The organism is Pseudomonas sp. B424 (assembly GCF_055408345.1).
Genome location: NZ_JBUZTL010000019.1, coordinates 1 through 57,411, shown reverse-complemented (window position 1 = coordinate 57,411; position 57,411 = coordinate 1). Strand labels below are relative to the sequence as shown.

At 57.9% G+C, this 57,411-nt stretch carries 52 protein-coding genes, 1 tRNA gene and 1 pseudogene; 17 read left to right on the top strand and 37 right to left on the bottom strand.

All coding sequences use genetic code 11. The features are described from left to right. The first annotated feature begins 59 nt into the window (after nucleotides 1–59). The 4 genes from ACZRMS_RS19450 (at nucleotide 60) to ACZRMS_RS19435 (ending at nucleotide 2,137) form a co-directional block, all read left to right on the top strand. Nucleotides 60–281 carry a cysteine-rich CWC family protein gene (locus ACZRMS_RS19450; RefSeq protein WP_463996624.1) on the top strand — a complete coding sequence of 74 codons (222 nt, stop codon included), beginning with the start codon at nucleotides 60–62 and terminating at the stop codon, nucleotides 279–281. Between the two features lie 33 nt (nucleotides 282–314). Beyond that, nucleotides 315–1,007, top strand: a complete 693-nt coding sequence (locus tag ACZRMS_RS19445) for a pseudouridine synthase (RefSeq protein ID WP_463996623.1) — start codon at nucleotides 315–317, stop codon at nucleotides 1,005–1,007. 94 nt (nucleotides 1,008–1,101) lie between these two features. Continuing rightward, a complete protein-coding gene (locus ACZRMS_RS19440) occupies nucleotides 1,102–1,956 on the top strand; it encodes an alpha/beta fold hydrolase (protein WP_463996668.1) in 855 nt (284 codons plus the stop codon). A 107-nt stretch (nucleotides 1,957–2,063) separates the two neighbouring features. Then, nucleotides 2,064–2,137 (top strand) — tRNA-Gly (locus tag ACZRMS_RS19435). A 210-nt stretch (nucleotides 2,138–2,347) separates the two neighbouring features. On the opposite strand, the gene ACZRMS_RS19430 is transcribed toward ACZRMS_RS19435, so the two are convergent. From ACZRMS_RS19430 to ACZRMS_RS19415, 4 genes are all read right to left on the bottom strand, one after another. Next, nucleotides 2,348–3,631 carry a diguanylate cyclase domain-containing protein gene (locus ACZRMS_RS19430; protein WP_463996622.1) on the bottom strand — a complete coding sequence of 428 codons (1,284 nt, stop codon included), beginning with the start codon at nucleotides 3,629–3,631 and terminating at the stop codon, nucleotides 2,348–2,350. Nucleotides 3,632–3,711: 80 nt separating this feature from the next. Next, nucleotides 3,712–4,347, bottom strand: coding sequence for a LysE family translocator (locus tag ACZRMS_RS19425; RefSeq protein ID WP_463996621.1), 636 nt, complete (start codon nucleotides 4,345–4,347; stop codon nucleotides 3,712–3,714). Between the two features lie 106 nt (nucleotides 4,348–4,453). After that, nucleotides 4,454–5,611 carry a phospholipase D-like domain-containing protein gene (locus ACZRMS_RS19420; RefSeq protein ID WP_463996620.1) on the bottom strand — a complete coding sequence of 386 codons (1,158 nt, stop codon included), beginning with the start codon at nucleotides 5,609–5,611 and terminating at the stop codon, nucleotides 4,454–4,456. A 1-nt stretch (nucleotide 5,612) separates the two neighbouring features. Further along, entirely contained in the window at nucleotides 5,613–6,203 is a 591-nt protein-coding gene (locus tag ACZRMS_RS19415) for a YceI family protein (RefSeq protein WP_463996619.1), read from the bottom strand. Nucleotides 6,204–6,441: 238 nt separating this feature from the next. On the opposite strand from ACZRMS_RS19415, the gene olsB reads away from it, so the two are divergent. Continuing rightward, nucleotides 6,442–7,197 (top strand): L-ornithine N(alpha)-acyltransferase, encoded by a 756-nt coding sequence (gene olsB / locus ACZRMS_RS19410; protein ID WP_463996618.1) that lies wholly within the window; start codon nucleotides 6,442–6,444, stop codon nucleotides 7,195–7,197. Continuing rightward, on the top strand, nucleotides 7,197–7,988 hold the full coding sequence (locus tag ACZRMS_RS19405; RefSeq protein ID WP_463996617.1) for a lysophospholipid acyltransferase family protein: 792 nt from the start codon (nucleotides 7,197–7,199) through the stop codon (nucleotides 7,986–7,988). The genes olsB and ACZRMS_RS19405 overlap by 1 nt, the downstream gene beginning before the upstream one ends. Nucleotides 7,989–8,627: 639 nt before the next feature. Here the strand turns inward: ACZRMS_RS19405 and ACZRMS_RS19400 are convergent. Then, nucleotides 8,628–9,215, bottom strand: coding sequence for an acyl carrier protein phosphodiesterase (locus ACZRMS_RS19400; protein WP_463996616.1), 588 nt, complete (start codon nucleotides 9,213–9,215; stop codon nucleotides 8,628–8,630). Between the two features lie 155 nt (nucleotides 9,216–9,370). Between ACZRMS_RS19400 and ACZRMS_RS19395 the strand changes: the two genes are divergently transcribed. Genes ACZRMS_RS19395 through ACZRMS_RS19385 form a run of 3 tightly spaced genes read left to right on the top strand, consistent with a single transcriptional unit; the run spans nucleotide 9,371 to nucleotide 11,921 of the window. Then, nucleotides 9,371–9,673, top strand: a complete 303-nt coding sequence (locus ACZRMS_RS19395) for an ArsR/SmtB family transcription factor (protein ID WP_019822239.1) — start codon at nucleotides 9,371–9,373, stop codon at nucleotides 9,671–9,673. 11 nt (nucleotides 9,674–9,684) lie between these two features. Then, nucleotides 9,685–10,851, top strand: a complete 1,167-nt coding sequence (locus ACZRMS_RS19390; RefSeq protein WP_463996615.1) for an MFS transporter — start codon at nucleotides 9,685–9,687, stop codon at nucleotides 10,849–10,851. Nucleotides 10,852–10,871: 20 nt separating this feature from the next. Beyond that, entirely contained in the window at nucleotides 10,872–11,921 is a 1,050-nt protein-coding gene (locus ACZRMS_RS19385; RefSeq protein ID WP_463996614.1) for an alkene reductase, read from the top strand. 612 nt (nucleotides 11,922–12,533) lie between these two features. Here the strand turns inward: ACZRMS_RS19385 and rpoS are convergent. The 8 genes from rpoS to ACZRMS_RS19345 form a co-directional block, all read right to left on the bottom strand. After that, nucleotides 12,534–13,457, bottom strand: coding sequence for an RNA polymerase sigma factor RpoS (rpoS, locus tag ACZRMS_RS19380; RefSeq protein WP_463996667.1), 924 nt, complete (start codon nucleotides 13,455–13,457; stop codon nucleotides 12,534–12,536). 187 nt (nucleotides 13,458–13,644) lie between these two features. Then, entirely contained in the window at nucleotides 13,645–14,472 is an 828-nt protein-coding gene (locus ACZRMS_RS19375; protein WP_463996613.1) for a peptidoglycan DD-metalloendopeptidase family protein, read from the bottom strand. Nucleotides 14,473–14,667: 195 nt separating this feature from the next. Continuing rightward, entirely contained in the window at nucleotides 14,668–15,303 is a 636-nt protein-coding gene (locus ACZRMS_RS19370; RefSeq protein WP_193790183.1) for a protein-L-isoaspartate(D-aspartate) O-methyltransferase, read from the bottom strand. Nucleotides 15,304–15,344: 41 nt separating this feature from the next. Next, nucleotides 15,345–16,094, bottom strand: coding sequence for a 5'/3'-nucleotidase SurE (gene surE, locus ACZRMS_RS19365; RefSeq protein ID WP_463996612.1), 750 nt, complete (start codon nucleotides 16,092–16,094; stop codon nucleotides 15,345–15,347). Beyond that, entirely contained in the window at nucleotides 16,082–17,140 is a 1,059-nt protein-coding gene (gene truD / locus ACZRMS_RS19360; protein ID WP_463996611.1) for a tRNA pseudouridine(13) synthase TruD, read from the bottom strand. Before truD ends, surE begins: the two co-directional genes overlap by 13 nt. Next, complete coding sequence (gene ispF, locus ACZRMS_RS19355) at nucleotides 17,137–17,610, bottom strand: 2-C-methyl-D-erythritol 2,4-cyclodiphosphate synthase (RefSeq protein ID WP_463996610.1); 474 nt, start codon at nucleotides 17,608–17,610, stop codon at nucleotides 17,137–17,139. Before ispF ends, truD begins: the two co-directional genes overlap by 4 nt. A 62-nt stretch (nucleotides 17,611–17,672) precedes the next feature. Further along, nucleotides 17,673–18,515 carry an S-formylglutathione hydrolase gene (gene fghA, locus ACZRMS_RS19350; RefSeq protein WP_463996609.1) on the bottom strand — a complete coding sequence of 281 codons (843 nt, stop codon included), beginning with the start codon at nucleotides 18,513–18,515 and terminating at the stop codon, nucleotides 17,673–17,675. Between the two features lie 74 nt (nucleotides 18,516–18,589). After that, nucleotides 18,590–19,702, bottom strand: a complete 1,113-nt coding sequence (locus tag ACZRMS_RS19345) for an S-(hydroxymethyl)glutathione dehydrogenase/class III alcohol dehydrogenase (protein ID WP_463996608.1) — start codon at nucleotides 19,700–19,702, stop codon at nucleotides 18,590–18,592. 108 nt (nucleotides 19,703–19,810) lie between these two features. Here ACZRMS_RS19345 and ACZRMS_RS19340 point away from each other — a divergent pair, with 108 nt between their 5' ends. Then, complete coding sequence (locus tag ACZRMS_RS19340) at nucleotides 19,811–20,707, top strand: LysR family transcriptional regulator (protein WP_463996607.1); 897 nt, start codon at nucleotides 19,811–19,813, stop codon at nucleotides 20,705–20,707. 135 nt (nucleotides 20,708–20,842) lie between these two features. Here ACZRMS_RS19340 and ispD read toward each other — a convergent pair whose 3' ends face one another. The 23 genes and pseudogenes from ispD to rpsB all read right to left on the bottom strand — a co-directional run bounded on the left by ispD (nucleotide 20,843) and on the right by rpsB (nucleotide 46,957). Further along, nucleotides 20,843–21,547: a 2-C-methyl-D-erythritol 4-phosphate cytidylyltransferase gene (gene ispD, locus ACZRMS_RS19335; RefSeq protein WP_463996606.1), complete on the bottom strand. Its 705-nt coding sequence runs from the start codon at nucleotides 21,545–21,547 to the stop codon at nucleotides 20,843–20,845. Beyond that, complete coding sequence (gene ftsB, locus ACZRMS_RS19330) at nucleotides 21,544–21,822, bottom strand: cell division protein FtsB (protein WP_048359890.1); 279 nt, start codon at nucleotides 21,820–21,822, stop codon at nucleotides 21,544–21,546. Before ftsB ends, ispD begins: the two co-directional genes overlap by 4 nt. A 168-nt stretch (nucleotides 21,823–21,990) precedes the next feature. Beyond that, nucleotides 21,991–23,280: a phosphopyruvate hydratase gene (eno, locus tag ACZRMS_RS19325; protein ID WP_463996605.1), complete on the bottom strand. Its 1,290-nt coding sequence runs from the start codon at nucleotides 23,278–23,280 to the stop codon at nucleotides 21,991–21,993. 154 nt (nucleotides 23,281–23,434) lie between these two features. Then, nucleotides 23,435–24,280, bottom strand: coding sequence for a 3-deoxy-8-phosphooctulonate synthase (gene kdsA / locus ACZRMS_RS19320; protein WP_048359892.1), 846 nt, complete (start codon nucleotides 24,278–24,280; stop codon nucleotides 23,435–23,437). Between the two features lie 6 nt (nucleotides 24,281–24,286). Then, complete coding sequence (locus tag ACZRMS_RS19315) at nucleotides 24,287–25,918, bottom strand: CTP synthase (RefSeq protein ID WP_048359893.1); 1,632 nt, start codon at nucleotides 25,916–25,918, stop codon at nucleotides 24,287–24,289. 293 nt (nucleotides 25,919–26,211) lie between these two features. Continuing rightward, the gene (gene tilS / locus ACZRMS_RS19310) at nucleotides 26,212–27,507 is read right to left on the bottom strand and encodes a tRNA lysidine(34) synthetase TilS (RefSeq protein WP_463996604.1); all 1,296 of its coding nucleotides are present in this window, start codon (nucleotides 27,505–27,507) and stop codon (nucleotides 26,212–26,214) included. Between the two features lie 125 nt (nucleotides 27,508–27,632). Beyond that, the gene (locus tag ACZRMS_RS19305; protein WP_046810490.1) at nucleotides 27,633–28,580 is read right to left on the bottom strand and encodes an acetyl-CoA carboxylase carboxyltransferase subunit alpha; all 948 of its coding nucleotides are present in this window, start codon (nucleotides 28,578–28,580) and stop codon (nucleotides 27,633–27,635) included. A 184-nt stretch (nucleotides 28,581–28,764) separates the two neighbouring features. Beyond that, complete coding sequence (dnaE, locus tag ACZRMS_RS19300; protein WP_463996603.1) at nucleotides 28,765–32,286, bottom strand: DNA polymerase III subunit alpha; 3,522 nt, start codon at nucleotides 32,284–32,286, stop codon at nucleotides 28,765–28,767. Nucleotides 32,287–32,364: 78 nt separating this feature from the next. Continuing rightward, a complete protein-coding gene (gene rnhB, locus ACZRMS_RS19295) occupies nucleotides 32,365–32,979 on the bottom strand; it encodes a ribonuclease HII (protein WP_463996602.1) in 615 nt (204 codons plus the stop codon). A gap of 11 nt (nucleotides 32,980–32,990) precedes the next feature. After that, a complete protein-coding gene (gene lpxB / locus ACZRMS_RS19290) occupies nucleotides 32,991–34,121 on the bottom strand; it encodes a lipid-A-disaccharide synthase (protein WP_463996601.1) in 1,131 nt (376 codons plus the stop codon). Between the two features lie 2 nt (nucleotides 34,122–34,123). Next, the gene (gene lpxA / locus ACZRMS_RS19285) at nucleotides 34,124–34,900 is read right to left on the bottom strand and encodes an acyl-ACP--UDP-N-acetylglucosamine O-acyltransferase (protein ID WP_463996600.1); all 777 of its coding nucleotides are present in this window, start codon (nucleotides 34,898–34,900) and stop codon (nucleotides 34,124–34,126) included. Continuing rightward, entirely contained in the window at nucleotides 34,897–35,337 is a 441-nt protein-coding gene (gene fabZ / locus ACZRMS_RS19280; RefSeq protein WP_048359900.1) for a 3-hydroxyacyl-ACP dehydratase FabZ, read from the bottom strand. The genes lpxA and fabZ overlap by 4 nt, the downstream gene beginning before the upstream one ends. 109 nt (nucleotides 35,338–35,446) lie before the next feature. Continuing rightward, nucleotides 35,447–36,501: pseudogene (lpxD, locus tag ACZRMS_RS19275) on the bottom strand (UDP-3-O-(3-hydroxymyristoyl)glucosamine N-acyltransferase). A gap of 2 nt (nucleotides 36,502–36,503) precedes the next feature. Then, a complete protein-coding gene (locus ACZRMS_RS19270; protein ID WP_003440444.1) occupies nucleotides 36,504–37,007 on the bottom strand; it encodes an OmpH/Skp family outer membrane protein in 504 nt (167 codons plus the stop codon). A 44-nt stretch (nucleotides 37,008–37,051) separates the two neighbouring features. Beyond that, complete coding sequence (gene bamA / locus ACZRMS_RS19265; protein WP_463996599.1) at nucleotides 37,052–39,400, bottom strand: outer membrane protein assembly factor BamA; 2,349 nt, start codon at nucleotides 39,398–39,400, stop codon at nucleotides 37,052–37,054. Between the two features lie 75 nt (nucleotides 39,401–39,475). Then, nucleotides 39,476–40,828, bottom strand: a complete 1,353-nt coding sequence (rseP, locus tag ACZRMS_RS19260; protein WP_463996598.1) for an RIP metalloprotease RseP — start codon at nucleotides 40,826–40,828, stop codon at nucleotides 39,476–39,478. Between the two features lie 44 nt (nucleotides 40,829–40,872). Further along, nucleotides 40,873–42,060, bottom strand: a complete 1,188-nt coding sequence (gene ispC, locus ACZRMS_RS19255) for a 1-deoxy-D-xylulose-5-phosphate reductoisomerase (RefSeq protein ID WP_463996597.1) — start codon at nucleotides 42,058–42,060, stop codon at nucleotides 40,873–40,875. After that, on the bottom strand, nucleotides 42,057–42,863 hold the full coding sequence (locus ACZRMS_RS19250) for a phosphatidate cytidylyltransferase (RefSeq protein WP_463996596.1): 807 nt from the start codon (nucleotides 42,861–42,863) through the stop codon (nucleotides 42,057–42,059). The genes ispC and ACZRMS_RS19250 overlap by 4 nt, the downstream gene beginning before the upstream one ends. Continuing rightward, entirely contained in the window at nucleotides 42,863–43,618 is a 756-nt protein-coding gene (gene uppS / locus ACZRMS_RS19245) for a polyprenyl diphosphate synthase (RefSeq protein WP_463996595.1), read from the bottom strand. Before uppS ends, ACZRMS_RS19250 begins: the two co-directional genes overlap by 1 nt. A 15-nt stretch (nucleotides 43,619–43,633) precedes the next feature. After that, entirely contained in the window at nucleotides 43,634–44,191 is a 558-nt protein-coding gene (gene frr / locus ACZRMS_RS19240) for a ribosome recycling factor (protein ID WP_048359907.1), read from the bottom strand. After that, a complete protein-coding gene (pyrH, locus tag ACZRMS_RS19235) occupies nucleotides 44,188–44,931 on the bottom strand; it encodes a UMP kinase (RefSeq protein WP_003440426.1) in 744 nt (247 codons plus the stop codon). Before pyrH ends, frr begins: the two co-directional genes overlap by 4 nt. Before the next feature lie 207 nt (nucleotides 44,932–45,138). Continuing rightward, entirely contained in the window at nucleotides 45,139–46,008 is an 870-nt protein-coding gene (gene tsf, locus ACZRMS_RS19230; RefSeq protein WP_048359908.1) for a translation elongation factor Ts, read from the bottom strand. 205 nt (nucleotides 46,009–46,213) lie between these two features. Then, complete coding sequence (gene rpsB / locus ACZRMS_RS19225) at nucleotides 46,214–46,957, bottom strand: 30S ribosomal protein S2 (protein WP_016781981.1); 744 nt, start codon at nucleotides 46,955–46,957, stop codon at nucleotides 46,214–46,216. Nucleotides 46,958–47,259: 302 nt separating this feature from the next. On the opposite strand from rpsB, the gene map reads away from it, so the two are divergent. From map to dapC, 3 genes are read left to right on the top strand one after another with little or no spacing between them, the layout of a single operon-like run. Continuing rightward, nucleotides 47,260–48,114, top strand: coding sequence for a type I methionyl aminopeptidase (map, locus tag ACZRMS_RS19220; RefSeq protein WP_463996594.1), 855 nt, complete (start codon nucleotides 47,260–47,262; stop codon nucleotides 48,112–48,114). Nucleotides 48,115–48,169: 55 nt separating this feature from the next. Continuing rightward, nucleotides 48,170–50,872: a [protein-PII] uridylyltransferase gene (locus tag ACZRMS_RS19215; protein WP_463996593.1), complete on the top strand. Its 2,703-nt coding sequence runs from the start codon at nucleotides 48,170–48,172 to the stop codon at nucleotides 50,870–50,872. Nucleotides 50,873–50,898: 26 nt separating this feature from the next. Further along, nucleotides 50,899–52,098, top strand: coding sequence for a succinyldiaminopimelate transaminase (dapC, locus tag ACZRMS_RS19210; RefSeq protein WP_463996592.1), 1,200 nt, complete (start codon nucleotides 50,899–50,901; stop codon nucleotides 52,096–52,098). Nucleotides 52,099–52,245: 147 nt separating this feature from the next. On the opposite strand, the gene ACZRMS_RS19205 is transcribed toward dapC, so the two are convergent. Next, on the bottom strand, nucleotides 52,246–53,892 hold the full coding sequence (locus tag ACZRMS_RS19205; protein ID WP_463996591.1) for a Na+/H+ antiporter: 1,647 nt from the start codon (nucleotides 53,890–53,892) through the stop codon (nucleotides 52,246–52,248). 284 nt (nucleotides 53,893–54,176) lie between these two features. On the opposite strand from ACZRMS_RS19205, the gene ACZRMS_RS19200 reads away from it, so the two are divergent. From ACZRMS_RS19200 to ACZRMS_RS19185, 4 genes are read left to right on the top strand one after another with little or no spacing between them, the layout of a single operon-like run. Further along, entirely contained in the window at nucleotides 54,177–54,485 is a 309-nt protein-coding gene (locus tag ACZRMS_RS19200) for an arsenate reductase (protein ID WP_241486132.1), read from the top strand. A gap of 35 nt (nucleotides 54,486–54,520) precedes the next feature. After that, nucleotides 54,521–55,555, top strand: coding sequence for a 2,3,4,5-tetrahydropyridine-2,6-dicarboxylate N-succinyltransferase (gene dapD / locus ACZRMS_RS19195; protein WP_463996590.1), 1,035 nt, complete (start codon nucleotides 54,521–54,523; stop codon nucleotides 55,553–55,555). A gap of 58 nt (nucleotides 55,556–55,613) precedes the next feature. Then, nucleotides 55,614–56,819 carry a cysteine desulfurase gene (locus tag ACZRMS_RS19190; RefSeq protein ID WP_463996589.1) on the top strand — a complete coding sequence of 402 codons (1,206 nt, stop codon included), beginning with the start codon at nucleotides 55,614–55,616 and terminating at the stop codon, nucleotides 56,817–56,819. Next, nucleotides 56,816–57,220, top strand: coding sequence for a SufE family protein (locus ACZRMS_RS19185; RefSeq protein ID WP_463996588.1), 405 nt, complete (start codon nucleotides 56,816–56,818; stop codon nucleotides 57,218–57,220). The genes ACZRMS_RS19190 and ACZRMS_RS19185 overlap by 4 nt, the downstream gene beginning before the upstream one ends. The last annotated feature ends 191 nt before the right edge of the window (nucleotides 57,221–57,411 follow it).

The following is a 57,411-nucleotide window of genomic DNA, read 5'->3' as shown; positions in this document are numbered from 1 at the left end:
CCCTGCACAACGCTTGCCCTAAACTGACCGAACGCCTGTCACCCAACGGATACCCCGACATGACCACCCCCGATATTTGCCCCGCCTGTGGCGCTCGCAACGATTGTTCAATGGCAAACCCTGACACCGAGGATCAACCCTGCTGGTGCTATGGCGTCAGCATTGATCCCGAGATCATCCAGGCCTTGCCACTCTCACAACGCGACCTGACATGCCTGTGCCCTCGCTGCGCGCAGGTTCAAAACCAATTGCCGACAGCGCAACCCAGGCACCTCACGTAAGATGCACACCTGTATTCCTTGTGATTGATCGCTATGCGCGTAGACCGTTTTCTGAGCAACTTGCCCCAGTTCAACCGCCAGCAAGTACGTTTGCTACTGATAGAGAAACGTATCCAGGTGGATGGACAGATCATTTGCGATCCGCGCCACGAAATCCGGGCATTCAGCCGTATCGAGTTCGATGGTCAAGTCTTGCAGGCCGGCAAACCTGCACGCTATTTCATGCTGCACAAGCCGCCTGGTTGCGTGAGCGCCACCCAGGACCCGGAGCACCCTACCGTGCTCGATCTGCTGGACGAGCCGGACAAGCACGAACTGCACATCGCAGGCCGGCTGGACTTCAATACCAGCGGGTTGATGCTGATCACCAATGATGGTCACTGGTCGCGCCGTCTGACCCAACCACAGACCAAACTGCCCAAGGTGTATTACGTCGAGACCGAGCAGGAAATTACCGCTGCGTACGTCACCAAATTCAATGAGGGCGTCTATTTCGCCTATGAAGACCTGACGACCCAGCCCGCCGAACTGGAGCTGCTGGGCCCACGCAGTGCGCGCCTGAGTATCGTTGAGGGTCGTTATCATCAGGTCAAACGCATGTTTGGCTTCTTCGACAACAAAGTCCTGCGCCTGCACCGCGAAAGCATCGGCGCACTGGTGCTCGACAGCCAGCTGGCCCCCGGGCAATACCGGGCGCTCAGCCCTGCGCAAATCCTGTTGTTCTGAACCCGGGCGCGGATTGAGCCCTCCTCATGCCTGTCACATTCGCGGCGCATTATCAGATTGACCGACGCTCGATTCACTGGAGTCCGACGCCATGATGAAGCCCGAAGTAGCCGTGCTCGACATTCAAGGCCAGTATCGAATTCACACCGAGTTCTACCGCGCCGAGAACGCAGAAAACACCATCATCCTGGTCAATGGTTCGATGGCCACCACGGCCTCGTTTGCCCAGACCCTGAAAAACCTGCACCCGCATTTAAACGTTGTGCTCTACGACCAGCCCTACGCGGGCAAATCAAAGGCCCACAACCGGCATCAGAAAATGCTGACCAGAGAGCTGGAGGCACAGGTTCTGCTGGAGCTGATCGAACACTTTGATGCCAATTACTTACTGTCATTTTCATGGGGCGGCACTGCGGCACTGACCGCACTGGCCAGCGCGCCACGGCGTATTGAAAAAGCCGTGATCAGCTCCTTTTCACCGCGGATCAACGAAGCCATGCGCGACTACCTGGAACGCGGCCGCCACTGCCTGGCCGCGTGCAATCGAACCCAGGTCGGCAACCTGGTCAACGACACCCTGGGCAAGCACTTGCCGCCGCTCTTCAAGCGCTTCAACTTTCGGCATGTCAGCACCCTGGCCGAGCATGAGTACGCGCAAATGCACTTTCATATAAACCACGTGCTCAATAGCGACCAGCAGGGCTTCCTCACGGCCACCCAAGGCATCGAGATCCCGGTGTTGTTTATCAATGGCGAGTGGGACGAATACACCGTGGCCAGCGATGCCCATCAATTTGCGCAACCGATTGCCAACAGCCATTTCATTAGCCTGGAAAACACCGGGCACTTTCTGGATATGGAGCACAAATCCGCCAGCCACAACAGCAAAGCCGCCCTGCTGGATTTTTTGCAACCGGTACACTCCCAAGCCCTGTCACAGAGCCTTTGACGGGGATCAGAACAAACAAAAAGGCGAAAAAATCACTGCAAACGACCGTTTTCAAGAATAAAACTTCTCATCAAGGCCGACTTCTGGTACAAAGTCAGCCGCTCTGAGCGGGTGTCGTATAATGGTATTACTCCAGCTTCCCAAGCTGATCACGCGGGTTCGATTCCCGCCACCCGCTCCACTTTTTTCAAAGGTTCAGTGCTTCTGAAACCTGGTCCCACCACCTTAGGGGACATTTTGAATCCCCCCCGGACTCTCCAGCTTCCCCCTCCCAAAACAAGTTCACTTCAAAAGACACAGACTGTCCGCTGACCTGCGTCAGACCCGATATCCTTGCTCATCACGACATGAGCGCCTGGGCGCCTGCAACTGACTCAAACAGGGTACAGCCTTACCCTCGCCCGCTATTTTTCACCCGATACATCGCCGTGTCCGCATAGTTCAATAACTGCTGAGCCTGCTCCCCGTGTTCGGGGTAAACCGCGATGCCGATACTGGGGGAAACGTTGAGTGTATGGCCATCAATCACTACAGGCTGGCTGAGATTGAGGCGCAGTTTTTCAGCCACAATCAGCGCGTGCTCCGGCAGCGCCAGCTTCTCCAGTATCAACACAAACTCATCACCGCTCATCCTGGCAACGGTGTCACTTTCTCGCACGCAGTCTTTCAAGCGACAAGCAATCTGCTGCAACAGGCCATCACCGACCGCATGCCCATAGCTGTCGTTGACCAGCTTGAAATGGTCCAGATCGACATACAGCACGGCCATGCACTCATGCTCGCGCTTCGCATGCACCAATGCGCGGTTCAGGCGGTCGTACAACAGCTCCCGATTGGGCAAAAGGGTCAAGGCGTCGTACTGCGCCAGATACTGCAGGCGTGCGTGCAACTGCTTGCGCTCGATGGCCGCGGCCACCTGGGTCGATACATATTGCAGCAGATCCTTGTGCTGCTCGGTGTAACGCTCTTCCCCCCGGGCACTCTTGACCACCAGCGCACCGATAACTCCATTTTGGGTGGTCAGGGGAACGCCCAGCCATGACGGTGTATTTTCAGAACCGTGCAGCATGGACTGGCCGCTGCGAATGACCTGATCGCTCAGGTGGCTGACCTCGCAGAGCTGCGGCAGGGGGTGATCGTCAACGTGATAGGGAAAGCTCAGCGCACCTTGAACCTGATCGCAGAGTGCGACCGAAAAATTCAACGCCGGCAGCCACTGCCCTATGAGCTGGTGCACATGCTTGAACAGTGCCAGTAAATCCTCTGCGGCCTGGGCGGCCTCCGAGATGGCGAACAGTGCCGATTGTCGCGACTCGGCCTGCTTGCGTTCGGTGATGTCGCGAGCAACGGCGATGCGCATCTGATGGGTTGGCGACCAACGGGCAGACCACAGGATATGGGCTATCTGCCCGTCCTTGCGCACATAACGGTTCTCAAAGTTCAGCTTGTGCGCCCCGGCCATGATCTCGTTGGCCGCGAGCAGCGTTCGCTCACGATCCCCCGGGAAAACCAGGTTGATCATGGGTGTACCTATCAGTTCATGCGGCTCATAGCCCCAGATGCGCTGGCAGGCAGCACTGACATAAACGAAGGTACCTGCGCTGTCGACCACACACACGGCGTCAAGCAGCAGGTCAATAAAAGCGGCTTGGGCCAGGTAACTTTTGATGTCCATAGGACCGCTGGATGCCTCAGGGCTAAACCTCAATATTCATCCCTGACCCGTAGATCGCACTGCGTTCCCTGCGACTTACTTCACACGATAGTACGCAACAACCCGGGCAGCGCATGCATCAGCGCACTGATAGCAAAACCGATAAACATGACCCCGCACAGTCGGGTAATCAGCAGCTCATGCCGCTGATACAGCGCCCTGACCTGCCCTGCCCCCACAACTCCCACCAAAATGGCATAAGCCACTGCCCCGCCTACAAAGCTCAAAGCGATCAACCATGGCAGCATGGCCCAGGTGAGCAGTTCTGCACGACTGGAAAGCAGTGCCGTGAACGTTGCCACCGCCACAGGGTAGGCTTTGGGGTTGGTCAGGCCGAAAAAAATGCCATGGGTAAACGGCTGACGTGCCGGCCCTTGCCGGGCAACGCTGCCGCTCTTGGCGAGAACCGCGCGCAAACCCAGCCAAAACAGGTAAAGACCGCTGATCAGACCGAGCACATTGAACGCCGTGCTGCCAAATTCACGCGCCCCCACGATGGCAATCAACGCCGTGCTGCACCAAATCACATCACCCAGCAGATGCCCGCACAGAAACCCGGCCCCGGCACGGCGCCCGCGCGCAGCACCAATGCCAAAAACAGCGAGCACGCCTGGACCCGGGGTGATGCCATAGATAAAGCCCGAAGCCAGTACGGCCAGTAACAGCGAAGGTGTCATGCAAAACGCTCCAGAAAAAATCGTGCCTCACGCTTTTTTCACTACACGTGAAGTGACTGGATTCTGCACGTTCTCAACGGTTATGTAACCGCGTGCCGGGTAAATTCTAGTGCCGTCGCCCCAAAATATTGACCACCACCCGATCAACCCAACCCCAGATGCGCTGTTTTACCCGACGCCAGAGTGGCCGTGACTGCCAGGCTTGCAGGCTGATGGGCTGGCTCTGTGCGAAATCGGCAATAAAGCTGGCGACCACCGCTTGCGTAAGCGCAGGGTCGAGCGCCTCGAGGTTGGCCTCAAGGTTGAAGTGCAGGTTCCAGTGGTCGAAATTGCACGAACCGATACTGACCCAATCGTCTATCAGCACCATTTTCAAGTGCAGAAAACAAGGCTGGTACTCCAGGATCTGCACCCCGGACTTGAGCAGCCGCGGGTAGTAACGATGACCGGCATAACGCACAGAAGGATGGTCGGTGCGCGGGCCTGTCAGTAACAACCGCACATCAACGCCCCGCCCCGCCGCACGACGCAGTGAACGTCGCACGCTCCAGGTAGGCAGGAAATAAGGGGTGGCCAGCCAGATACGCTTCTGGCCACTGTTGATCGCCCGCACCAGCGATTGCAGGATATCGCGATGCTGGCGTGCATCGGCGTAGGCAACGCGCCCCATGCCCTCACCGGTCTCGGGCACGCGTGGCAGGTGCGCAAGCCCAAAGTGCGTCGCCGGCTTCCACGCTTTGCGGCTGATGTTCGCGCGCCATTGGCGATCAAACAGCATCTGCCAGTCCTGAACCAGCGGGCCTTGAATTTCGACCATGACTTCATGCCAGTCACAGGTATTTTCGTCGGGGCGCCAAAACTCATCCGTCACTCCGGTCCCCCCGACCACGGCCAATTGCTGATCCACCAGCAACAGCTTGCGATGATCGCGGTACAGGTTGCTCAGCCCCCGTCTCCAGCTCAGAGGGTTGTAAAACCTGAGCTCCACGCCGGCCTCGGTCAATCGGCGACGCAGGCTCAGGCTTAACCCCAGGCTGCCGTAACCGTCAAACAGGCAACGTACCCGCACCTCGCGCCAGGCCGCCTGCTCCAGGGCGTGGATGATGGCTTCGGCGCAGCCACCGGCCTCCACCAGATATAACTCCAGATCAATCTGTTCTTGCGCATGCTCAATGGCGGCGAGCATTCGAGGGAAAAATTGCGGCCCGTCGATCAACAGCTCGAACTGGTTGTCGCTGCGCCACCCAAAAACCGCGCCGGCCATCTTAGCGAGCCGTGAAAATCAGCACCGCGCCCACCGGTACTGAAAAACTGATCGCCGACAACCCGGCCAATTTGCGCAAGGTTTCGAGTTCTGGCTGCAGGCCAAAATCTTCGGCCTGCAGCATCAGCGGCTCCAGTGTCACCACCTGGAAACGCCGTTCATCAAGGCGCGTGGCCAGTAACTGGGCCTCATAGGTATGTTGCTTGCCGCGCAAGCTGACCGTGACCGGCAAGTGCAGCTCCAGCTGCGCCCCGGAGGCAAGATCGTTGATCGGTTGCAGGTCTATCTGCGCGGTGATTTGCGCTTCGGGGAAGTGCTTGAAATCAAACAGCACGTCTCGCATGCGCTCATCACGCAACGGTACTGCGCTGTTGACCGAGTCCATCTCGATTCGCAACTGCGCATGCCCCTTGCGGTCGACTTTGCCGTGCAGCACCAGGAAACGATGCACATCGGCACTATTGGCATTTTGCGTGGTGATGAACGAAAGCCGTGATGACTCACCGTCCAGGTACCAATTGGCCTGGGCAGGCAGGCTCACACCCAGGGTCAGCAACAGGGCACAAGCAGAAGATAACAACGCTTTGAACATAAAAACTCATCGACAAATAAACGTGGGTGAACATTAAACCTGGTGAACGGTTTTGGCTGGACTTTTTTACACAGTGTTAGGACGTCTCCCGGGACCGACAGTTCCTCCCGGGCGGCTGTCATACAAGCATCACCCAAACGTCACAGTGGTGACATTGCACCTGCCTAGCCTGAAGTTGCACACCTCAGTCGATTGGCAGAAACCCAGAGCGGGCACAGTGCCTGCACGGAGATTCGCAATGTCCCAGATCGCCCGTATCCGCGACACCGCACCAGAACGCCGCCTGCAGGCAGAACGCCTGATCGGGCCTGACGCTTTGCGTGAGGCCCAGGCCCTGCGCTTTCGTGTATTCAGCGACGAGTTGAAGGCCAAACTCAAAGGCGCCGAGCACGGGCTGGACGAGGACGGTTACGACCTGTATTGCGAACATATCGGGGTACGTGACCTCAATAGCGGCAAACTGGTAGCCACCACCCGCTTGCTCGATCACAGCGCAGCACAAAACATCGGCCACTTTTACAGCGAAGAAGAGTTCAACCTGCACGGGCTGGCTCACTTGCAGGGCCCGATCCTTGAGATCGGCCGAACCTGCGTCGACCCGGCCTACCGCAACGGTGGCACCATTACCGTGCTCTGGGGCGAATTGGCTGAAGTGCTCAACCAGGGCAATTATCGGTATCTGATGGGCTGCGCCAGCATCCCGATGCAGGATGGTGGCATCCAGGCCCAGGCCATCATGCAGCGCCTGCGCGAGCGCTATCTGTGTACGGAACATTTGCGCGCAGAACCCAAAAAGCCATTACCGACACAAGACATACCAGCCAATGTCATTGCCGAAATGCCACCTCTGCTCAAGGCTTACATGCGCCTGGGTGCCAAGATTTGCGGCGAGCCCTGCTGGGATGAGGACTTCCAGGTGGCTGACGTATTTATTTTGCTCAAGCGCGATGAGTTGTGCCCACGCTATGCACGCCACTTCAAGGCGGCCATGTAATGAGCCGCTTGCGCCGGTATGGCCGAGTGGCACGGGTTCTCGGGGTCGTAAGCCTGGGGTTGAGCATGGCTAGCGTGTTCGGGGTACTTGAGCGTTTTAACCTCAACGGCACAATGGACCGGCGCCAGCGCTGGTCGCAGTTTTTCATGACACGCCTGAGCAACGCCCTGCCCTTTCGCGTCACCGTCGTGGGCGAGCTGCCGGCAACGCCAATGTTGTGGGTGAGCAATCACGTGTCATGGACCGACATTGCGCTGCTGGGGCAACTGACACCGCTGTCGTTTCTGTCCAAGGCTGAGGTCCGAGGCTGGCCCGTCGCCGGCTGGCTGGCGGCCAAGGCCGGTAGTCTGTTTATCCGCAGGGGTGCGGGGGACAGCCAAATGATCCGCGAACAAATGACCCGCCACCTGCAACACCCGCTCCCCCTGTTGATGTTCCCTGAGGGCACCACCACCGACGGGCGCTCGGTGCGCACCTTCCATGGCCGGCTGTTATCGGCGGCGATCGATACCCAGATGCCGCTGCAGCCTGTAGCCATCCGCTATTTGCGCGACGGCGAGCCTGATGCGATCGCACCTTTTATCGGCGATGACGATTTGTTGTCACATTTGCTGCGCTTGTTCAGCCATGAACAGGCTGAAGTCGAAATCCACCTTCTTGAGCCCATAGCCAGCCAGGCGCAAGAGCGCGCCGTGCTGGCGTTCAGGGCGCAGGAGGCGATAAGGCGGGTGGTGACTGCGCCGGTGGCGCAAACAGACCCATTGCCGGAAAGAGTGGGAGCGATGATCTGAGCGGCACTGTGTACCCGGTGGCCTTCACTGGAATTGCGAGTACATATCCAGCATTCGCGTTTAACTGAAATTATGGTTTCGCCCTTACGGTGAGTCCCTTTTGTGAAACAGCCACAAAAGGAACCAAAAAGGCCCTGCCCTACGGCACTGTTTGGGGGCACGCCGCGCCACGGACAATGGCGAGGCAAAGGCAATAATCAGATTTGAAGCAGCACCCTTTTTTGTGGGAGCGAGCCTGCTCGCGAAGCAGACGACGCGATCTTTCTGGCAAACCGCAGTGATGCCTTCGCGAGCAGGCTCTCTCCCACAGCGGATTGGAGGCGTCACAGATCCCGCCACCAAACAGGTCGACCGCCTCGGACGCCTTTGATCTGCCCGCCCCTTCGGGAGGCCGAGTGGAGGTTCTGCGCAGTGGGTCTCCCGGCATGGATGCCGGGGCGAGGACATTCGGGCTCCTTTCGGGTCCTTCCAAAAGGGACTCGCTGTAAGAGCGAAGCCCATATTTCAGTTAAACGCGAATGCCGGATATGTACTCAATACATCAGTTGGGTTACAGCCAACACGCGGGCGACGGCGCTGGCGTGAAGTACGTCCAGGGGCGCTGCGCTGCCGAACGCAGCTTTCGTGCCTCGGCAGCGGTTACGGATAGCCCTGCCGGTAACAGCCCGCCGCAAACGCCTGCAACTGCGGATAGAACGCTCGAAAATCCTCACTGAGCGGTTCGTACAAAGCGTTTAGATCCTGCATCGCTCCGGCCAGCTCTTCGGGGCGCGACAAGCGTCGGGCTATGCCGTTGAACACCTGCTCCAGCACGGTAAAATCCTGGTACGAACCCAGCCAGTCATGCGCCGCCATGTGCGGTGCGATGGTGGCAAGCCGCCGTGGCAACTGCTGCTCGGCCACCAGCACCCGATAAAAGTCCGAAGTGAAACGCTCCAGCGGCCCTTCGGCATACTGGCTCCAGTCCCGTGCCAGGCAATGATCGAAAAATACATCGAGCACAATGCCCGCATAGCGCCTGCGGGTCCGGGTAAACCGCGACAACGACTGACCCACCAGTGGGTGGTTGTCAGTGAAAACATCAATGCTGCGGTGCAGTTGAATCCCGAGTTCAATCTCAGGGCTGTACTGACCGTGCAGCCGCCCTTTGACGAAGTCGCCATAAAGACTGCCGAGTAATTCTTCAGGGCGCTGGCCGCCAAGGTGCAGATGTGCGAGATAATTCATGGCGCGCAGTTTAACACTGCCACACCCATATCGTTATAACCCGATATACCGATTTGTACTGATCTAAGATCATTTTCATATTTGTATATCGCGATACAACGATTTAAAGTTCGCCTCATCGCGATATAACGTTGTACCCATTGAGCACTGCCACCATGCCGATTGACCTCGACGAAATAATAAAAGCCCTGGCACACCCAGTACGCCGAGAAATTCTCAACGCTCTCAAAAATCCTGATGCCTCGTTCCCTGACCAAATCCACTCCACCGAACATGGCGTGTGCGCCGGACAGTTTGATCAACTCTGCGGCCTGTCGCAGTCGACGGTCTCTGCCCACCTGGCAACGCTGCAACGAGCGGGCCTGATTACCAGCCAAAAACATGGTCAGTGGCACTTCTTCAAACGTAATGAGGAAACCATCAAGGTCTTCCTCGAAAAAATCAGCCAAGAGCTTTAACAAGGACTTCCATGCCCCTCTCGCTACTCATTCTGGCGCTCAGCGCTTTCGCCATCGGGACCACCGAGTTCGTGATCATGGGCTTGCTGCCTGATGTCGCAGCCGATCTGGGCGTGTCCATCCCCGGTGCCGGCTGGCTTGTGACCGGCTACGCGCTGGGCGTGGCCATCGGGGCTCCGTTCATGGCGCTGGCGACGGCCAAATTGCCGCGCAAAGCCGCTCTGGTAGCGTTGATGGTGATTTTTATCATCGGCAATCTGCTGTGCGCCCTGGCCAGTGATTACAACGTGCTGATGTTTGCCCGCGTAGTGACAGCCCTGTGCCACGGCGCGTTCTTCGGGATTGGCTCTGTCGTCGCGGCAGGCCTGGTGCCTGCCAACAAGCGCGCTTCAGCGGTGGCATTGATGTTCACCGGCCTGACCCTGGCCAACGTGCTGGGCGTCCCCCTGGGCACGGCCCTGGGCCAGGCCGCAGGTTGGCGCTCGACGTTTTTTGCAGTCACCGTGATCGGTGTGGTGGCCCTGATCGGCCTGATCCGCTTCCTGCCCGCCAAGCGTGACGAAGAAAAACTCGACATGCGTGCCGAACTGGCTGCACTCAAAGGTGCTGGCATCTGGCTGTCCCTGAGCATGACCGCATTGTTTTCTGCGTCGATGTTTACCCTGTTCACCTATGTAGCGCCCCTGCTCGGCGATGTCACTGGCGTCTCGCCAAGCGGCGTGACCTGGACCTTGCTGCTGATCGGCCTGGGCCTGACGGTGGGCAACATCATCGGCGGCAAGCTGGCCGACAAACGCCTGGCCGCTACCCTGATCGGGGTTTTTATCGCGATGGCAGTGATGTCGACCGTACTGACCTGGACCAGCGTCGCAGTGATCCCGACCGAAATCACCCTGTTCCTCTGGGCCGCCGCCTCGTTTGCCGCCGTACCGGCGCTGCAGATCAACGTCGTGACCTTCGGCAAGGCCGCCCCCAACCTGGTTTCAACCTTGAACATCGGTGCTTTCAACGTCGGCAATGCCCTGGGCGCCTGGGTTGGCGGCAGCGTCATCGCCCACGGTTTCGGCCTCACCAGCGTTCCACTGGCGGCTGCAGCACTGGCCGTACTGGCACTGCTGGTAACCCTGATTACTTTTCGCCAGAGCGGCAATGCCGAGCTGGTCACCGCTACAAACTGATCCTTGAGAGGGCTGCATAAATGACTACGATTTTCGATCCGATCAAGCTGGGCGACCTCGAACTGCCCAACCGCATCATCATGGCCCCGCTCACTCGCTGCCGTGCCGATGAAGGTCGGGTTCCAAACGCACTGATGGCCGAATACTACGTTCAGCGCGCATCGGCCGGCCTGATCCTGAGCGAAGCCACCTCGGTAACCCCAATGGGCGTCGGCTACCCGGACACGCCGGGCATCTGGTCCAACGATCAGGTTCGCGGCTGGAGCAATATCACCAAGGCCGTACACGCTGCCGGTGGGCGCATCGCCCTGCAGCTGTGGCATGTTGGCCGCATCTCGCACCCGATGTACCTGAACGGCGAAGCACCTGTTGCCCCTAGCGCCATTGCTGCCAAAGGCCACGTCAGCCTGGTTCGTCCAAAGGTTGATTTTCCGACGCCACGGGCACTGGAAACCGCTGAGATCGCCGATATTGTCGAGGCCTACCGCACAGGCGCCGAAAACGCCAAAGCGGCAGGTTTTGATGGCGTGGAAATCCATGGTGCCAACGGTTACCTGCTCGATCAGTTCCTGCAAAGCAGCACCAACAAGCGCACCGACCAATACGGCGGCAGCGTAGAGAACCGCGCCCGTCTGTTGCTGGAAGTCACCGATGCGGCAATCGATGTATGGGGCGCAGGCCGCGTGGGCGTGCATTTGTCACCTCGTGCCGACTTGCACGACATGGGTGATGACAACCTGGCTGAAACCTTTGGTTATGTAGCCCGCGAGCTGGGCAAGCGTGGCATCGCCTATATCTGTGCCCGCGAGCATATTGCCGCAGACAGCCTCGGCCCACAGCTCAAGGAAGCCTTTGGCGGCCCGTACATCGCCAACGAAAGCTTCACCAAGGACAGCGCCAATGCCTGGCTGGCTGCCGGCAAGGCTGACGCTGTTGCCTTCGGCGTACCGTTTATCGCCAACCCTGACCTGCCTGCACGCCTGAAAGCCGATGCACCGCTTAATGAGGCGCACCCGGAAACCTTCTACTCCAAAGGCGCACAAGGCTACATCGACTATCCGGCGCTGTAAGCACCGGCACCCCGGCTCCACAACGCAAAACGCCCGAGGTCATTGACCTCGGGCGTTTTGCTGTAAGCCTTGCACCAGCGCATTGGCTGAGCGTGTCCAACCTGTGAAGGTTGCCATCAAGGGCCCTTTTCCAGGGGCGAAAAAAGGGGCGGTTTGACCCGCCCACATTTTTTCCCTAGTCCCTTTTTTCCTTCTCATCATCCTGATGAATCGCGTCCTGCGATGTCCTTCTGCGTTCTTCCGTGAGCGCCGTATCAATCCGTCGACACAATTCAAATACTAGAGTTTTATTGAGTTGCTGCAACCACGGCAGTTATAGATTTTTATTACACGATAACTTCACATAAAAAATAAAAACTTTTAATTTCAATAACTTATAAAAAAACCAAGTAAGAGAAAGATACTCACTTACCTAGATAACGTCACAGGCTTACACATAAAGTAAGCGAAGGCTTACAGCAGCACGCAGATAATATTCACTCTCATCCATGACGTTCCGTATCAAACCCAGCCTGGCAGCGCACAGGTTGCAAGCCAGGGGCCTTGGCGCTAAATAATGGGCGCAAAAAAAAACCCCGAATCGCTCGGGGTTTTTAGCCGACACATCCCGCGTTATTGGAACAGCGACTCGCTCGACAGACCGTTGCGCTCAAGAATCTCTCGCAGACGCTTGAGCCCCTCGACCTGGATCTGGCGCACGCGTTCACGTGTCAGGCCAATTTCCAGCCCCACATCTTCAAGGGTGCTGCTTTCATGACCCCGCAACCCGAAACGGCGGATCACCACCTCGCGCTGCTTGTCCGTCAGCTCGGACAACCACTGGTCAATGCTCTGCGACAAATCATCGTCCTGAAGCAGCTCACAAGGATCTGTAGGCCGGTCATCAGTCAGGGTATCGAGCAGTGTTTTGTCAGAGTCAGGGCCCAGAGAAACGTCTACCGATGACACCCGCTCATTGAGCCCAAGCATGCGCTTGACCTCGGAAACTGGTTTCTCGAGCAGATTGGCGATTTCTTCAGGGGAGGGTTCGTGATCGAGCTTTTGCGTGAGTTCACGTGCAGCCCGCAGATAGACATTGAGCTCTTTGACCACATGGATCGGCAAACGAATGGTACGGGTCTGGTTCATGATCGCCCGTTCAATCGTCTGGCGGATCCACCAGGTGGCGTAAGTCGAGAAGCGGAACCCACGCTCGGGATCAAACTTCTCGACGGCCCGGATCAGCCCCAGGTTGCCCTCTTCGATCAGGTCCAGCAGCGACAACCCACGATTGACGTAACGACGGGCGATTTTCACCACCAGTCGCAAGTTGCTTTCAATCATGCGCTTGCGCCCGGCCGGATCGCCGCTTTGCGACAAACGCGCAAAGTGAACTTCTTCTGCAGGGGAGAGCAACGGGGAGAAGCCAATTTCATTGAGGTACAGCTGGGTCGCGTCTAGCGCCCGCGTGTAGTCAATGTACTTGTGCTGTTTTGTAGCAGGTGCTTTTTTGGACTTGGTGCGAGCTGTAGGGGTCGAATCGTCTTCTTCTGACATCAGGTCGCTGTCGATGCCGGAGTCCATAAGGAGCACCTCATCGTCGATGTCAAACCCCGGCGCTTCTTTATTGAGAACCATTGCTATAGTCCTTTGGTGAGTTCGACCTCAAGCTCAAGCATCGCCTATATCCTTGGCAACGCTGGAGCCTGTTCCTTATCCACATCAGGAACAGGCTGGTAACCGATCAACGGCGAGGAAGGAATTGCAGTGGATCTACAGGTTTACCTTGACGGCGAATTTCAAAGTGAAGTTTCACCCGGTCTGTACCAGTTGACCCCATTTCGGCAATTGTCTGTCCGACCTTGACCTGCTGCCCCTCCCGAACCAACAGCCTACGGTTATGTCCGTAAGCACTGACGTAGGTATCACTGTGTTTGATGATGACCAGTTCGCCGTAGCCCCTCAATCCACTGCCGGCGTAAACAACCGAGCCATCAGACGCAGCTAAAACAGGCTGTCCCAAATCCCCGGCGATATCAATACCTTTATTCAAACTACCGTTTGAAGAAAATTTGCCGATCAAAATCCCATTAGAAGGCCATCCCCACCCCTTCGGTGCAGGGCCTGCCGGCAAGGCCGCAACCGCCGCAGGCGCTGCAGTTGCGGCGCCTGAACGCTTGATAACTGTCGTCTTGCTGCCAGAGGATGAGGAGACTACGGTCGTTGTCGTGCCCGCTGCGGGCTTGGTTCCAGCGCGTCCGTCGAAGCGAATTGTTTGACCTGGGACAATAGTGAACGGAGCCGCGATATTGTTTCGTGCCGCCAAAGCCTTCCAGTCCCAGCCGTAGCGAAAGGCAATCGAGAACAACGTATCGCCACGACGCACGACGTACTGGCCCGTGGTCACTGCCGGCCGCTGGGCCACCCCGTTACGGTCAACGACGTTTACGCCATTTTTCGGGGTGCTGGAACACGCTGCCAGCAAAGCCAGTGTGGCACTCAGGAATAGACCGGCCACCAGTCTCTGATAGCTTTTGGTACCCATACGCTGCGCAATGACTGTGAGACTCACCCGCCGCTCCCTTTGAAGATGGCTAAATAGTTGAACGCCAGAACTGGCCATGAATTGACGCAAGTATAACTGTCTACAGGGCTTTTACAGACTGCAAAGCCCAATCTGTAAGCTGCCGGGCAGTGGGCAGGGTCTTGCCGTTGCGCAGTATGACCTGCGCCTGCCCCCATAATTCACCCGTATCTGAACAAAGGATCAGGCCAGCGGCCCGTTGAGCAGTGGCACGAAGCGCACATTGCCGATCACCCGCCGGGCAAAACCGTGCTCTTCGCGCACGATCAACATCAGCTGCTGCACCTCGCCCGAGCCCACCGGGATCACCAGGCGCCCACCGGGAGCCAACTGGTCCAGCAATGCCTGAGGTACATCGGTGGCCACTGCCGTCACGATAATGCCGTTGTAGGGCGCCAGCGCAGGCCAGCCTTCCCAGCCATCGCCCCAGCGGAACACCACGTTGCGAAGGTTGAGTTCAAGCAGCCGCTCTTTGGCCCGATCCTGCAGCACCTTGATGCGCTCTACCGAAAAGATCCGCTCAACCAGCTGCGAGAGTACGGCCGTTTGATAACCCGAGCCGGTGCCGATCTCCATCACCTTGTCCAGCGGCCCATCCTCAAGCAGCAGCTCACTCATGCGCGCCACCATGTAAGGCTGGGAAATGGTCTGGTTATTGCCGATCGGTAGCGCGGTGTCTTCGTAGGCCCGATGGGCCAGGGCCTCATCCACGAATAAATGCCGTGGCGTACGACGAATGACTTCAAGCACGTTCTGGTTAACGATGCCCTCTTCACGCAGGCGCTGAATCAGCCGCTCACGAGTGCGCTCTGAAGTCATGCCAATGCCGCGGTGCATCATGCCATCCTGCTCGCGTGCCATTAGCCCATACCCTCCAGCCAGCTATTGAGGTTTTTGAAGCCATCGCCAAAGGTGCGATCCAGTTGCAGCGGCGTGATCGAGACATACCCCTGCATCACCGCATGGAAATCCGTACCCGGCCCGCCGTCCTCGGCGTCACCTGCCGCTGCAATCCAGTAGCCGGCCCTGCCCCGTGGATCAACCACCCGAACCGGCGCTGCTGCGCGTGCGCGATGCCCAAGGCGGGTAAGTTGAATGCCGCGGATCTTGTCCAGTGGCAGGTTGGGGATATTCACGTTCAGGACAGTGCGCGCAGGCAAGTCCAGCGACCGGTGGGCCTCAAGCAGCTTGCGCGCAAAAAACGCCGCAGTCGGCAAGTTGTCTACCTGACGCGACACCAACGAAAAGGCAAACGAAGGACGATCCAGAAAACGACCCTCAAGTGCAGCAGCCACGGTGCCCGAATACAACACATCATCACCCAGGTTGGCACCCAGATTTATGCCTGAAACCACCATGTCCGGCTGTTGCTCCAGCAAGCCGTGAAGGCCCAGGTGCACACAATCGGTCGGGGTGCCATTAACGCTGATAAAGCCATTGGCCAGGGTGTTCGGATGCAGGGGCCGGTCCAGCGTCAGCGAGCTGCTCGCTCCGCTTTTGTCCTGCTCGGGCGCAATGACCACGCACTCGGCGTAATCGGCCAATGCACCATAGAGCGCAGCCAGGCCCGGGGCAGTCACCCCATCATCATTTGAAATCAGAATACGCATAGGCTATCCGTTTGATCCAACGGCACCAGATCAACAAGCTCTCGCACCAGGACAGTGGCGAAGCATCCGGCCGGCAAAACAAATTCCAGTTGCAGAATGTCAGGCTCCGGATAATGCCACGTCAACCGGCCAATGGGCAGTCGCAGGATGCGTCGCTCATGGCTCATGCCTGCCCGAACCAGCCAGTCACGCAGAGCCGCTTCGCGCTCTGCTATGGATTGCTCCAGCGCATGGGTCACGCCGGTGGTCGGTGATTCGCCTTCACCCCACTGCGGACCGGTGGGGTGAAGGTCGAGAATGGCCAGTCGCGGGTCGCTGCACTCGGCCTCGCCAGCCGGGAAAAAACTGCGGCTGTCGGTAAAGGCCAGCAAATCGCCGACCTGTGCCCGCTGCCAGCTACCATCGGCCACCCGCGCCGCCAGCACCTGATTGAACAGATAGCTGCGGGCGGTGGATAGCAACCGCGAACGAACGTTGCGCTGCTCAGGCAAGGCCTTGCGCGCAGCATAGTCACGGGCCTCGCCCAGGTTGCCGCCCTGCCAGCCGAAACGCTGGGTACCGAAGTAGTTCGGCACGCCCTGCCTGGCTATCAACTGAAGGCGCTGCTCCAGTGCGTCCTTGTCACCGGCCATTTGCGTCAGGCGCAAGGTGAAACCGTTGGCCGCATGGGCCCCACGCTGCAATTTGCGTTTGTGGCGTGAGGTTTTGAGAATTTTCAGCGTGTCGTTTTCTGCGCCCGACAAATCAGGGTCTGCCTTGCCGGGCAACTGCACGCTGAACCACTGGCGGGTCAACGCCTGACGGTCCTTGAGGCCCGCGTAGCTGACCGTGCGCAAAGGCACGCCCGCCGCCTTGGCAATGCGCCGGGCAGCTTCTTCGGTGTTCAGACCGCGTTTTTCGACCCACAACCATAGGTGTTCGCCGTCTCCGGACAGCGGGATATCCAGTACTTCGTCGACCTGGAAGTCCTCTGCCGTGGCTTTGAGCACCGCAGTGCCCAAGGCTTCGCCGTAGGCACGCGGGCCCAGCAAATCAAACTCGTTCATGCGCGAACCAACAACGCAATGGAATGCACCGCGATACCTTCTTCACGCCCTACGAAACCGAGTTTTTCGGTGGTGGTGGCCTTTACGTTTACCTGGTCCAAATCAACCTCTAGATCCGCCGCAATCAGCGCGTGCATCGTTTCAATATGCGGCGCCATTTTCGGCGCCTGGGCAATGATGGTGTTGTCGACATTGCCGACTTTCCAGCCCTTGGCATGGATCAGACCCACGACATGACGCAGCAGGACGCGGCTGTCAGCGCCCTTGAAGGTCGGATCGGTGTCCGGAAAATGCTTGCCGATGTCGCCCAGTGCCGCAGCACCCAACAAGGCATCGCTGAGGGCGTGCAGCAAGACATCGCCATCAGAGTGGGCCAGCAGCCCGAATTTGTGGGAGATCCGCACGCCGCCCAACGTTATGAAATCGCCTTCAGCGAAACAGTGCACATCATAGCCGTGGCCAATACGCATAAAAAAACGCCCCGATTAAGTCAGGGCGTGATTCTACCTACTTTGACCAACATTGGGCGCTATTAGCTCAGAGCATCGGCGTGATGGCGCAAGTGGTCGTCAATGAAACTGGCGATAAAGAAATAGCTGTGGTCGTAGCCCGGCTGCAGACGCAAGGTCAGCGGGTAGTCGGCCAGTTTGGCAGCCTGTTGCAGCGCTTCGGGTTTGAGCTGAACGGCCAGGAAGTCATCCCGGTCACCCTGGTCAACCAGCAGCGGCAGCTTCTCACGTGCCTCCCCCATCAACACGCTCGCATCCCACTCACGCCAGCGCGCACGCTCATCGCCCAAATAATGGGAGAACGCCTTTTGCCCCCACGGGCAGTCCATCGGGTTGCTGATCGGCGCAAACGCTGACACCGACTGATAGCGCCCAGGGTTGCGCAGCGCACAGACCAACGCCCCGTGCCCGCCCATCGAATGCCCGCTGATACCGCGTTTCTGCGAAGCCGGGAAATGCGCCTCGACCAACGCGGGCAACTCCTGCACCACATAATCGTGCATCCGATAATGCTTGGCCCAAGGTTCCTGAGTGGCATTCAGGTAAAAGCCCGCGCCCAGACCGAAATCCCAGGCGCCCTGGGGATCATCCGGCACACCTTCGCCACGGGGGCTGGTGTCAGGCGCGACGATGATCAGCCCCAGTTCGGCGGCCATCTTCATCGCCCCGGCCTTGTGCATGAAGTTCTCATCATTACAGGTCAGGCCAGAGAGCCAGTACAGCACCGGCAACTTTGCGCCCTGCTCGGCCTGAGGTGGCAGATACACGGCAAATACCATGTCGCAGCCCAGCACTTGCGAGCGATGCCTGTAACGCTTGTGCCAGCCGCCAAAGCTTTTCTGGCAGGAGATATTTTCCAATGTCATGGGCAGCTCCAGACAGCAAGTAAAACGCCCGCGCCCACAGGGGGATTTAGGCGTTTAAGGCTTGCTGCTGTTAGTTAGAAATGGATGACAGTACGGATGCTTTTGCCTTCGTGCATCAAGTCAAATGCCTTATTGATATCTTCCAGACCCATCGTGTGGGTGATGAAGGTATCCAACGGGATCTCGCCGCTTTGCGCCATGTCGACATAGCTTGGCAGCTCAGTACGACCGCGCACGCCGCCAAATGCCGAACCGCGCCAGACGCGACCGGTCACAAGCTGGAACGGACGGGTGGAGATTTCCTGACCGGCACCGGCCACACCGATGATCACAGACTCGCCCCAACCCTTGTGGCAGCACTCCAGCGCCGCACGCATCAGGTGCACATTGCCGATGCACTCGAAGGAGAAATCGACACCGCCGTCGGTCATGTCGACTATCACTTCCTGAATCGGACGATCGAAGTCTTTCGGGTTCACGCAATCAGTGGCACCCAACTGCCGGGCGATTTCAAACTTGGCCGGGTTGATGTCGATGGCAATGATGCGCGCCGCCCTGGCTTTCACCGCGCCGATAACCGCCGACAGGCCAATGCCGCCCAGACCGAAGATGGCCACCGTGTCGCCCGGCTTGACCTTGGCAGTGTTGAGCACCGCACCAATACCGGTGGTCACGCCGCAACCCAGCAGGCAAACCTTCTCCAGTGGTGCATCTTTCTGGATTTTCGCGACCGATATTTCCGGCAGTACGGTGTACTCCGAGAAGGTCGAAGTCCCCATGTAATGGAAAATCGGCTGCCCCTTGTAGGAGAAGCGCGTAGTACCGTCTGGCATCAAGCCTTTGCCTTGGGTCGCGCGAATTGCCTGACACAGGTTGGTTTTGCCGGACAGGCAGAACTTGCACTTGCGGCACTCCGGTGTGTACAGAGGGATCACATGATCACCGACAGCAACCGAAGTCACGCCCTCGCCGATTGCCTCGACGATAGCGCCGCCTTCGTGGCCCAGGATCGACGGGAAGATGCCTTCCGGATCAGCGCCCGACAAGGTGTAGGCATCCGTATGGCAAACGCCCGACGCCACAACCCGCAGCAGCACTTCGCCAGCCTTGGGCATGGCAACGTCAACTTCTACGATTTCCAGCGGCTTTTTGGCCTCGAACGCTACGGCAGCACGTGACTTGATCATCGATCGTCTCCAGCAAAGTAAAAACAAGACGCCGAGTGTAAATCAGCGCCGGGTGATTAATAATCCAGGCAAAAGCAAAACATTATTGCCATACAGGGATAATCAGCCGTGAATGAAAACCGCTGGGAAGGCATCGACGAGTTTGTGGCCGTGGCCGAGTGCAGCCAATTCACTGCAGCAGCGGAACGCCTTGGGGTTTCATCGTCACATATCAGTCGCCAGGTCGCCCGCCTCGAAGAGCGCCTGCAAACCCGCCTGTTCTATCGCAGTACCCGAAAGGTGACGTTGACCGAAGCAGGGCATACCTTTTTACAACATTGCCAGCGCCTGCAAGACGGGCGCGAAGAAGCACTGCGAGCTGTCGGTGATCTGGCCAGCGAACCCAAAGGCATGCTGCGCATGACCTGCGCGGTGGCCTATGGCGAGCGTTTTATTGTGCCGCTGGTCACGCGCTTTATGGGGTTGTACTCGCAGTTGCGGGTCGATATAGAGCTCAGCAATCGACCATTGGACCTGGTGCATGAAAGCCTTGATCTGGCGATTCGGCTGGGGCGTCTGCAGGACTCAAGGCTGGTGGCCACGCGGCTTGCGCCCAGGCGCATGTATGTATGCGCTTCGCCCTCCTACCTTGAGCATTACGGCCGCCCTCACAGCCTGTCGGAACTGAGCCGGCATAACTGCTTGATTGGCAGTTCGGACCTGTGGCAACTGCAACAGGACGGAAGAGAGTTTTCCCAACGGGTGCAAGGCAACTGGCGCTGCAACAGCGGGCAAGCGGTACTGGATGCAGCGCTACAAGGTGTAGGGCTGTGTCAGCTGCCGGACTATTACGTGCTGGAACATTTGAAGACCGGGGCGCTGGTGTCTTTGCTCGACACCCATCAGCCCCCCAACACCGCGGTTTGGGCGCTGTACCCGCAGCAGCGGCACTTGTCGCCCAAAGTCAGAAAGCTGGTGGATTATCTGAAGGAAGGTTTGGCGATAAGAGAGGAGTATCAGCGTTAAGCACCGCGCATAGTTACTGTGGGAGCGACGATTCGGCTTGCTCGCGATCGCATCACCTCGGTACGCCTGAAAAACCGCGCCGCCTGTATCGCGAGCAAGCCCGCCCCCACAATTGGTCAGAGCCCAATGCTTTGCTCAGCGATTGACCCAGCGCAACCGCAGCCACTCAAGGTCTTCCGGGCGGGTGACCTTGATGTTGTCCGAACGGCCTTCAATCAGACGCGGGGCCAGGCCGGCCCACTCCATCGCCGAAGACTCGTCGGTGATGGTCGCATCGGCCACCAGGCTGTCAGCCAAGGCTCGGTGCAAGGCCCCCAAGCGGAACATCTGCGGCGTATATGCCTGCCAGATCAAGCTGCGATCAATGGTTTCAACGGCGCGACCGTTTTTGTCCACGCGCTTGAGCGTGTCGCGCGCCGGCACAGCCAGCAAACCACCCACAGGGTCGTCAGCCAGCTCGTTCAGCAGCTTGTCCAGATCTTCACGTGACAGGTTTGGACGTGCCGCATCGTGAACCAAAACCCAATCGTCATCTGCCGCACCTTGCGCATGCAGGTGCAACAGCGCATTGAGCACCGAGTCCGCACGCTCGCGCCCACCGTCCACACGTACGACGCGAGGGTCTGTGGCGCAAGTCAACGTCGGCCAAAAGGGATCATCAGAAGCGACACTGACCACCAGCCCCTTGAGACCCGGATGGTCGAGAAAACAGCCAAGGCTGTGTTCGAGAATACTGCGTCCGCCCAGCTGCAAATATTGCTTGGGACGGTCTGCGGCCATACGGGCACCAACGCCCGCGGCAGGAATCACGGCCCAGAAGGCCGGTGACAAGAAACTCATTGGGCCAACTGATAGAGGGTTTCACCCTCTTTGATCATGCCCAACTCATGGCGAGCACGTTCTTCAACGGTCTCCATGCCTTTTTTCAGCTCAAGCACTTCCGCATCGAGCACGCGGTTACGCTCCAGCAAGATTTCGTTTTCAGCACGCTGATCGGCGATTTGCTGGGTCAGGTCGGTAACCTGCGCCAAACTGCCATTCCCCACCCACAGGCGATACTGTAGGGCAGCCAGCAGCAAGAGCAAGATGAGAAACAACCAATTGGGACTGCGCATCGAATATCAGGTATCCAGTGAAAAGACAGCCATGCCGACAAACGTAAACAACTAATAGTACAAAGCCTGGAAGAACCAGGCTTGTACTGATAAGCATCAGATTAATGTCAAAAGCCTCACCTTGGCGAATTTTCCGACACAATCTGCTGTCTTTTTACCATTCAGCACTCAACCGCGAAATTCACTGCGACCGTTGTACTTGGCTTTTGCGCCCAACTGCTCTTCGATACGCAGCAATTGGTTGTACTTGGAAACGCGATCGGAACGGCACAGCGAGCCGGTCTTGATCTGGCCTGCAGCAGTACCCACTGCCAGATCGGCAATGGTGGAGTCTTCGGTTTCGCCGGAGCGGTGCGAAATCACGGCAGTGTAACCAGCGGCCTTGGCCATCTGGATAGCTTCCAGTGTTTCGGTCAGGGTACCGATCTGGTTGAACTTGATCAGGATCGAGTTGGCGATCTTTTTATCGATGCCTTCTTTCAGGATTTTGGTGTTGGTCACGAACAGGTCGTCACCTACCAGCTGAACTTTCTCACCGATTTTGTCGGTCAGGATTTTCCAGCCATCCCAGTCAGACTCGTCCAGGCCATCTTCGATGGAGATGATCGGGTAGCGCTGAGTCAAACCTTTCAGGTATTCAGCAAAGCCTTCGGAGTTGAAGACCTGGCCTTCGCCCGACAGGTTGTACTTGCCATCTTCATAGAACTCGCTGGCCGCGCAGTCCAGAGCCAGGGTCACGTCAGTGCCCAGGGTGTAACCGGCGTTGGCTACCGCTTCGGAGATCACTTTCAGTGCATCTTCGTTGGAAGCCAGGTTAGGTGCGAAACCGCCTTCGTCGCCCACGGCAGTGTTCAGGCCACGGGCCTTGAGCACAGCTTTGAGGTGATGGAAGATTTCGGTGCCCATGCGCAGCGCGTCGGAGAAGGTCTTGGCGCCAACCGGCTGAACCATGAACTCTTGAATGTCGACGTTGTTATCTGCGTGCTCGCCACCGTTGATGATGTTCATCATCGGAACCGGCATCGAGTAAACACCCGGAGTGCCGTTCAGGTTGGCGATGTGCGCGTACAGCGGCAGGTCCTGGTCCTGGGCAGCGGCTTTGGCAGCAGCCAGAGACACAGCCAGAATGGCGTTTGCACCCAGGGAACCTTTGTTCTCAGTACCGTCCAGCGCGATCATCGCGTGGTCCAGCGCCTTTTGGTCAACCGGGTCTTTACCCAGCAGCAAATCACGAATAGGGCCGTTGATATTGGCAACGGCTTTCAGAACGCCCTTGCCCAGGTAACGGCTCTTGTCGCCATCACGCAGTTCCAGCGCTTCACGGGAACCGGTGGATGCACCGGACGGCGCGCAAGCGCTGCCGATGATGCCGTTGTCGAGAAGCACGTCCGCTTCCACAGTGGGATTGCCACGGGAGTCGAGAACTTCACGACCTTTGATGTCGACGATTTTTGCCATTGTTGTAAACACTCCAAAGTTGACGAAAACGACGCAGCTGAGGGAAATATTGTTATCGGCGGCAAGGGTCAAATAACGGGCAGCCTTGCGGGCGATAAGGCTCGGGCCGTTTAGGCCCGAGAAATCGTGCGGTACTTTACCGGAGAAACGAGGGTTACGCGGTTTCTATTGTCGGAAAACTTTTAACCAACTCATCCAGCGACTTGAGCTGAGCCAGGAACGGCTCCAGCTTGTCCAGACGCAAGGCACAAGGGCCGTCGCATTTGGCGTTGTCAGGATCCGGGTGTGCCTCAAGGAACAAACCCGCCAGGCTCTGGCTGATGCCAGCCTTGGCCAGATCGGTTACCTGGGCACGACGACCACCGGCAGAATCGGCACGACCACCAGGCATTTGCAGCGCGTGGGTCACGTCGAAGAATACCGGGTATTCGAACTGTTTCATGATGCCGAAACCCAGCATGTCGACTACAAGGTTGTTGTAGCCAAAGCTGGAACCACGCTCACAGAGGATCAACTGATCATTACCCGCCTCTTCGCATTTGCTCAGGATGTGCTTCATCTCCTGAGGTGCAAGGAATTGGGCTTTTTTGATGTTGATCACGGCACCGGTCTTGGCCATGGCCACGACCAGATCAGTTTGACGCGACAGGAAAGCCGGCAACTGGATGATGTCGCAGACTTCGGCGACCACGGCTGCCTGGGCAGGTTCGTGGACGTCGGTAATCACCGGCACTCCGAATGCAGCCTTGATGTCCTGAAAAATCCGCATGCCCTCTTCCAGGCCAGGGCCACGGTAAGAGCTGACAGATGAACGGTTAGCCTTGTCGAAACTGGCCTTGAACACGTAAGGGATACCGAGCTTTTCGGTAACCCGTACGTACTCTTCGCACACCTGCATGGCCATATCACGGCTTTCCAGCACGTTCATGCCACCGAACAAGACCATTGGCTTGTCGTTGGCAATTTCGATATTGCCTACACGGATAATCTTTTGCGCCATGCTGATTTATGCCTTCTTCTCGTGTTGCGCCAGTGCTGCTTTGACGAAACCGGTGAACAACGGGTGGCCATCACGTGGTGTGGAGGTGAACTCCGGGTGGAACTGGCAAGCGACGAACCAAGGATGATCCGGAGCTTCAACCACTTCTACCAACGCGCCATCACCGGAACGACCGGTCACTTTCAGGCCTGCTTCAGTCAGTGCAGGCAGCAGGTTGTTGTTCACTTCATAGCGATGACGGTGACGTTCAACGATCACGTCCTTGGCATAGCAGTCATGAACCAGAGAACCGGCCTGCAGCTGGCAATCCTGAGCGCCCAGACGCATGGTGCCGCCCAGATCCGAAGTTTCGGTACGGGTTTCGACTGCACCGGTGGCGTCTTCCCACTCGGTGATCAGACCCACAACCGGATGGCCGCTGCTGCGATCGAACTCGGTGGAGTTGGCGTCTTTCCAGCCCAGCACGTTACGTGCGAACTCGATAACCGCTACTTGCATGCCCAGGCAGATACCCAGGTATGGCACCTTGTTCTCGCGAGCGTACTGAACAGCGGTGATCTTGCCTTCTACGCCGCGCAGACCGAAGCCGCCCGGAACCAGAATGGCATCAGCCCCTTCCAGCAGCTCGGTGCCTTTGTTTTCGATGTCTTCAGAATCGATATAACGCAGGTTGACCTTGGTACGGTTGGAAATACCGGCGTGGCTCATCGCTTCAATCAGCGACTTGTACGCGTCCAGCAGTTCCATGTACTTGCCAACCATGGCGATGGTGACTTCGTGCTCAGGGTTGAGCTTGGCGTCGACCACTTGTTCCCACTCGGACAGGTCAGCGCTGTTGCACTCCAGACCGAAACGCTCAACGACAAAATCATCCAGACCCTGAGCGTGCAGCATGCCCGGGATGCGGTAGATGGTGTCGGCGTCTTCCAGCGAAATCACCGCACGCTCTTCAACGTTGGTGAACAACGCAATCTTGCGACGCGAGGAGATATCGACGTGGTGGTCGGAGCGGCAGATCAGCACGTCTGGCTGCAGGCCGATGGAACGCAATTCTTTAACAGAGTGCTGCGTTGGTTTGGTTTTCGTTTCGCCAGCAGTGGCGATGTACGGAACCAGAGTCAGGTGCATCAGCATGGCGCGCTTGGCGCCCACTTCGATGCGCAACTGACGGATTGCTTCGAGGAACGGTTGCGACTCAATGTCACCCACAGTGCCGCCAATCTCAACCATCGCTACGTCGGCATCGCCGGCGCCCTTGATGATCCGACGTTTGATTTCGTCGGTGATGTGCGGAATCACCTGGATGGTTGCACCCAGGTAATCACCACGGCGCTCCTTGCGCAGGACGTGTTCGTAAACACGGCCCGTGGTGAAGTTGTTGTTCTGGGTCATGGTCGTGCGGATAAACCGCTCGTAATGGCCCAAGTCCAGGTCGGTTTCGGCGCCGTCGTGAGTGACGAACACTTCACCGTGCTGGAACGGGCTCATGGTGCCCGGATCAACGTTGATGTAGGGGTCCAGCTTCAGCATGGTGACCTTAAGTCCCCGCGCCTCCAGGATGGCTGCCAATGAAGCCGAGGCAATGCCTTTCCCCAATGAAGAAACAACACCGCCCGTGACGAAGATGTAGCGCGTCATGAAAAACCCTAGAAGTCTGCGTTAAAGCGGTCAGAGCCGCCGGGGAAAGCGAAGGAAGGCCGAAGCCCCCAATCACCAGCATTAGTCACAGTGCACCTTTCGAAAAATTGCTGCGTTGAAACAGACCGATGGAAACCACCGGTTCGATACAAGCCACACATTTTTTTAAAATCGCCCAGCAAAGACTGCTTGGTAATCGGCAACTTCTGTAATTCTGGTGAATCCACAGAAGTTGTATCAAGAAGGGAGCGTAGTCTACCGGAAACCCCCTTTCAGCTCAAACCTTGATCGCTCTAAGTTGGCAGCCACTGTAATTTCCAGCGTCCACAGGGGCTTGAGTCCAGTCCATGGAGGTTTGCCACGGCCAATAACTGCTCGTTGCGGTACACAAGCGGCAATCTGCCACGGGCAAACAACGGGACACCCCGTTCGTTCAGCAACCGTTTCAGATCACGATGACCGCGCTGACCCAGCGCCATCACTTCGCCCCCTTGACGATAGCTCACTTGCAAGGGGCCATCTGGAATATCCCCGACAAAGCACACACGGCCATTACCGGGCAGCGCCAACATCTGATCGGGCAGCGTCCATGGCACGGGGCCGACAGGTGGGAACAACCACTCACCGGACAGCCACCAGATACGCGAGCCGGCGCGATGCAGCTCACCGGCGGCAAGCTTCCAGATTGGCTGCGCACCGTCGCGGGCATCGCGCAACGCATCCCAACCCGCCCAATGATCGGTATCAGGCAATGGGGTGAACGCTGCCAGCCAGTGGCGCAAGGCATTGCGTTGACGCGCCGCAGACAGCCTGACCAAAGGCGCAAGCTCCAGCGAAGGCAGATTGAGCCAGGCAAATTCACCAGCCGCGCTCGCATCGTGCAGATCCTGCTGCGCCAATTCGTCAAGCAGGCCTTGCGCCTCGGCACAATGTGCCGCGCTGCGGGCCATGCTGGCAGCGGCCCGGGGCCAGCGCCGGGTCAGGACCGGAAAAACCTCGTGGCGTAAATAATTGCGGGAAAAATCTGTCTGCGTGTTGGACGGATCTTCGATCCAGCTCAGGCCATTCTCATGGGCATAAGCTTCCAGTTCAGCGCGGGATACATCCAGCAAGGGCCGACACAAGTGCCCTGCCCCCAGGCGTCGCTGCCGGGGCATGGCCGCCAACCCGCTGACCCCAGCTCCGCGCAACAGGCGAAACAGCAGGGTTTCGGCCTGATCGTCGCGATGCTGCCCGGTGAGCAGCACTTCCTGAGCCCCGGTAGCTGCCACAAACACCTGATAGCGCGCATCACGTGCCGCCCGCTCGATACTGGCGCCCGCTTGCACTTGCACGCGAACCACCTGCAGCGGCACGCTCAGCCCGTCACACAGGCCCTGGCAATGGGCCGGCCACGCATCAGCCGCCGCCTGGAGACCATGATGGACATGGACAGCGGATATTAGCGGTAATGAGTGGGTTTGACGCAATTGAACAAGAAGGTGCAGCAGGACGGTCGAGTCCAGGCCGCCGGAGAGCCCCACGTGCCAGGCCTTGGCCTTGCGCCAGGGGCTGAGGGCATGCAGAAGCAGATTCGACAGACTGGACATTACGCAATCCTGTGGGAGCGGGCGTGCTCGCGATGCAGACAACTTGGCCTTTCAGCCAAACCGCGCAGAGGCCACCGCGAGCACGCCCGCTCCTACACTGAGACGTCGTTAAACCTGAATCTGAATCAGAGACCGTAGCTCATCAAACGATCATAACGACGCTTGAGCAGGGTTTCATGGTCCAGCTTGTTGAGCATGTCCAGCTGGGAAATCAGATCGGCACGAATGCTGGCAGATGCCGCAGCCGGGTCACGGTGTGCGCCGCCCAATGGCTCGCCAATCACCTTGTCGACAATACCCAGGCCTTTGAGGCGCTCAGCAGTAATACCCATCGCTTCAGCTGCGTCCGGTGCTTTTTCGGCAGTCTTCCACAGAATCGAGGCGCAGCCTTCCGGCGAGATCACCGCATAGGTCGAGTACTGCAGCATGTTCAACTGATCACAAACGCCAATCGCCAATGCACCGCCAGAACCGCCTTCACCGATAACGGTAGCGATAATCGGGGTTTTCAGGCGCGACATGACGCGCAGGTTCCAGGCAATCGCTTCGCTCTGGTTACGCTCTTCAGCGTCGATACCCGGGTAAGCTCCCGGGGTGTCGATGAAGGTCAGGATCGGCATCTTGAAACGCTCGGCCATTTCCATCAAACGACAGGCCTTGCGATAGCCTTCTGGGCGCGGCATACCGAAGTTGCGGCGAACCTTTTCACGTACTTCACGGCCCTTCTGGTGACCAATCACCATGACTGGCTGATCGTCCAGGCGCGCAATACCGCCAACAATGGCAGCATCGTCGGAGAAGTGACGATCACCATGCAGCTCATCGAACTCGGTGAAGATGTGATCGATGTAGTCCAGTGTGTATGGACGACGCGGGTGACGGGCCAAGCGGGCAATCTGCCAGCTGGTCAGCTTGCCGAAAATATCTTCAGTCAGCGTTTTGCTTTTGTCTTGCAGACGAGAGATTTCATCGCTGATGTTCAGCGAATTGTCATTACCAACCAAGCGCAACTCTTCGATTTTGGCTTGCAGGTCAGCAATCGGCTGTTCGAAATCAAGAAAATTCGGGTTCATAAGCATCCGTCTTGGGTCGGCGGCAAAGCATGCCAGAAGGGTTGAAACCCAGCATTTGCTGGTGTTTCTTGCCTGACTGGGGCAGCCGGTTGATCTGTATCGCGCCTACCTTAAGGGACAGGCGCTCTCAGGTCGAGATTAAAAATTCAGGTCGAGGTCAGGGCGCATCGGTTGCCCCTGACCGTCAACGGTATTGGAGGAAGACGTTGTCTCGCCCGAACTGGTCACGCAGGGCTTGAATCAAGCTGTCTGCCGGGTCGATCCGCCAGGTCTCGCCAAACTGCAACATGGCCTTGGCGTCCTTGCCGGTGTACTCCATGGTGATCGGGCAGGCACCACGATGTTTTTTGAACAGCTCGCCCAACCAGCGCAGTTGATCGCCCTTGAGCGCGGCACGGGTCACTTTCAGGCGCAAACTCTCGGCCAGGCTGGTGCGTGCATCTTCCATGCTCATCACCCGCTTGACCCGCAGACGCAAACCGCCGGAGAAGTCGTCGTTACTGACCTCGCCCTCGACCACCACCATCGCATCGGTCTGCAACAGCGATTGTGCTGAATGGAAGGCCTCGGCAAACAGCGAAGCTTCAATACGCGCCGAGCGATCGTCAAGGGTGATAAAGCCCATTTTGTCGCCCTTTTTGTTCTTCATCACCCGCAACGCGATGATCATCCCGGCAACGGTCTGAGTATCACGAGCAGGCTTGAGATCAATAATGCGCTGACGGGCGAAACGGCGGATTTCGCCTTCATATTCGTCAATCGGATGGCCGGTCAGGTATAGGCCCAGCGTGTCCTTCTCACCTTTGAGCCGCTCCTTGAGTGTCAGTTCCTTGGCCTTGCGGTGATTGGCGTAGACGTCCGCGTCAGCCTCGACAAACAGCCCGCCAAACAGGTCGGCGTGACCACTGTCATGGGTGCGCGCCGTTTGCTCGGCCGCCTTGATCGCCTCCTCCAGCGCCGACAACAACACGGCGCGGTTCTGGTCGATGCTGGCCTGCCAGGCTTTGGGCTCATCATGGAAGAACGGCCCCAGGCGGTCCAGCGCACCACTGCGAATCAGGCCATCAAGGGTTCGCTTGTTGATGCGCTTGAGGTCGACCCGGGCACAGAAGTCGAAGAGATCCGCGAAAGGCCCGTCCTGACGCGCCTCGGTAATGGCTTCAACCGGCCCCTCGCCAACCCCTTTGATGGCCCCAAGACCGTAAATGATCCGGCCTTCATCGTTAACCGTGAACTTGAACTCCGAGGCATTCACATCCGGCGCGTCGAGACGCAACTTCATGCTGCGAATTTCTTCGATCAGGATCACGACTTTGTCGGTGTTGTGCATATCCGCCGACAGTACCGCAGCCATGAAGGGCGCCGGGTAGTGGGTTTTCAGCCATGCCGTCTGGTACGACACCAGGCCGTAAGCGGCGGAGTGGGATTTGTTGAAGCCATAACCGGCGAATTTCTCCACCAGGTCGAAAATGTTACCGGCCAGGTCGGCATCGATATTGTTGTTGGCACAACCTTCAATAAAGCCGCCGCGCTGCTTGGCCATCTCTTCGGGCTTTTTCTTGCCCATGGCACGACGCAGCATGTCGGCACCGCCGAGGGTATAACCGGCCATGACCTGGGCAATCTGCATCACCTGTTCCTGATACAGGATGATGCCGTAGGTCGGTGCCAATACTGGCTTGAGACCTTCGTACTGATAGTCGGAGTGCGGGTACGCCAGTTCGGCACGCCCGTGTTTACGATTGATAAAGTCATCAACCATGCCGGACTGCAACGGGCCCGGACGGAACAGGGCCACCAGTGCGATCAAGTCTTCCAGGCAGTCGGGCTTGAGCTTTTTGATCAGCTCTTTCATGCCGCGCGACTCGAGCTGGAACACCGCCGTGGTCTCGGCCTTTTGCAGCAGCTGGTACGTAGGCTTGTCGTCCAGCGGGATAAAAGCGATATCCAGTGGTGGCTCGTCAACCTTGGCACGATCACGGTTGATGGTTTTCAGCGCCCAGTCGATAACCGTCAGGGTCCGCAAGCCCAGGAAGTCGAACTTCACCAGGCCAGCAGACTCAACGTCATCCTTGTCGAACTGGGTAACCAGGCCGCCGCCCTCTTCGTCGCAGTAAATCGGCGAAAAGTCTGTCAGTTTGGTCGGCGCGATAACCACACCACCGGCGTGCTTACCGACGTTGCGCACAACGCCTTCAAGCTTGCGAGCCATTTCCCAGATTTCGGCGGCCTCTTCATCTACCTTGATGAAGTCGCGCAGAATCTCTTCTTGCTCGTAGGCTTTTTCCAGGGTCATGCCGACTTCGAAGGGAATCATCTTCGACAGACGATCCGCCAGCCCGTAGGACTTGCCCTGAACCCGCGCCACGTCACGTATTACCGCCTTGGCGGCCATCGAACCAAACGTGATGATCTGACTTACCGCGTTGCGACCGTATTTTTCGGCCACATACTCGATTACCCGGTCACGACCATCCATGCAGAAGTCGACGTCGAAGTCGGGCATCGATACCCGTTCCGGGTTAAGGAATCGCTCGAACAGCAGGTCATATTCCAGAGGGTCAAGGTCAGTAATTTTCTGCACATAGGCCACCAGTGACCCGGCACCCGAACCACGGCCCGGCCCCACTGGCACGCCGTTACTCTTGGCCCACTGGATGAAGTCCATCACGATCAGGAAGTAACCCGGGAACCCCATCTGGATAATGATATCCAGCTCGAAGTTCAGCCGGTCGACATACACCTGACGCTTGGTTTCGTAATCTTCAGTGGTGTCTTTGGGCAACAGAACGCTCAGGCGATCTTCCAGACCATCAAAAGACACTTTGCGGAAATACTCATCGATGGTCATGCCATCGGGAATCGGGAAGTTGGGCAAAAAGTGCTTGCCCAGCTTGACTTCAATATTGCAGCGCTTGGCGATTTCGACCGAGTTTGCCAGTGCGTCAGGCAAGTCACTGAACAGCTCGGCCATTTCCTCGGCGCTTTTGAGGTACTGCTGGTCACTGTAGTTTTTGGAACGACGCGGGTCATCGAGGGCGCGGCCCTCACCGATGCAAACGCGGGTTTCGTGAGCCTCGAAGTCCTCTTGGCGCAAGAAGCGCACGTCGTTTGTCGCAACAAGTGGCGCGCCGACCTCTTCAGCCAGCGCAACCGCTGCGTGCAGATGCTCTTCGTCATTAGGGCGCTTGGTGCGCTGAACTTCCAGATAGAAACGATCCGGGAACACCGTCATCCATTCGCGCGCCAGAACTTGGGCCTCTTCAGTGTTGCCACTGATCAGCGCGACACCAATCTCGCCCTCCTTCGCCGCCGAAAGCATGATCAAGCCTTCAGCAGCCTCGGCCACCCACTCGCGCTCGATGATGACCTGACCGTTGCGCTGGCCATCGATAAAACCACGGGAGATCAGCTCGGTCAGGTTGCGATAACCCACGCCGTTCATCGCCAGCAGGCTGATACGGCTCACCGGGTTTTCCGGGTCCTTGTTCGACAACCACAGATCAGCACCGCAGATTGGCTTGATGCCGCCGCCCATGGCTGCCTTGTAGAATTTGACCAGGGAGCACATGTTGTTCTGATCAGTCACCGCGACAGCGGGCATATTCATGCCCGCAAGGGTTTTGATCAGCGGTTTGATCCGCACCAGGCCATCGACCAGGGAATATTCAGTGTGCAGGCGCAGATGAACGAATGAAGCCGGCATGGTGATCCTGTCTATAAGCTTTGAGAAACAACAAGGCCCGGATTGTACCGGGCCTTGGCAAAAACATCAGCCTCGCGGCTAAACCTCGAGCGCTTCCCATGCGCGACGCACCGGGCCAAACGAGCGCCGGTGAATCGGGGTAGGCCCCAGACGCTCGAGCGCTTCAAGGTGCACAGGCGTCGGGTAACCCTTGTGCCCACCGATGCCATAGCCCGGGTAGATCAACTCAAAGGCAGCCATTTCACGATCACGACTGACCTTGGCCAGGATCGATGCCGCGGCAATGGCCGGCACTTTACTGTCGCCTTTCACCACGGCTTCAGCAGGCATGGCCAGCTTGGGGCAGCGATTGCCGTCAATCATCGCCAGTTTAGGGGTGATGCTCAGCCCTTCCACGGCGCGCTGCATGGCCAGCATGGTGGCATGCAGAATATTCAGCTCATCGATTTCTTCGACTTCCGCCCGTGCAATGCACCAGCTCAGGGCTTTCTCACAGATTTCGTCATAGAGTTTTTCACGACGTGCCTCGGTGAGTTTTTTCGAGTCGTTGAGCCCTGCGATAGGCCGGGCGGGATCCAGAATTACGGCGGCCGTCACGACAGCACCGCACAATGGGCCACGGCCTACTTCGTCGACTCCGGCCACGAGATCTTCGACCAGATCGACCAGGTTGAAGTCCAATCCGATTTGCATGGTTACTTTACTCACTTGGATTGTGCGATCAGGTCCAGCACCGCTTTGGCGGCCTGATTGGAAGCGTCGAGACGCAAGGTGCGATGAATCTCGTCAAAGCCCCGGGTTTGCTCTTCACCACCCTCCAGCAAAGGCAGCAAGGTCTGAGCCAGCGCCTCGGGAGTGGCGGCATCCTGCAAGAGCTCGGGCACCAGCATCCGCTGCGCAAGCAAGTTGGGCAACGATACGTACGGGCTTTTGACCAGACGCTTGAGAATCCAGAACGTCAGACGCGCCAGGCGATAAGCCACTACCATCGGCCGCTTGTAGAGCAAAGCCTCAAGGGTTGCCGTACCTGAAGCGATCAGCACCGCATCGCAGGCCGCCAATGCCAGGTGTGACTGGCCATTCAGCAGGGTCAACGGCAGGTCACGCCCCACCAGCAACTGTTCGATTTGTTCGCGACGAGCGGCATTGGCGCAAGGCAATACAAAACGCACATCAGGTCGGGCATCACGAATTTTTTGTGCAGCATCGAGAAACAACCCACCGAGCTTGCCCACTTCGCCACCACGGCTGCCGGGCATCAAAGCGACCAGCGGGCCGTCAGGCAGCCCCAACTCGGCGCGAGCACCGGCTCGGTCAGCTTCAAGAGGGATGGTGTCCGCCAGCGAATGCCCAACGAAACGCACCGGTACCCCGTGCTCTTCGTAGAATCGGGCCTCGAAAGGCAATAGCGTGAGCATCAAATCGCAGCCTTCGCGAATTTTCAGCACTCGCTTCTGCCGCCACGCCCATACGGACGGGCTGACGTAATGCACGGTTTTGATCCCGGCACGACGTAATTGAAGTTCGATATTGAGGGTGAAGTCAGGCGCATCGATACCGATAAATACATCGGGTTTTTCAGCAATCAGAGTCTGCACCAGGAGCTTGCGGCGCTTGAGCAGCTCACGCAGGCGGCCCAGCACTTCAACCAGGCCCATCACAGACAGGCGCTCCATCGGGAAGTAAGAGCTCATGCCCTCGGCCTCCATCAATGGGCCGCCAACACCGATAAATTCGATATCAGCATGCTGAGCCTTGAGTGCCCGCATCAACCCCGAGCCCAATATGTCGCCCGAGGCCTCCCCCGCCACCAGCGCAATACGCAATCTGGCCATGACTAGCGCGTAATGCCGCGGGTTGAAGACTGGATGGACTCGACAAACATGGCGACTTCCGGGAACTGGGTGGCAGGCTCGGCCAACTCGGCCAGCGCCTGATCAACGGTCAGCCCCTGACGGTAAACCACCTTGTAGGCGCGACGCAGCGCATGAATGGCATCTTCACTGAAACCACGCCGGCGCATGCCTTCAAAGTTCATGCTGCGCGCTTGCGCAGGGCTGCCAAACACGGTCACAAACGCAGGTACGTCCTTGCCAATGGCTGTGCCCATGCCCGAAAAACTATGGGCACCAATATGGCAGAACTGATGAACCAGGGTAAAACCTGACAGGATCGCCCAGTCCCCCATGTGCACATGGCCCGCCAGTGCGGAGTTGTTGACCAGGATGCAATGGTTGCCGATAACGCTGTCATGCCCGATATGGGCATAGGCCATCACCAGGTTGTGATCACCCAGCGTTGTTTCGGCACGGTCCTGAATTGTCCCGCGATGGATGGTGACCCCTTCACGAATAACGTTGTGGTCACCAATCACCAGGCGGGTTTCCTCACCTTTGTACTTCAGATCAGGCGTGTCCTCGCCTACCGAAGAAAACTGGTAGATGCGATTGTGCTTACCGATCCTGGTTGGGCCCTTGAGAATCACATGCGGCCCAATCACTGTCCCCTCGCCGATTTCCACACCTGCGCCGACGATCGACCAAGGGCCGACCTCGACGTCGTCGGCCAGTATGGCCGTCGGATCGATGATTGCGCGAGGGTCAATCAAACTCATAGTTTGCGTTCCGCACAGATGATTTCAGCCGAGCATACCGCTTTGCCGTCAACCGTTGCCTGGCATTCAAACTTCCAGATGGAGCGCTTGCAGCTCAGGAACTTGGCCTCAAGGATCAACTGATCCCCTGGCAGCACGGGCTGACGGAAGCGCAACTTGTCGGAGCCTACGAAGTAATAGAGCGTGCCGTCAGCTGGCTTGAGGTCCATCATCTTGAAGCCAAGAATGCCGGCAGCCTGGGCCATCGCCTCAATGATCAGCACGCCGGGCATGATCGGGTGCGCCGGGAAGTGGCCATTGAAGAAAGGCTCATTGATGCTGACATTCTTGTAGGCACGAATGCGCTTGTTCTCGACATCCAGATCCACCACTCGGTCCACCAGCAGGAACGGGTAACGGTGGGGCAGATATTCGCGAATCTCGTTGATGTCCATCATTTCGTGGGGAAGCCTGTAATAAAGATTGGGCGCGCGCGAGTAAGGCGCGCTCCTCTAGCAAATCAAGGAAGCAAATCAGAGGTTCTGCTGTCTTGATATGGAAATTGTATTAGCCTTTTGAAGAAGCTTTACCGCCGGGGGTCACTTCCCGACGCGCTTTTCCAGTTGTTTCAACCGCCGGGCTATATCGTCCAGCTGACGAATGCGTGCCGCACTTTTGCGCCACTCAGCCGCTGGCTGCATTGCGGTACCGGAAGAATAGGCACCCGGCTCGGTAATCGAGTGGGTCACCATGGTCATGCCAGTCAAGAACACATTGTCACAAACTTCAATGTGCCCCACCAAACCGACACCGCCTGCCAACATGCAGTGCTTGCCGATTTTAGTGCTACCGGAAATCCCCACACAGGCCGCCATGGCCGTATGGTCACCGATCTGAACGTTGTGTGCGATCTGGATCTGGTTGTCCAGCTTGACGCCATTACCGATCAGCGTGTCAGCCAAGGCACCGCGGTCGATGGCGGTGTTAACGCCAATTTCGACATCATCACCGATGGTTACACCACCAATCTGCGCGATCTTCTGCCACACACCCTTCTCGTTGGCAAAGCCAAAACCTTCACCACCCAGGACGGCACCGGACTGAATCACCACGCGCTTGCCGATGCGTACATCGTGATAAAGCGTCACTCGGGGAGCCAGCCAGCCACCTTCGCCGATCTCGCAGCGCGCACCGATAAAGCAATGCGGGCCAACGGTAACGCCTGCAGCAATCCGCGCACCACTTTCGATTACCGCAAATGCGCCAATGCTGGCCGCAGGGTCAACCACTGCGTCAGCAGCAATCACCGCTGAAGGGTGAACCCCGGCAGTTGCTTTGGGCTTTGGGTCGAACAGGTGTGAAATTCGGGCATAGGCCAGATAAGGATCGGGAACAACCAGTGCATCACCGGCATATTCCTCGGCATCGGCAGCCTTGAGCAATACAGCTCCAGCCTGACAATCAACCAGGAATTTTCGGTACTGGGGGTTGGCCAGAAAGCTCAACTGAGCTGGGCCAGCCTCTTGTAAAGTGGCTAGCCCAGTGATTTCTTTCTCCGCAGAGCCACGCAAGGTGGCTCCCAGGAACTCGGCCAATTGGCCGAGTTTTATAGTCGCAGTCATAATTACTTCAGCTGATTCATGCGCTCGATAACTTGGCGAGTGATGTCGTACTGAGGTTTAACATCAATCACAGCACCACGCTCGAACACCAGGTCAAAGGCGCCTTTTTTGATGACTTCTTCAACAGCGCTGTCCAGTTTCGGCTTCAGCTGCTTCAGCATTTCACGATCCGCAACGGCTTTGGCTTCATTCAGCTCTTTAGACTGGAACTGAAAGTCACGAGCCTTTTGCTTGAATTCAAGCTCCAGACGCTCACGCTCGCCTTGCTGCATTTTGTCGCCGCCCTTGACCAGACGATCCTGGATGCCTTTGGCACTGCTTTCCAGGCTTTTCAGTTTGGTCAGTTGCGGACCGAATTTTTTCTCGGCATCCACGGCATAACGCTTGGCGGCGTCGGATTCCAGCAAGGCCATCTGATAGTTCAGTACGGCAATTTTCATGTCGGCAAACGCCGGACCTGCTACCAGAACCGAAGCCAGGAGAACCAATTGAGTCAACTTACGCACGATGCACTCCTAAAAAATCCGTTGTCTGTATCTGAAGTCAGGCTTTAGAAAGTCTGGCCGAGGGAGAATTGGAACACTTGGGTGTCTGCGTCATCCGGTTTCTTGATCGGCATGGCCAAGCTGAAGCTCAGCGGGCCAAGCGCAGTAACCCAAGTCACACCAACACCGACAGAACTGGCCAAATTACTGAAGCCAATATCGCAATCTTTGGTGTCGCCCTTGCAGTTGGTGTCGAACACGTTACCCACATCCCAGAATACGGAGGTCCGCAGGGAGCGCTGATCTTTCACGAACGGCATCGGGAACAGAACTTCAACACCACCCTGGATCAGCACGTTACCACCAAATGGCAGCGGGTCTTGATCCGGGTCAGCAATAGTGCCGGGGTTATTGCCGCGGCTTGGAGTACTGCGCGGGCCCAGGGTGCTGTCTTTGAAACCACGTACCGAGTTGAAACCACCGGCGTAGTAGTTCTCATAGAACGGCAGACCAGCGGTCGAACCATAACCATCACCATAGCCCAGCTCTGTGTGCAGACGCATGGTGTAGGTATCAGTCAGTGGCTGGAACAACTGTGCACGGTAATCCAGTTTATAGAACTGCAGATCGCTGCCAGGAATCGTGGATTCCAGTACCAGGCTCTGCGAGCTGCCACGAGTTGGCAATACGCCTTTGTTCAGAGTCGATTCTGACCAGCCTACCGACGCCTTGAAGTTGAGGTACTTGTCGCCTTCGCGGTTTACGAAGTCGAAGATCTCATCAACGGTGTATTGACCAGTACTGATTTCATCCTGCTGCACGGTCAGACCGTATGTCAGACGCGATGTGTCGCTGATCGGGTAGCCCATGGTGATACCAGCGCCCAGGCTGTCCACCGAATAGTTTGCTACGTCAACGTCCAGCTCTTTGTAGTCAGTGGTGCGGTAGAAGGCGTTGTAACCCAGGCTCACGCCATCAGCAGTCCAGTACGGATCGACATAACTGAAGTTGTAACGGCTCTGGTATTCGCTACGGGTCAAACCGAGGCTGACCTTGTTACCCGTGCCCAGGAAGTTGTTCTGGGTGATCGAACCACCAAGGATCAGGCCTGCGCTCTGCGCAAAACCAACGCTGGCGGTGATCGAGCCCGATGCTTGTTCTTCAACTGCGTAGTTAACGTCAACCTGATCGTCCGTACCGGGTACTGCAGGCGTTTCTACGTTTACTTCCTTGAAGAAGCCCAGACGCTCAAGGCGAACCTTGGACTGGTCAATCAGGTAAGTCGACGCCCAGCCACCTTCCATCTGGCGCATTTCGCGACGCAGTACTTCGTCTGCCGACTTGGTGTTGCCACGGTAGTTGATGCGGTTAACGTAAGCACGCTTGCCCGGGTCAACCACAAAGGTAATGGCTACAGTGTGATCTTCAGGGTTTGGCTGAGGTACGCCGTTGACGTTGGCGAAGGTGTAGCCTTCGTTACCCAGACGACGGGTAATCAACTCGGAGGTGGTGGTCATCAGCTTGCGCGAGAACACCTGGCCCGGCTGAACCAGCAACAGCGACTTGATCTGGTCTTCAGGAACCTTGAGATCACCGCTCAGCTTCACTTCACCGACGTTGTACTTTTCGCCTTCATTCACGTTGACCGTGATGTAGACGCTTTTCTTGTCAGGCGTGATCGATACCTGGGTCGAAGCGATATCCATATTGATATAGCCGCGATCAAGGTAGTAAGAACGCAGGCGCTCCAGGTCACCCGACAGCTTTTCACGTGCGTACTTGTCGTCATTCTTGAAGAACGACAACCAGTTCGTGGTTTTCAGCTCGAACAGGTCAACCAGATCTGCTTCAGGGAAGACAGTGTTACCCACCACGTTGATGTGCTGGATAGCCGCAACGGTGCCTTCGTTGATATTGACCTTCAAGGCAACGCGGTTACGCGGCTCAGGTACCACTTCGGTGTCTACCGTCGCCGAGTAGCGGCCTTGGGCAACATACTGACGTTGCAGCTCGTTGCGCACGCCTTCAAGGGTGGCGCGCTGGAAAATCTCACCTTCGGCCAGCCCCGACTGTTTCAGACCTTTCATCAGGTCATCAGTGGAGATCGCCTTGTTCCCGTCAATGGTGATGCTCGAGACGGAAGGACGTTCGACAACCGTAATAACAAGCACATTGCCATCACGACCCAGTTGGATATCCTGAAAGAACCCGGTTTTGAACAACGCACGAGTGGATTCCACCAAGCGGCGGTCATCCGCGGTCTCACCTACGTTCAGAGGCAACGCGCCAAACACGCTACCGGCGGAAACCCGCTGGAGCCCGTTGACACGGATATCAGAGATAGTGAAGGACTCGGCGTGAACTTCGGCGATCATCAGTACGGCGAGAACCGCAGTTAGCAGCAGACGTTTCATGAAGTCCTTTCTTATTCCAACTGGCAATAAACAAACTGCCGCAAAATGCGGCAGATTCGCAATTCAGCGAAGCGTTTACAGACGGCCCAGGTCGTTGATCAAGGCAAGTAACATCACCCCGACCACCAAGCTGATACCGATCTGCATTCCCCAACCCTGCACCCGATCCGACAAGGGACGACCACGCGCCCACTCGATCAGATAAAACAACAAATGCCCCCCATCCAGTACTGGTATGGGCAACAAGTTCAGAACTCCCAGGCTGATACTCAGATAAGCCAGAAAATTCAGGAAGTCCGCGACACCCGACTGGGCAGAAGCGCCCGCCACTTTAGCAATGGTTATCGGTCCACTCAAGTTTTTTACCGAGAGCTCGCCGAACAACATTTTCTTGAGTGAGTCGAGCGTCAAAATGCTCATGGTCCAGGTGCGTTTTGCCCCTTCACCGATTGCGGCAAGCGGGCCATAACTGACCTCACGAATCATCGATGGTGGCCAATCGATACCCTTCACCCCGGCACCCAGATACCCGGTTGCCGCCTTGCCTTCGCCGCGAGCAGCCAGCGTGACCGGAATATCGACAGGCACGCCATCACGCTCTACACGCAATACAACGCGGGCTTCAGGGTGAACACGCACCCAGTCCACGACCTGCTGCCAGTCCTTGACCACCTGATCATTCATGGCCAGCAGCTTGTCACCGGTTTTAAGCCCGGCAGCCTGGGCCGGTCCTTTCGGGTCGAGCTCTGCCAGAACCGCAGGCAACTCGGGACGCCAAGGGCGAATACCCAAAGAGGCGATAGGGTCCGGCTCATCAGCAGCCTTGAGCCAGTCCTTCAATACAAGTTGGTGCAAAGCTTCAGCGGTGGAGCCGGGCTCGCGCACGACAACCTGCATGGAACCACTTTCGCCCAGGCGACGAACCAGTTGAAGATTGACATTGGACCAGCCGGTGGTTGGCTCGCCATCAATGGACACGATTTCCTGACCCGCCACCAGACCTGCCTGTGCCGCCAGACTGCCGCTTTCTACCGCGCCAATGACCGGCCGCACTTGCTGGCTGCCCATCATTGCCAACACCCAGAAAAAAACCATCGCCAGCATAAAGTTGGCGATTGGCCCGGCAGCGACAATAGCAATGCGCTGGCCGACTGTTTTGCGATTGAACGATTGATCGAGCTGGTCGGCCGGCACCTCGCCTTCGCGCTCGTCGAGCATTTTTACGTAGCCGCCCAACGGGATCGCGGCGACGACAAATTCGGTACCCTGGCGGTCATGCCAGCGCAGCAGGGGTGTACCGAAGCCCACGGAGAAACGCAGAACCTTCACGCCACAACGGCGCGCCACCCAAAAGTGACCGAATTCATGAAAAGTGACCAACACCCCCAATGCCACCAGGGTGCCAACAATCATATAGAGCGCACTCATCTACTTTCTCCGCGATTCTGTCCGGTTCCGGCAAGCACCACTTTTCAGCCGTTACGGCTCAACCACTGCTCAGCCAGCACTCGAGCCTTGCCATCAGCGGCAAATACCGCCTCCAGTTCGTCTACGGCGACCACAGGCTCGCTATTTAACACGTCTTGAATAATACGGGCGATCTGCGGATAGCGGATTCGTCCATCCAGAAAAGCTGCGACCGCAACCTCGTTCGCCGCATTGAGCATCGCTGGCGCGCTATTACCTGCCATGGCCGCCTCGCGAGCCAGACGCAAGCAAGGGAAACGTTGCTCGTCCGGGCGCTGAAAGTCCAGCCGCGCGACAGCAAACAGGTCCAGCGGCGCAACACCCGAGTCAATGCGCTCTGGCCAGGCCAGGGCATTGGCAATAGGGGTACGCATATCCGGATTGCCCAACTGGGCCAGCACCGAGCCATCCACATAATCGACCAGCGAATGGATCACGCTTTGCGGATGGATAACCACTTCAACCTGGTCCGGCCTGGCATCGAACAACCAGCAAGCCTCGATCAATTCAAGGCCCTTGTTCATCATGCTGGCCGAATCCACCGAAATCTTGCGCCCCATCGACCAGTTGGGATGGGCGCAGGCTTGATCCGGCGTAACGTGTTCAAGTTCGGCCAGGGGCGTTTCACGGAAAGGACCACCAGACGCTGTCAGAAGAATCCGACGAACACCCACAGCTCCCAGTCCGCGCGCGAAATCCTGTGGCAAACACTGGAAGATCGCATTGTGCTCACTGTCAATCGGCAGCAATACCGAGCCACTGCGACGCACGGCCTGCATGAACAGGTCGCCCGTCATCACCAGTGCTTCCTTGTTCGCCAACAAGATCTTCTTGCCGGCATTCACTGCCGCCAGCGTTGGACGAAGGCCCGCAGCGCCCACGATTGCCGCCATCACCGAGTCAACTTCAGGCGCGGAGGCTATCTGACACAAGCCCTCCTCACCCACCAGCACTTCGGTGTTGAGCCCTGCAGCGCGCAGGTCAGCCTGCAGCTGGCTGGCAGTGTGCTCATGAGGCACAACTACAACCTGCGGACGATGCTTGATGCACAAGGCCAGTAACTCGGCGATACGGCTATATCCACTCAGGCCGAAGACCTGGTACCGATCAGGGTGACGTGCAACAACATCCAGGGTACTCAGGCCAATGGAGCCCGTCGCACCCAGAACAGTAATCTGTTGTGGACGACTCATGAGGCCGCCATCCACAGCAATACAGCAAATACAGGGATCGCTGCCGTGAGGCTGTCGATGCGATCCAGAACGCCGCCATGGCCAGGCAGCAAGTTACTGCTGTCTTTGACTCCGGCCTGACGCTTGAACATGCTTTCTGTGAGGTCGCCTACCACCGAGATCAGTACGATCACGGCGGCGCCTGCCAGCGCGGCAAACATCTGGGAAGCGCTCCAGTCGCGCACAACACCCACCGCAGCCGTGATCAGCAAGCTCAGCAACAAGCCGCCAAAGACACCTTCCCAGCTTTTGCCCGGGCTGACTTTAGGGGCGAGCTTGCGCTTGCCAAACTTGCGACCGGAAAAGTAAGCGCCGATATCTGCGCCCCACACCAGAATCATCACCGCCATGATCAGCCAATTACCCAACGGCATGGCCTTGATCAACACCAGGCCTTGCCAGGCCGGTAACAGGATCAACAAGCCAATGACCAGCTTGGTCGCAATGCTCGACCAATGCACGGCCGACTGCGGGAAGGTCAGCACCAGAAAGGTTGCTGCTGCCCACCACAACACGGCCGCACCCAGCACCCACGGTGCCAGGTCAGGGAAAATATGCAGACCGAACAGCAACAAGGCCACTACAGCGGCAAATACAACCCGTGCAGATTGAGCCTCAAAGCCGGCAAGACGCGCCCACTCCCAGGCACCCAGGGTAACGACCACGCCAATAAACAGCGCAAAACCGCTGCCCTCGAGCAGAAAAAAACCGCACAAGGCAATTGGCAGCAAGATGAGTGCAGTGATGATTCGTTGTTTAAGCATTAAATCCGGGCTCCAGCCTCAACCTGCTCGCTCGTTTTACCGAAGCGGCGCTGGCGAGAAGCGAAATCAGCCAATGCATGACGCATGGCCTCGTGTTTGAAGTCCGGCCAGAACAGGTCGGAGAAGTACAACTCGGAGTAGGCCAGCTGCCACAGCAAGAAATTGCTGATGCGATGCTCGCCACCGGTGCGGATGCACAGGTCAGGCAATGGCAGATCACCTGTCACCAGGCAGGTCTGCAACAACCCGGGAGTGATGTCCTCAGGTTGCAGATGACCTGCCTGGACCTGACGCGCAAGCTGCTGCGCGGCTTGGGCAATGTCCCACTGACCGCCGTAATTGGCGGCAATCTGCAGCACAAAGCGGCCCTCGCCCACCGTCATTTCTTCCGCTTCACGCATCGCCTTTTGCAAGTCCGGGTGAAAGCGCGAGCGGTCGCCAATGATCCGCAGGCTGATGTCGTTTTCGTTGAGGCGCTTGGCCTCACGACGCAGTGCCCTGAAGAACAAATCCATCAAGGCACTGACTTCAGCTGCAGGGCGCTGCCAGTTTTCACTGGAAAACGCGAATAACGTAAGTACCTCGACCTTGGCCTGGGCACATACTTCAATTACCGCACGAACCGCATCCACACCCGCCTTATGCCCGGCAACACCCGGCATAAAGCGTTTTTTCGCCCAGCGATTATTACCGTCCATGATGATCGCGACATGTCGCGGAACAGATGACGGGTCAGCCTGCTTCGTCTTTTCCATAAAACGCCCTGACCCTTATACGGCCATCAGGTCCGCTTCTTTCTGCTTGGTTGCCACTTCGATATCAGCGACTGCCTTGTCGGTCAGTTTCTGGATATCGTCAGCAGCACGACGCTCTTCGTCTTCGCTGATTTCCTTTTCCTTGACCAGGTCTTTCAACTGGCTCAAGGCGTCGCGACGGATATTGCGCACGGCAATACGAGCGTCTTCAGCAGCATCACGAGCCTGTTTGGCGAAAACCTTACGGGTTTCTTCAGTCAGGGCCGGCATGGAGATCAGCAACAATTCGCCCAGGTTGGTCGGATTGAGGTTCAGGCCAGCGCTCTGGATGGCCTTGTCTACCGCGCCGAGCATGTTGCGTTCGAACGCAACAACTTGCAGGGTGCGGGAATCTTTAACGGTGATGTTTGCTACCTGGCTGATCGGAGTATCCGAGCCGTAGTAAGGCACCATCACGCTGCCCAGGATGCTTGGGTGAGCCTTGCCGGTACGAATCTGGCCAAATGCATGGGACAGAGAGTCCAGCGATTTCTGCATGCGCGTTTGTGCGTCTTTTTTGATTTCGTTGATCATTGTTGACCTTCCTCGATCAGAGTGCCTTCAGCGCCGCCATGGACAATATTGAGCAGGGCGCCGGGCTTGTTCATATTAAATACACGCAATGGCATTTTGTGGTCGCGGCACAGACAGATGGCTGTCAGGTCCATTACACCCAGCTTGCGATCCAGCACTTCATCGTAAGTCAGATGATCGAACTTCTCGGCATGCGGGTCTTTGAATGGGTCTGCGGTGTACACGCCGTCAACCTTGGTTGCCTTGAGCACTACATCGGCATCGATTTCGATGGCACGCAAACAGGCAGCCGAATCCGTCGTAAAGAAAGGATTACCGGTACCCGCAGCGAAAATCACTACATCCTTGGCGTTCAGGTGACGCATGGCCTTGCGACGATCGTAATGATCAGTCACGCCCACCATGGAAATAGCCGACATAACGATGGCGGAGATATTCGCACGTTCCAGCGCATCGCGCATGGCCAGGGCGTTCATCACGGTAGCCAGCATTCCCATATGGTCGCCAGTTACACGGTCCATGCCTGCGGCACTCAGTGCTGCACCACGGAACAGGTTGCCACCGCCAATTACCAATCCTACCTGAACACCGATACCGACCAGCTGGCCGACTTCCAGTGCCATGCGGTCGAGTACTTTGGGGTCGATCCCGAACTCTTCAGAGCCCATCAGGGCTTCGCCGCTTAGCTTGAGTAGAATGCGTTTATAGCGAGCTTGATAACCACTGCCCTGCTGAGCCATTGCGAATCTCTCCTGCCGCGTTTTATAGATAATCTGTGCGAGGTCATTTTTCAACCCGCGCTTGTTCTAACCTGGTGCTACACAGCAGCACCATCGGAACACGATTTTGCAAACCGGTTCCGCCGAGAAGGAAAAATCCCCTCCCATTTGAAAAGAGGCTGCGCGCGTGAGCGGGCAGCCTCTTCGGGTCGACAGTTTAAAACCGTCTTATTGCTTGCTTGCAGCCACTTGAGCAGCAACTTCGGCAGCGAAGTCGTCAACTGGCTTCTCGATGCCATCACCTACTTTGAAGTAAGTGAAGGAAACGATTTCAGCGCCGGCTTTCTTGGCCAGTTCGCCGACTTTGATTTCCGGGTTCTTAACGAACGCTTGCTCAACCAGGCTGGCTTCAGCCAGGAACTTGCTGATGCGACCGGCAACCATTTTTTCAACGATTTCTGCTGGCTTGCCTTTGATCTTGTCTTCGTTGAGGCTCATGAACACGGTTTTTTCGCGTTCGATAGCATCAGCGGAAACTTGCGATGGCAGCAGGAACTCTGGGTTGCTTGCAGCTACGTGCATGGCGATGTCACGAGCCAGCTCAGCGTTGCCGCCTTTCAGAGCAACTACAACACCGATTTTGTTGCCGTGCAGGTAAGCGTCAACAACGTCGCCTTCGATGCGCGCCAGGCGGCGAATGTTTACGTTTTCGCCTACTTTACCAACCAGAATCAGACGAGCTTCTTCTTGAGCGGCGATCAGCGGAGCTGCGTCGGTCAATTTGTCAGCAAAGGCTTTTTCAACGCTGGCAGCGACGAAGTTTTTGAAGTCTTCTTGCAGAGCCAGGAAGTCGGTTTGCGAGTTAACTTCAAGAATAACGGCAGACTTGTTGTCTTCCGCAACTTTAACTGCGATAGCGCCTTCAGCAGCAACGTTACCTGCTTTTTTGGCTGCCTTGATGGCGCCCGAAGCACGCATGTCATCAATGGCTTTTTCGATGTCGCCGCCAGCCTTGGTCAAGGCTTTCTTGCAATCCATCATGCCTTCGCCAGTACGCTCACGCAGTTCTTTAACCAACGCTGCAGTAATCTCTGCCATTTCAAAATTCCTCTTGGATAGGTTTTCAACCATTCCACCCGACCGAACGGGCGTTCAATTCGTGTGAAGCATGCCTCGAAGCAACCTGTTAGACGCGATCTAATACAGCAACAGCAAGGACACTTCCAACAGATGGATCTCGAGGTGGCAAAAAGGGGGCCAAGCCCCCTTTTTGCGTACTGAGTAAACGCTAGGCGTTAATTACTCAGCCTTCAACTACCGCTGCAGCTGGAGCTTCTTCGACGAAAACGTCGGTGCCGCCAGCAACGTGGTTACGGCCTTTGATCACAGCATCAGCCATCGCACCCATGTACAGCTGGATAGCGCGGATTGCGTCATCGTTACCCGGGATGATGTAGTCAACACCTTCTGGGCTGCTGTTGGTGTCGACAACGCCGATTACCGGGATGCCCAACTTGTTAGCTTCGGTGATCGCGATACGCTCGTGGTCAACGTCGATAACGAACAGTGCGTCTGGCAGACCGCCCATGTCCTTGATACCACCCAGGCTACGATCCAGCTTCTGCAGATCGCGAGTGCGCATCAGCGCCTCTTTCTTGGTCAGCTTGGCGAAAGTACCGTCTTCTGCCTGGATTTCAAGGTCACGCAGACGCTTGATCGAAGCACGAATGGTTTTGAAGTTGGTGAGCATGCCGCCCAACCAGCGGTGATCCACGTACGGCGAACCGCAACGTGCTGCTTCTTCAGCAACGATCTTGCCAGCGGAACGCTTGGTGCCGACGAACAGAATCTTGTTTTTGCCCTGGGCCAGACGCTCTACGAAAGTCAGAGCTTCGTTGAACATTGGCAGGGTTTTTTCAAGGTTGATGATGTGGATCTTGTTACGCGCGCCAAAGATGTATTTACCCATCTTCGGGTTCCAGTAACGGGTTTGGTGACCGAAGTGCACACCGGCCTTCAGCATATCGCGCATGTTGACTTGGGACATGATAGTTCCTTAATAAGTCGGGTTAGGCCTCCACGTATCCCAACGACCAACCAGCAGCTTCAAGCTGAAGGCACCCAGGTCATCGTGTCGACACGTGTGTGGGTTTGTGCTCTGCGGGCTATACCCGCAAAGCGGCGCATTTTATACCACAAGATGGTCAAAAAACGAAGTGCGGATTCTGACTTTATTCCAGACGCTTTTGCGCACGCCTTGGAATAGGCCCAGAATGCCCCATTCTATTAAGAGAAGCGATGGCGAGAGGCTCATGATTAACGCCGACCGTCTGTTAGAATCGCGTTTTTATGACGGTGTGCAGCTATACACAGCACACCCGCAATCCTGATGATGAGCGCCAACGCGCGAAGAGAGCCCGAATGACCGTCACCCTCAAAACCCCCGAGGACATCGCAAAAATGCGTATCGCCGGCAAACTGGCCGCCGAAGTCCTGGAAATGATTGCCGAGCACGTCAAGCCCGGCGTTACCACCGAAGAGCTGGACCGCATCTGCCACGACTATATAGTCAACGTGCAGCAGGCCATCCCTGCTCCGCTCAACTATAAAGGCTTCCCGAAGTCCATCTGCACGTCGATCAACCATGTGGTGTGCCACGGCATCCCTGGCGACAAGGCCCTGAAAGACGGTGACACCCTGAACATCGACGTCACGGTGATCAAGGATGGCTACCACGGAGACACCAGCCGCATGTTCCACGTCGGTAAAGTACCGGTTTGGGCCGAGCGCCTGTCGCAAGTGACCCAGGAATGCATGTACAAGGCCATCGAGATCGTCAAACCGGGCTGCCGCCTGGGCGATATCGGCGAAGTGATCCAGAAGCACGCTGAAAAGAACGGCTTCTCGGTGGTACGCGAGTTCTGCGGCCACGGCATCGGCAAGGTGTTCCACGAAGAGCCGCAAATCCTGCACTACGGCCGCGCAGGCACCGGCATGGAACTCAAGGCCGGCATGACCTTCACCATCGAGCCGATGATCAACCAGGGCAAAGCCGACACCAAGGTGCTGGGCGATGGCTGGACCGCAATCACCAAGGACCGCAAGCTGTCTGCACAGTGGGAACACACCCTGCTGGTGACCGACACCGGTTACGAGATTTTCACCCTGCGTAGCGATGACACCATCCCGCGCGTCTCGGCCTGATACTTGCCTGCTGTCACCGTTTAAATAGTAAAACCCACGAAAGGAATGCCAATCGATGCCGCAGGTGGATCCAGAACTTTTTGACCGCGGCCAGTTCCAGGCCGAGCTGGCATTAAAGGCAAGCCCCATTGCCGCATTCAAAAAGGCGATCCGCCAGGCACGAGAGGTGCTCGACGAACGCTTCAAAAAAGGGCGCGATATTCGCCGTCTGATCGAAGACCGTGCATGGTTCGTCGATAACATCCTGCAACAGGCGTGGGATCAGTTCAGCTGGAGCGACCAGGCCGACATCGCCCTGGTCGCCGTCGGCGGCTATGGCCGTGGCGAACTGCACCCCTACTCCGACATCGATCTGTTGATCCTGCTGGACAACGCTGATCACGAAATTTTCCGCGACTCCATCGAACGCTTTCTGACGCTACTCTGGGACATTGGCCTGGAAGTCGGCCAGAGCGTGCGCTCGGTGGATGAGTGCGCCGAACAAGCCCGTGCCGACCTGACCATCATCACCAACCTGATGGAAAGCCGCACCGTGGCGGGCCCCGAACATTTGCGCCAACGCATGCTGGATGTCACCAGCACCGCACATATGTGGCCCAGCAAGGACTTTTTTCTGGCCAAGCGCGCCGAGCAAAAAGCCCGTCACCACAAGTACAACGACACCGAATACAACCTGGAACCCAACGTCAAAGGCTCCCCTGGCGGCCTGCGCGATATCCAGACCATTTTGTGGGTAGCCCGTCGCCAGTACGGCACCCTGAACCTGCGCGCCCTGGCCGGCGAAGGCTTCCTGGTCGAGAGCGAACACGCCCTGCTTGCGTCTTCCCAAGAGTTTCTGTGGAAGGTGCGCTATGCCCTGCACATGCTCGCAGGCCGCTCCGAAGACCGCCTGCTGTTCGATCATCAGCGCAGCATCGCCGAACTGCTTGGCTTTACCGGCGAAGATGCCAAGCAGACCATCGAAAACTTCATGCAGCAGTACTACCGGGTGGTCATGAGCATTGCCCAGCTCAGCGACCTGATCATCCAGCACTTCGAAGAGGTGATCCTCGCCCCCGAAGACGAAGCGCCGCCAACGCCGCTGAACTCGCGCTTCCAGCTGCACGATGGTTACATCGAAGCCACCAGCGACTACGTGTTCAAGCGCACGCCGTTTGCCATGCTCGAAATTTTCCTGCTGATGGCCCAACACCCCGAAATCAAGGGCGTGCGGGCCGACACGATTCGCCTTTTACGCGAACACCGCTACCTGATCGACGACGATTTCCGTAAAGACATCCGCAACACCAGCCTGTTTATCGAGCTGTTCAAGTGCAAGATCGGCATCCACCGCAACCTGCGCCGGATGAACCGCTACGGCATCCTGGGGCGCTACCTGCCCGAATTCGGTTTTATCGTCGGGCAAATGCAGCACGACCTGTTCCACATTTATACGGTCGACGCCCACACCCTGAATCTGATCAAACACCTGCGCAAGTTGCAGTACACCCAGGTGTCCGAGAAATTCCCGCTGGCCAGCAAGTTGATGGCCAAGCTGCCCAAGCCTGAACTGATCTACCTGGCCGGGCTTTACCACGACATCGGCAAGGGCCGTCACGGCGATCACTCCGAGATTGGCGCCGTGGATGCCGAGGCGTTCTGCATTCGCCACCAGTTGCCGCTCTGGGACACGCGCCTGATCGTCTGGCTGGTGCAAAACCACCTCGTGATGTCGACCACCGCCCAGCGCAAGGACCTCTCGGACCCGCAGGTCATCCACGACTTTGCCCAGATCGTGGTCGATGAAACCCACCTCGACTACCTCTACGTATTGACCGTCGCCGATATCAACGCCACCAACCCGACGCTGTGGAACTCCTGGCGCGCCAGCCTGTTGCGCCAGCTCTACACCGAAACCAAGCGCGCCTTGCGCCGCGGCCTGGAAAACCCGGTGGACCGTGAAGAACAGATCCGCCAGACCCAAAGCGCTGCGCTGGACATTCTGGTGCGCGGCGGCACCGACCAGGATGATGTCGAGCAGCTCTGGTCACAGCTGGGCGATGACTACTTCCTGCGCCATAGCTCGGCCGACGTTGCCCTGCACACCGAGGCCATCCTGCAACAGCCCGCCGATGGCGGTCCGCTGGTGCTGATCAAAGAAACGACCCAGCGCGAGTTCGAAGGTGGCACGCAGATCTTCATCTATGCACCCGACCAGCATGACTTCTTCGCCGTGACCGTGGCGGCCATGGACCAGCTCAATCTGAACATCCATGACGCACGCATCATCACCTCCAGCAGCCAGTTCACCCTCGACACCTATATCGTGCTCGACAACGACGGCGACTCGATCGGCAACAACCCGGTGCGCATTGAAAAAATCCGCAAAGGCCTGACCGAAGCCCTGCGCAACCCGGATGACTACCCGACCATCATCCAGCGTCGGGTGCCGCGCCAGCTCAAGCACTTTGCCTTCGCGCCACAGGTGACGATCCACAACGACGCCCAGCGCCCGGTCACCGTACTGGAACTCAGCGCCCCTGACCGCCCGGGGCTGCTGGCGCGGATCGGGATGATCTTCCTGGAGTTCGACCTGTCGTTGCAAAACGCCAAGATCGCCACTCTGGGCGAACGTGTCGAAGACGTCTTCTTCATAACCGACGCAAACAACCAGCCGTTGTCCGACCCGCAACTGTGCATGCGCTTGCAGGAAGCCATCGTCGAGCAATTGACGGTCAATCAGGACTCAACCCCAGAACCGTGGCGCCTGAGCATTTAACCGCCGCCGAGTGAGACCCGCACCCCATGAACAACGCTCTGAATCAGTTACAGCCTTATCCGTTCGAAAAACTGCGCGCCCTGCTTGGCGCCGTGCAGCCCAACGCGGACAAACGCCCGATTGCACTGTCGATTGGTGAACCCAAACACCGCTCGCCAGACTTCGTGGCCAAGGCGCTGGCTGACAACCTCGACCAGATGGCGGTCTACCCGACCACCCTGGGTATCCCGGCGCTGCGCGAAGCCATCGCCGCCTGGGCCGAGCGCCGCTTTGACGTGCCAAAAGGCTGGCTCGACCCGGCGCGCAACATCCTGCCGGTCAACGGCACCCGTGAAGCCCTGTTCGCCTTCACCCAGACCGTGGTCAATCGTGGCGACGACGCGCTAGTGATCAGCCCGAACCCGTTCTACCAGATCTACGAAGGTGCAGCTTTCCTCGCAGATGCCCAGCCGCACTACCTGCCATGCCTGGCCGAACATGGTTTCAACCCGGATTTCGACGCTGTATCAGCCGAGACCTGGCAGCGCTGCCAGATCCTGTTCCTGTGCTCACCGGGCAACCCGACCGGCGCCCTGATCCCGCTTGAAACCCTGAAAAAGCTGATCGCCCTGGCCGACGAACACGACTTCGTGATCGCCGCAGACGAGTGCTACAGCGAGCTGTACTTCGATGAAAATACGCCGCCGGTGGGCCTGCTCAGCGCTTGCGTGGCGCTGGGCCGTGAAGACTTCAAGCGTTGCGTGGTGTTCCACAGCCTGTCCAAGCGTTCCAACCTGCCGGGCCTGCGCTCGGGTTTTGTGGCCGGCGATGCCGAGATCCTCAAGGCATTTTTGCTGTACCGCACCTACCACGGTTGCGCCATGCCGGTGCAAACCCAGCTGGCCAGCATTGCCGCCTGGAACGACGAAGCCCACGTGCGTACCAACCGCGACCTGTATCGCGAGAAGTTCGATGCGGTGCTGGCAATTCTGGCTCCGGCATTGGACGTACAGCGCCCGGACGGCGGGTTTTACCTGTGGCCCAAGGTTGAAGGCGACGACGCCGGATTCTGCCGTGACCTGTTCGCCGAAGAACACGTCACCGTGGTACCGGGCTCTTACCTGTCCCGCGAAGTCGACGGTTTCAACCCTGGAGCAGGCCGCGTGCGCATGGCACTGGTCGCGCCACTGGCTGAATGCGTAGAGGCCGCCGAGCGGATCCGCGATTTCATCCTGCGCCGCCGCTAAACCCTCCCCATACCTGTGGGCGCGGGCTTGCTCGCGATAGCATCACTGCGGTCTGCCTGACAGACCGCAGTGCCTGCAGCGCAGGCAAGCCAGCTCCCACAAGTACTGCGGCGCCCACAAAATATGATCCTTGCAGGAGCCAACTCCTTACTTCACCGCCCCCAGATTCGCTTCGCTCATGTCCAGATCCTTCAGGATTTCCCTGAGTGCGTCATCGCCAATCTCGTGATGCCGACGCAAGCTGTACAACTCCAGACGCTGCGCCCGCAGCGCCTTGAGACGCAGACGGCTCTCCAGCAGGTCCATCTGTGACGCCAGCGCCTGGGCCTCCGCCGAGTCATTGAACACTTCCAGCTGATGCCGGTACTCGGACATGAGCCGCGCCTTCAATTCAGCCGCCAGCGCCGCCTGGGCCGCGTCCGTCGGGCTCAGGGGGGCAACCACCTCTTCAGTCTCCAGCGCATGGATCGCCGCTTCGGCCGTACGGCGCCAGGCCTCGCGCACTTCTTTGCGCAAGTCGTCGTCCGGGCTCTTCGGAATACCGCGCAGCAAAATCGGCAAGGCAATACAGGCAGACACCAGCGACAGCAAAATCACCCCCGCAGCGATAAAAATCAGCAGCTCGCGCTCGGGAAAGTCCAGGCCTTCGCTGATCAACAACGGTACCGACATGACACCCGCCAGCGTCACGGCCCCGCGCACACCCCCCACGGTCAGCAGCCAGCAAGAACGCGCCGTCGGCACCATTGTCAGCTCGCCCTTGCCACGCCAGCGGCGCAACAGGCCCGACAAGCGCCAGATGCTCTGCACCCAGATAAAACGCAGCGCCAGCAACACCAGAAAGATCGCGATCACATCCAGACAGCGGTACATCAAGGCGGGCCACAGCGTGGTTTCAAGGTGGACCACAGCCTTGACGATGTCGGGCAGCTGCAAGCCCAGCAACAAGAAGATCAGACCGTTAAACGTAAACTCCAGCAGCGACCACACACTGCGATTAAGCAAGCGGGTGCTGGTCTGACGTGGCAACAAGTCCAGCCAGCTCTGCATCATGCCCGCGGCAACGGCCGACAAAATACCCGAAACGCCCAGGCGCTCGGCCAGCACATAGGCCGCAAACGGCAGCAGCAACATGAACACCACGTGGGTGGCCGGGTCATCCCAGCCACGGGCGATCATCCATGAACGGAACCGCCCCACCAGCCAGCTCAACGCCACACCGGTTGCCAGCCCGCCGCAAGCCACCAGGACAAAAGCCATGCTGGCGTTGGCCAGGGAGAACACCCCGGTAATGGCCGCAGCCAGAGCGAACTTGAACGTCACCAGGCCCGTGGCATCATTCATCAACGCTTCGCCCTGCAACATGTGCATCAAAGGCGCCGGCAAACGGTTCTGCGCAATGGCCGACACCGCCACCGCATCGGTTGGCGACAGCACGGCCGCCAGAGCGAACGCCACCGGCAAAGGAATGGTCGGCAACAGCCAGTGGATGAAATAGCCGGCACCCACCACCGTAAAGAGCACCAGGCCGACTGCCAGCGTCAGAATCGGCCCCCGCAGTCGCCAAAACTCGCGCTTGGGCATGCGCCAGCCGTCCGAGAACAACAACGGCGGCAAGAACAGAAACAGAAACAGCTCCGGGTTCAACGCCACATGCAGCCCCAGCGTCGGCCAGGCCAGCACCGCGCCGGCAGCAATTTGTACCAGCGGCAAAGGCAAGGGAATCAAACGCCCCAATAGACGCGAGACACCCACCAGCGTCAGCAGGATGAGGACGGTATAGGCGGTTTGCATATCGACAGGGTTCCCAAACAATCAGCTTCTAAAAGACACAGCTAGCAACATTTTCGCATTGCAGGTCATAGTAGCCCCTGTCGACAAATCTGGAGCCTGAACATAAGTCGCAGTGCGACGACATGTCACAAGAGCGTGAGATGCTCAAGCCATCCACGCCCAAGCACGCGACCCATGGCATAATCCGCGACCGCTCATTTCCACGCATCTCCAAAGGAGGGGCAATTTCCGTGACCGATTCAAGCAAGACATTGCACCTTTTCGGCATCAAAGCCTGCGACACCATGAAAAAGGCTCGCACCTGGCTGGATGAACATGCACTGCGCTACGATTTCCACGATTACAAAACCAGCGGCATTGACCGTGAACACCTGACCCGGTGGTGCAACGAGCACGGCTGGCAAGTAGTGCTCAACCGCGCCGGTACAACCTTTCGCAAGCTCGACGACGAACGCAAAGCCGATCTCGACCAAGCCAAAGCCATTGAACTGATGCTCGCCCAACCCTCGATGATCAAGCGCCCGGTGCTCGATCTCGGTGACAAAACCCTGATTGGCTTCAAGCCAGATTTTTATGCGGCGGCCCTTCTTTAATCGACCGCCCATTTATTTTTGTAAGAGGTAATTGCATGTCTACTACCCTGTTCAGCGCAGCCTTCGGCGTCGGCACCCAAAACCGTCAAGGCGCATGGCTGGAAGTGTTCTACGCACAACCCCTGATCAACCCGTCAGCCGAGCTGATTGCCGCCGTCGCGCCAATCCTGGGCTACACCGGTGGCAACCAGGCAATCACCTTTACCACCGCGCAAGCCGCACAGATGGCTGAAGCCGTCAAACCGGTAGACGCTGCTCAAGCTGCCCTGCTGACCCGCCTGGCCGAAAGCCACAAGCCGCTGGTCGCCACCCTGCTGGCCGAAGACGCCACGCTGACCACCACGCCTGAGGCCTACCTCAAGCTGCACCTGCTGTCCCATCGCCTGGTCAAGCCCCACGGCCTGAACCTGGCCGGTGTGTTCCCGTTGCTGCCTAACGTGGCATGGACCAGCCAGGGCGCCATCGACCTGGGCGAACTGGCCGAGCGTCAACTCGAAGCACGCCTGCGTGGCGAGCTGCTGGAAGTGTTCTCGGTGGACAAGTTCCCGAAAATGACCGACTACGTGGTACCGGCTGGCGTGCGTATCGCTGACGCGGCACGTATCCGTCTGGGCGCTTATGTCGGCGAAGGCACCACCGTCATGCACGAAGGTTTCGTCAACTTCAACGCCGGCACCGAAGGCCCGGGCATGATCGAAGGCCGTGTATCGGCAGGCGTATTCGTCGGCAAGGGTTCGGACCTGGGCGGCGGTTGCTCGACCATGGGCACCCTCTCGGGTGGCGGCAACATCGTGATCAAGGTCGGCGAAGGCTGCCTGATCGGCGCCAATGCCGGTATCGGCATCCCGTTGGGCGACCGCAACACCGTGGAATCCGGCCTGTACCTGACGGCTGGCACCAAAGTGGCGCTGCTGGACGAAAACAACCAGTTGGTCAAAGTACTCAAAGCCCGCGACCTGGCGGGTCAGCCAGACCTGTTGTTCCGTCGCAACTCGCAAACCGGCGCTGTGGAATGCAAAACCCACAAGTCGGCCATCGAGCTGAACGAAGCACTGCACGCTCACAACTAAGCGTCTGTCTGCCACTGACGGGGCCAGTTTCTGGCCCCGTCAACAGAGCCTGAACACCATGCTTTTGCTTTCTCCCTGGCGCGCTGACTTCCCAGCCATCGCCGCCTTGCAACGTCAGGACCAGACCTACCTGGACAACGCTGCAACCACGCAAAAACCCCAAGCCCTGCTCGACGCACTGACGCATTACTACGCCAATGGCGCAGCCAATGTGCACCGGGCCCAACATTTGCCGGGCGCCCACGCGACCCAGGCGTTTGAAAACACCCGCCACAAGGTCACGCAATGGCTCAATGCCGGCGACTGCGGGCAAATTGTTTTCACCCACGGCGCCACTTCGGCGCTGAACCTGCTGGCCTACGGGCTGGAACACCTGTTCAACCCGGGCGACGAGATCGTTATCAGCGCCCTGGAACACCATGCCAACTTGCTGCCGTGGCAACAGCTGGCCCAGCGCCGGGGCCTGACCCTGGTGGTGCTGCCACTGGACGCCGATGGCGTGATCGACCTTGACGCTGCCGCTCGCCTGATCACACCGCGCACCCGCCTGCTGGCCGTCAGCCAACTGTCCAACGTACTCGGCGTGTGGCAACCCCTGCCCGCGCTGCTGGCACTGGCCAAGGCACAAAGCGCGCTGACGGTGGTTGATGGCGCACAAGGCATCGTCCACGGCCGGCATGACGTGCAAGCGCTTGGCTGCGACTTCTATGTATTTTCCAGCCACAAACTCTACGGCCCGGACGGGCTGGGCGTGCTGTTCGGGCGCCACGAAGCGCTGGCCCGCCTGCAGCACTGGCAGTTTGGCGGCGAGATGGTGCAAGACGCCGACTATCAGCACGCGACCTTTCGTCCGGCACCGCTGGGCTTTGAAGCCGGCACGCCGCCGATTGCCAGCGTGATCGGGCTGGGCGCAACGCTTAACTACCTGGCCAATCTCGACCAGGCCGCCGTTGAGGCCCACGAAGCGGCACTGCATGCACTTCTGGTCGACGGCCTGACGCAGCGCCAGGGCATTCGCCTGCTGGGGGCGCCACAATTGGCGCTGGTCAGCTTTGTGGTCGATGGCGTGCACAACGCCGATCTGGCGCACCTGCTCACCGAGCAGGGGATTGCCGTACGTGCCGGGCATCACTGCGCCATGCCACTGCTCAAAAGCTTTGGGCTGGCCGGGGCCATACGTGTCTCGCTGGCGCTGTACAACGACTCGGAAGACCTGGAGCGTTTCTTTGTCGCCCTCGACCAGGCGCTGGAGCTGCTGCAATGACCTTGCCCGCGGACGCCCAACTTGCTCTCGACAGCTTCGGGCACTGCACCGGCTGGGAACAGCGTGCACGCTTGCTGATGCAGTGGGGCCAACGCTTGCCCGAGCTGAGCGAAGCCGACAAGACCGAGACCCATCGCGTGCATGGCTGTGAAAGCCAGGTGTGGCTGGTGGGCGAGCGGGTCGATGGCAGCTGGCAATTTGCTGCCAGCAGCGATGCGCGGCTGATTCGAGGGCTGGTGGCGTTGTTGCTGGTCCGGGTCAATGGCTTGAGTACGGAGCAACTGCAACAGGTCGATTTGCCTGAGTGGTTCAATCAGCTGGGCCTGAGCCGCCAGCTGTCACCGTCGCGCAGCAATGGCTTGAACGCCGTACTGGTGCGGATGCGGGAACTGGCAGGCTAGCCATTGCCGCCCTCTGTGGGAGCGGGTTTGCTCGCGATGCGGGCGATTCGATTCATCTGAAAAACCGCGCCGACACTATCGCGAGCAAGCCAGCTCCCACAGGTCAGGTCCGAGGCGAGCCTTATTCCTGTGGGGCAGGCTTCACCCGCTCCGAAGGCCGCCTCACCCCTGCCACGATCTTGTCCACCGCC

Excerpts from the sequence above, each read along its gene's own strand:
- tilS (WP_463996604.1), bottom strand. The coding sequence starts at position 27,507 with ATGTCCAGTCTGTCGAATCTGCTTCTGCATGCCCTCAGCCCCTGGCGC.
- ispD (WP_463996606.1), bottom strand. The coding sequence starts at position 21,547 with ATGAGTTTCTTGTCACCGGCCTTCTGGGCCGTGATTCCTGCCGCGGGC.
- dnaE (WP_463996603.1), bottom strand. The coding sequence starts at position 32,286 with ATGCCGGCTTCATTCGTTCATCTGCGCCTGCACACTGAATATTCCCTG.
- bamA (WP_463996599.1), bottom strand. The coding sequence starts at position 39,400 with ATGAAACGTCTGCTGCTAACTGCGGTTCTCGCCGTACTGATGATCGCC.
- ACZRMS_RS19200 (WP_241486132.1), top strand. The coding sequence starts at position 54,177 with ATGAAAAAGGCTCGCACCTGGCTGGATGAACATGCACTGCGCTACGAT.
- eno (WP_463996605.1), bottom strand. The coding sequence starts at position 23,280 with ATGGCAAAAATCGTCGACATCAAAGGTCGTGAAGTTCTCGACTCCCGT.
- truD (WP_463996611.1), bottom strand. The coding sequence starts at position 17,140 with ATGAACGAGTTTGATTTGCTGGGCCCGCGTGCCTACGGCGAAGCCTTG.
- ACZRMS_RS19450 (WP_463996624.1), top strand. The coding sequence starts at position 60 with ATGACCACCCCCGATATTTGCCCCGCCTGTGGCGCTCGCAACGATTGT.
- surE (WP_463996612.1), bottom strand. The coding sequence starts at position 16,094 with ATGCGTATTCTGATTTCAAATGATGATGGGGTGACTGCCCCGGGCCTG.
- dapD (WP_463996590.1), top strand. The coding sequence starts at position 54,521 with ATGTCTACTACCCTGTTCAGCGCAGCCTTCGGCGTCGGCACCCAAAAC.
- olsB (WP_463996618.1), top strand. The coding sequence starts at position 6,442 with ATGTCCCAGATCGCCCGTATCCGCGACACCGCACCAGAACGCCGCCTG.
- ACZRMS_RS19395 (WP_019822239.1), top strand. The coding sequence starts at position 9,371 with ATGCCGATTGACCTCGACGAAATAATAAAAGCCCTGGCACACCCAGTA.
- ACZRMS_RS19385 (WP_463996614.1), top strand. The coding sequence starts at position 10,872 with ATGACTACGATTTTCGATCCGATCAAGCTGGGCGACCTCGAACTGCCC.
- uppS (WP_463996595.1), bottom strand. The coding sequence starts at position 43,618 with ATGGAAAAGACGAAGCAGGCTGACCCGTCATCTGTTCCGCGACATGTC.
- rseP (WP_463996598.1), bottom strand. The coding sequence starts at position 40,828 with ATGAGTGCGCTCTATATGATTGTTGGCACCCTGGTGGCATTGGGGGTG.
- rpoS (WP_463996667.1), bottom strand. The coding sequence starts at position 13,457 with ATGTCAGAAGAAGACGATTCGACCCCTACAGCTCGCACCAAGTCCAAA.
- dapC (WP_463996592.1), top strand. The coding sequence starts at position 50,899 with ATGAACAACGCTCTGAATCAGTTACAGCCTTATCCGTTCGAAAAACTG.
- ACZRMS_RS19190 (WP_463996589.1), top strand. The coding sequence starts at position 55,614 with ATGCTTTTGCTTTCTCCCTGGCGCGCTGACTTCCCAGCCATCGCCGCC.
- map (WP_463996594.1), top strand. The coding sequence starts at position 47,260 with ATGACGGTGTGCAGCTATACACAGCACACCCGCAATCCTGATGATGAG.
- pyrH (WP_003440426.1), bottom strand. The coding sequence starts at position 44,931 with ATGGCTCAGCAGGGCAGTGGTTATCAAGCTCGCTATAAACGCATTCTA.
- ispF (WP_463996610.1), bottom strand. The coding sequence starts at position 17,610 with ATGCGTATTGGCCACGGCTATGATGTGCACTGTTTCGCTGAAGGCGAT.
- lpxA (WP_463996600.1), bottom strand. The coding sequence starts at position 34,900 with ATGAGTTTGATTGACCCTCGCGCAATCATCGATCCGACGGCCATACTG.
- ACZRMS_RS19185 (WP_463996588.1), top strand. The coding sequence starts at position 56,816 with ATGACCTTGCCCGCGGACGCCCAACTTGCTCTCGACAGCTTCGGGCAC.
- ACZRMS_RS19345 (WP_463996608.1), bottom strand. The coding sequence starts at position 19,702 with ATGATCAAGTCACGTGCTGCCGTAGCGTTCGAGGCCAAAAAGCCGCTG.
- ACZRMS_RS19205 (WP_463996591.1), bottom strand. The coding sequence starts at position 53,892 with ATGCAAACCGCCTATACCGTCCTCATCCTGCTGACGCTGGTGGGTGTC.
- kdsA (WP_048359892.1), bottom strand. The coding sequence starts at position 24,280 with ATGGCGCAAAAGATTATCCGTGTAGGCAATATCGAAATTGCCAACGAC.
- ACZRMS_RS19425 (WP_463996621.1), bottom strand. The coding sequence starts at position 4,347 with ATGACACCTTCGCTGTTACTGGCCGTACTGGCTTCGGGCTTTATCTAT.
- ACZRMS_RS19215 (WP_463996593.1), top strand. The coding sequence starts at position 48,170 with ATGCCGCAGGTGGATCCAGAACTTTTTGACCGCGGCCAGTTCCAGGCC.
- rnhB (WP_463996602.1), bottom strand. The coding sequence starts at position 32,979 with ATGCAAATCGGATTGGACTTCAACCTGGTCGATCTGGTCGAAGATCTC.
- lpxB (WP_463996601.1), bottom strand. The coding sequence starts at position 34,121 with ATGGCCAGATTGCGTATTGCGCTGGTGGCGGGGGAGGCCTCGGGCGAC.
- fabZ (WP_048359900.1), bottom strand. The coding sequence starts at position 35,337 with ATGATGGACATCAACGAGATTCGCGAATATCTGCCCCACCGTTACCCG.
- ACZRMS_RS19415 (WP_463996619.1), bottom strand. The coding sequence starts at position 6,203 with ATGTTCAAAGCGTTGTTATCTTCTGCTTGTGCCCTGTTGCTGACCCTG.
- frr (WP_048359907.1), bottom strand. The coding sequence starts at position 44,191 with ATGATCAACGAAATCAAAAAAGACGCACAAACGCGCATGCAGAAATCG.
- ACZRMS_RS19440 (WP_463996668.1), top strand. The coding sequence starts at position 1,102 with ATGAAGCCCGAAGTAGCCGTGCTCGACATTCAAGGCCAGTATCGAATT.
- ACZRMS_RS19250 (WP_463996596.1), bottom strand. The coding sequence starts at position 42,863 with ATGCTTAAACAACGAATCATCACTGCACTCATCTTGCTGCCAATTGCC.
- ACZRMS_RS19305 (WP_046810490.1), bottom strand. The coding sequence starts at position 28,580 with ATGAACCCGAATTTTCTTGATTTCGAACAGCCGATTGCTGACCTGCAA.
- ACZRMS_RS19405 (WP_463996617.1), top strand. The coding sequence starts at position 7,197 with ATGAGCCGCTTGCGCCGGTATGGCCGAGTGGCACGGGTTCTCGGGGTC.
- ACZRMS_RS19390 (WP_463996615.1), top strand. The coding sequence starts at position 9,685 with ATGCCCCTCTCGCTACTCATTCTGGCGCTCAGCGCTTTCGCCATCGGG.
- ACZRMS_RS19315 (WP_048359893.1), bottom strand. The coding sequence starts at position 25,918 with ATGACGCGCTACATCTTCGTCACGGGCGGTGTTGTTTCTTCATTGGGG.
- fghA (WP_463996609.1), bottom strand. The coding sequence starts at position 18,515 with ATGACATTGGAAAATATCTCCTGCCAGAAAAGCTTTGGCGGCTGGCAC.
- ftsB (WP_048359890.1), bottom strand. The coding sequence starts at position 21,822 with ATGCGCAGTCCCAATTGGTTGTTTCTCATCTTGCTCTTGCTGCTGGCT.
- ACZRMS_RS19420 (WP_463996620.1), bottom strand. The coding sequence starts at position 5,611 with ATGGCCGGCGCGGTTTTTGGGTGGCGCAGCGACAACCAGTTCGAGCTG.
- ACZRMS_RS19370 (WP_193790183.1), bottom strand. The coding sequence starts at position 15,303 with ATGACTTCAGAGCGCACTCGTGAGCGGCTGATTCAGCGCCTGCGTGAA.
- ACZRMS_RS19400 (WP_463996616.1), bottom strand. The coding sequence starts at position 9,215 with ATGAATTATCTCGCACATCTGCACCTTGGCGGCCAGCGCCCTGAAGAA.
- tsf (WP_048359908.1), bottom strand. The coding sequence starts at position 46,008 with ATGGCAGAGATTACTGCAGCGTTGGTTAAAGAACTGCGTGAGCGTACT.
- ispC (WP_463996597.1), bottom strand. The coding sequence starts at position 42,060 with ATGAGTCGTCCACAACAGATTACTGTTCTGGGTGCGACGGGCTCCATT.
- ACZRMS_RS19445 (WP_463996623.1), top strand. The coding sequence starts at position 315 with ATGCGCGTAGACCGTTTTCTGAGCAACTTGCCCCAGTTCAACCGCCAG.
- ACZRMS_RS19430 (WP_463996622.1), bottom strand. The coding sequence starts at position 3,631 with ATGGACATCAAAAGTTACCTGGCCCAAGCCGCTTTTATTGACCTGCTG.
- rpsB (WP_016781981.1), bottom strand. The coding sequence starts at position 46,957 with ATGTCCCAAGTCAACATGCGCGATATGCTGAAGGCCGGTGTGCACTTC.